At 55.1% G+C, this 41618-nt stretch carries 28 protein-coding genes, 3 pseudogenes and 1 riboswitch; of the genes and pseudogenes, 21 read left to right on the top strand and 10 right to left on the bottom strand.

Going from position 1 to position 41618, the window contains the following annotated elements; all coding sequences use genetic code 11:
- Positions 1 to 2480, top strand: a 2480-nt coding sequence (locus AQS70_RS11375; protein WP_187331811.1) for a DNA glycosylase AlkZ-like family protein, incomplete at its 5' end; no start/stop codon positions are given.
- 47 nt (positions 2481 to 2527) lie between these two features.
- Here AQS70_RS11375 and AQS70_RS24315 read toward each other — a convergent pair.
- On the bottom strand, positions 2528 to 2665 hold the full coding sequence (locus AQS70_RS24315) for a zinc-binding dehydrogenase (RefSeq protein WP_420912350.1): 138 nt from the start codon (positions 2663 to 2665) through the stop codon (positions 2528 to 2530).
- Between the two features lie 239 nt (positions 2666 to 2904).
- On the opposite strand from AQS70_RS24315, the pseudogene AQS70_RS23285 reads away from it, so the two are divergent.
- From AQS70_RS23285 to AQS70_RS11335, 8 genes and pseudogenes are all read left to right on the top strand, one after another.
- Positions 2905 to 3107, top strand: a pseudogene (locus AQS70_RS23285) (XdhC family protein); the annotation flags it as partial.
- A 22-nt stretch (positions 3108 to 3129) separates the two neighbouring features.
- On the top strand, positions 3130 to 4038 hold the full coding sequence (locus tag AQS70_RS11370) for an AraC family transcriptional regulator (RefSeq protein ID WP_055102871.1): 909 nt from the start codon (positions 3130 to 3132) through the stop codon (positions 4036 to 4038).
- 151 nt (positions 4039 to 4189) lie between these two features.
- Entirely contained in the window at positions 4190 to 4876 is a 687-nt protein-coding gene (locus AQS70_RS11365; protein WP_055102870.1) for a (2Fe-2S)-binding protein, read from the top strand.
- Positions 4876 to 5871: an FAD binding domain-containing protein gene (locus tag AQS70_RS11360; RefSeq protein ID WP_055102869.1), complete on the top strand. Its 996-nt coding sequence runs from the start codon at positions 4876 to 4878 to the stop codon at positions 5869 to 5871. The genes AQS70_RS11365 and AQS70_RS11360 overlap by 1 nt, the downstream gene beginning before the upstream one ends.
- The gene (locus AQS70_RS11355) at positions 5868 to 8099 is read left to right on the top strand and encodes a xanthine dehydrogenase family protein molybdopterin-binding subunit (RefSeq protein ID WP_055102868.1); all 2232 of its coding nucleotides are present in this window, start codon (positions 5868 to 5870) and stop codon (positions 8097 to 8099) included. The genes AQS70_RS11360 and AQS70_RS11355 overlap by 4 nt, the downstream gene beginning before the upstream one ends.
- Before the next feature lie 265 nt (positions 8100 to 8364).
- Complete coding sequence (locus AQS70_RS11350) at positions 8365 to 9459, top strand: NADH:flavin oxidoreductase/NADH oxidase (protein WP_055102867.1); 1095 nt, start codon at positions 8365 to 8367, stop codon at positions 9457 to 9459.
- 79 nt (positions 9460 to 9538) lie between these two features.
- Positions 9539 to 10525 carry an aldo/keto reductase gene (locus tag AQS70_RS11345; RefSeq protein ID WP_055102866.1) on the top strand — a complete coding sequence of 329 codons (987 nt, stop codon included), beginning with the start codon at positions 9539 to 9541 and terminating at the stop codon, positions 10523 to 10525.
- A 277-nt stretch (positions 10526 to 10802) separates the two neighbouring features.
- Positions 10803 to 11408 carry an NAD(P)H-dependent oxidoreductase gene (locus tag AQS70_RS11335; protein ID WP_055102864.1) on the top strand — a complete coding sequence of 202 codons (606 nt, stop codon included), beginning with the start codon at positions 10803 to 10805 and terminating at the stop codon, positions 11406 to 11408.
- A 326-nt stretch (positions 11409 to 11734) separates the two neighbouring features.
- Here the strand turns inward: AQS70_RS11335 and AQS70_RS11330 are convergent, their stop codons facing one another.
- A complete protein-coding gene (locus AQS70_RS11330) occupies positions 11735 to 12649 on the bottom strand; it encodes a LysR family transcriptional regulator (RefSeq protein ID WP_055102863.1) in 915 nt (304 codons plus the stop codon).
- Between the two features lie 289 nt (positions 12650 to 12938).
- On the opposite strand from AQS70_RS11330, the gene AQS70_RS11325 reads away from it, so the two are divergent.
- From AQS70_RS11325 to AQS70_RS11310, 4 genes are all read left to right on the top strand, one after another.
- Complete coding sequence (locus AQS70_RS11325) at positions 12939 to 13955, top strand: zinc-dependent alcohol dehydrogenase family protein (protein WP_055102862.1); 1017 nt, start codon at positions 12939 to 12941, stop codon at positions 13953 to 13955.
- Between the two features lie 320 nt (positions 13956 to 14275).
- Complete coding sequence (locus AQS70_RS11320; protein WP_055102861.1) at positions 14276 to 15715, top strand: hypothetical protein; 1440 nt, start codon at positions 14276 to 14278, stop codon at positions 15713 to 15715.
- A 189-nt stretch (positions 15716 to 15904) separates the two neighbouring features.
- Positions 15905 to 17554, top strand: coding sequence for a VRR-NUC domain-containing protein (locus tag AQS70_RS11315; protein WP_055102860.1), 1650 nt, complete (start codon positions 15905 to 15907; stop codon positions 17552 to 17554).
- Positions 17551 to 19803, top strand: a complete 2253-nt coding sequence (locus AQS70_RS11310; RefSeq protein ID WP_055102859.1) for an ATP-dependent DNA helicase — start codon at positions 17551 to 17553, stop codon at positions 19801 to 19803. The genes AQS70_RS11315 and AQS70_RS11310 overlap by 4 nt, the downstream gene beginning before the upstream one ends.
- A gap of 17 nt (positions 19804 to 19820) precedes the next feature.
- Here the strand turns inward: AQS70_RS11310 and AQS70_RS11305 are convergent, their stop codons facing one another.
- The 4 genes and pseudogenes from AQS70_RS11305 to AQS70_RS11290 form a co-directional block, all read right to left on the bottom strand.
- Positions 19821 to 20096, bottom strand: coding sequence for a peptidylprolyl isomerase (locus AQS70_RS11305; protein ID WP_047274612.1), 276 nt, complete (start codon positions 20094 to 20096; stop codon positions 19821 to 19823).
- Positions 20097 to 20129: 33 nt separating this feature from the next.
- Positions 20130 to 21875: pseudogene (locus AQS70_RS11300) on the bottom strand (ATP-binding protein); the annotation flags it as partial.
- Between the two features lie 290 nt (positions 21876 to 22165).
- Entirely contained in the window at positions 22166 to 23104 is a 939-nt protein-coding gene (locus AQS70_RS11295; protein ID WP_055102858.1) for a carbohydrate kinase family protein, read from the bottom strand.
- A 74-nt stretch (positions 23105 to 23178) separates the two neighbouring features.
- Positions 23179 to 24654 carry a mannitol dehydrogenase family protein gene (locus AQS70_RS11290; protein ID WP_055102857.1) on the bottom strand — a complete coding sequence of 492 codons (1476 nt, stop codon included), beginning with the start codon at positions 24652 to 24654 and terminating at the stop codon, positions 23179 to 23181.
- 240 nt (positions 24655 to 24894) lie between these two features.
- Between AQS70_RS11290 and cobF the strand changes: the two genes are divergently transcribed.
- Together cobF and AQS70_RS11280 are read left to right on the top strand one after the other, a co-directional pair.
- On the top strand, positions 24895 to 25656 hold the full coding sequence (gene cobF, locus AQS70_RS11285; protein ID WP_055102856.1) for a precorrin-6A synthase (deacetylating): 762 nt from the start codon (positions 24895 to 24897) through the stop codon (positions 25654 to 25656).
- A 115-nt stretch (positions 25657 to 25771) separates the two neighbouring features.
- Positions 25772 to 27760 (top strand): acyltransferase family protein, encoded by a 1989-nt coding sequence (locus AQS70_RS11280; protein WP_055102855.1) that lies wholly within the window; start codon positions 25772 to 25774, stop codon positions 27758 to 27760.
- Here the strand turns inward: AQS70_RS11280 and AQS70_RS11275 are convergent.
- Positions 27757 to 29046 (bottom strand): glycosyltransferase, encoded by a 1290-nt coding sequence (locus AQS70_RS11275; RefSeq protein WP_055102854.1) that lies wholly within the window; start codon positions 29044 to 29046, stop codon positions 27757 to 27759. The two genes, AQS70_RS11280 and AQS70_RS11275, sit on opposite strands and share 4 nt — an antisense overlap.
- A gap of 174 nt (positions 29047 to 29220) precedes the next feature.
- Positions 29221 to 29419: riboswitch (cobalamin riboswitch) on the top strand.
- Between the two features lie 94 nt (positions 29420 to 29513).
- Between AQS70_RS11275 and cobW the strand changes: the two genes are divergently transcribed.
- The 4 genes from cobW to AQS70_RS11255 all read left to right on the top strand — a co-directional run bounded on the left by cobW (position 29514) and on the right by AQS70_RS11255 (position 36116).
- A complete protein-coding gene (cobW, locus tag AQS70_RS11270; protein ID WP_055102853.1) occupies positions 29514 to 30581 on the top strand; it encodes a cobalamin biosynthesis protein CobW in 1068 nt (355 codons plus the stop codon).
- Between the two features lie 3 nt (positions 30582 to 30584).
- Positions 30585 to 34355, top strand: a complete 3771-nt coding sequence (cobN, locus tag AQS70_RS11265) for a cobaltochelatase subunit CobN (protein WP_055102852.1) — start codon at positions 30585 to 30587, stop codon at positions 34353 to 34355.
- Between the two features lie 94 nt (positions 34356 to 34449).
- Complete coding sequence (locus AQS70_RS11260) at positions 34450 to 35457, top strand: magnesium chelatase ATPase subunit I (protein ID WP_055102872.1); 1008 nt, start codon at positions 34450 to 34452, stop codon at positions 35455 to 35457.
- A 44-nt stretch (positions 35458 to 35501) separates the two neighbouring features.
- Positions 35502 to 36116 carry a vWA domain-containing protein gene (locus AQS70_RS11255; RefSeq protein ID WP_055102851.1) on the top strand — a complete coding sequence of 205 codons (615 nt, stop codon included), beginning with the start codon at positions 35502 to 35504 and terminating at the stop codon, positions 36114 to 36116.
- 83 nt (positions 36117 to 36199) lie between these two features.
- Here the strand turns inward: AQS70_RS11255 and AQS70_RS11250 are convergent, their stop codons facing one another.
- On the bottom strand, positions 36200 to 36466 hold the full coding sequence (locus tag AQS70_RS11250; RefSeq protein WP_055102850.1) for a hypothetical protein: 267 nt from the start codon (positions 36464 to 36466) through the stop codon (positions 36200 to 36202).
- 351 nt (positions 36467 to 36817) lie between these two features.
- Between AQS70_RS11250 and AQS70_RS11245 the strand changes: the two genes are divergently transcribed.
- Positions 36818 to 38143 carry a sigma-54 dependent transcriptional regulator gene (locus tag AQS70_RS11245; protein ID WP_055102849.1) on the top strand — a complete coding sequence of 442 codons (1326 nt, stop codon included), beginning with the start codon at positions 36818 to 36820 and terminating at the stop codon, positions 38141 to 38143.
- Between the two features lie 366 nt (positions 38144 to 38509).
- Here AQS70_RS11245 and AQS70_RS11240 read toward each other — a convergent pair whose 3' ends face one another.
- Positions 38510 to 39031, bottom strand: a complete 522-nt coding sequence (locus AQS70_RS11240) for an AAA family ATPase (RefSeq protein ID WP_055102848.1) — start codon at positions 39029 to 39031, stop codon at positions 38510 to 38512.
- Positions 39028 to 39591 carry a nicotinamide riboside transporter PnuC gene (pnuC, locus tag AQS70_RS11235; RefSeq protein ID WP_055102847.1) on the bottom strand — a complete coding sequence of 188 codons (564 nt, stop codon included), beginning with the start codon at positions 39589 to 39591 and terminating at the stop codon, positions 39028 to 39030. Before pnuC ends, AQS70_RS11240 begins: the two co-directional genes overlap by 4 nt.
- Before the next feature lie 346 nt (positions 39592 to 39937).
- Between pnuC and AQS70_RS11230 the strand changes: the two are divergent.
- Positions 39938 to 41618, top strand: a pseudogene (locus AQS70_RS11230) (RHS repeat protein); the annotation flags it as partial.

Genomic DNA, 41618 nt, shown 5'->3' with positions numbered 1-41618 from the left:
CGGGTGTAGAACTGTTCATTTATGATCCGCAATCCTTACGCAAAACCGTCACCGACGCGGTGGCTGGCTCCGCATTGTTCGCTGCAAGATTCCGCGAGTGCGCTGCGCGTGCACTGTTCCTGCCCCGACGGATGCCAGGGCGCCGCTCCCCGCTATGGCAGCAACGCTTGCGCGCAGGCCAACTGCTGCAAATCGCGCAGGACCATCCCGACTTCCCCATCCTTATCGAAACCGCGCGCGAGTGCCTGCAAGATGTCTACGATCTTGCGGCTCTAGATGTGTTGATGCAGCGGCTTCAGGACGGTGCAGTGCAAATTGCCGAGATCACTACAGAGGTGCCGTCGCCTTTTGCAGCCAATCTATTATTTGGATACGTGGCGCAGTTCATGTACGAAATGGATGCGCCGTTGGCCGAGCGGCGCACGTCAGTTCTTTCATTGGACAGTGGATTGCTCGGCGATTTAATCGGCCAAGTTGATATGGGGGAGTTGCTCGACCCGGTCGTGGTCGAGCGCGTCGGGCACGAATTGCAACGGCTCACACCCAGCCATCAGGCCAAGGGCCTTGAGGGTGCGGCAGATCTTCTGCGCCTGCTAGGGCCTTTGACGACAGAGGACGTCGCTCGCCGTCTTAGCGAAGGAGAGCAGGCGGCGGCGTACCTCGTTGACCTCGAGCGAGCAGGGCGCACGATCAGGGTGACCCTCGCCGGTAGCAAGTACTGGGCTGGCGTCGAAGATGCTGCCCGGCTGCGCGATGCACTCGGCGTCCCGCTGCCTGGCAATCTTCCCAGCGTGTTCCTCGGGCGGGCGCCAACACCTCTCAGCGACTTGATCGCGCGGTATGCGCGTACCCATGGCCCTTTCAGTACTGAAGCGCTGGCAAGCCGATTCGGCCTTGGCATTGCGGTAGCGGAAGACGCGTTAGAACGCTTGCGCGAGCAAGGGAAACTCCTTAAAGGCAACTTCGGTATCGGCCCCCGAGCGGCAGTGCAGTCGCTCAAGCCTCATGTCGGCGCTGAGTTGGCGCGACGCGAGTGGGTTGGCGAAGAGGTGTTCAAACGCTTGCGTCTACGCTCGCTTGAGGCTGCTCGCGAGGCCACACTCGCCGTTGCGCAGGAGGCCTATGTGCGCTTGCTACTAGAGCGTCAATGCTTAGTGCCCGAGAGTGCGGGCAAAGCCGCTGTTGCGACGCAAAAAGCCGGAGGTACGTTGGTGGGGGTCGAGGGCGTGACTCGCGTCATCGAGCAGCTAGCTGGGCTACCACTGCCTGCGTCCTTATGGGAAAGTCAGATCCTTTCTGCACGCGTCCAAGATTACACGCCGGGTATGCTCGACGAACTGATCGCCTCCGGCACGGTAGTGTGGTCCGGTCATGGGCGTCTTGGCGAGGATGACGGGCTGGTGGCCCTGCATCTTCAGGCATTTGCAGCTGAAACACTGTTGCCCTTGCCTGACACCGAGGCGGCGGCAAACCTATCTCCCTTGCAACAGGAAATCCTCGACAGACTGGCCGGTGGCGGGGCTTATTTTGCACGGCAATTTGCCGCGCTGACGCCACATGGTACGCAAGCAGAACAACAGCCTTACGCACCCTCGGATATCCATGCCGCACTCTGGAATCTTGCTTGGCATGGCTATGTCACCACTGACACGTGGTCCCCCTTGCGAGCGTACTATGGCGCGGCCCCGGCGCGACGGCCTCGTGCCGCTCCAACTTCTCGACGCCGCCGAAGCTTTAACAGTCTACGATCCGATGAACACACGGCCTTGGCTACCGCCTCATTGGGTGCTGTCTGGTCATTGAGCGATCCGACCCTCGCTGGACGTTGGTCACTGCTGCACCACGAGCCTCTGAATGACACCGCGCGCGCATTCGCGCTGGTCGAGGCGCTTGTCGATCGGTATGGCGTGGTGACTCGCAGCGCTGCTGTCGCCGAGAATGTCCCGGGCGGCTTTGCGGCCCTGAGAGTGGTGTTGCGTAGCATGGAAGACGCGGGCAAGGTGCTGCGCGGTCGCTTCATTGAAGGATTGGGTGCTGCGCAATTTGCCGAGCGTACGTGCATTGATCGACTGCGTGAACTTGCCAGTTTGCCGGCTGCCAAACCCGTGGCAGTAGCGCTTTCGGCTGCCGACCCTGCCAATCCCTTCGGGACCTTCCTGTCGTGGCCGGCTCACCCATCAAACCTACGTCTTACCCGCCGAGCCGGGTCAATCGTTGTGCTGGTTGATGGGCGTCTGATGTTCTACCTCGTTCAGGGTGGGCGTCGCCTGCTTTGCTACGCAGATCCAGAGGTTGAGACTATGGCCGAGCCGCTTGTGGCAGGTTTGACGGCCCTTGCAGTGGCCCTCAAACGTGCAAGGCATGCATCCTTTACGCTGGAGCAGGTTAACGACCAGACGGCTTTCAGAAGCCCTCTTTACCCCGCGTTGCGGCAGGTTGGCTTTGCTAGCGCACCCAAGGGGCTGACTTGGTATGCGTGAAACATGGGCCAGGGCCTGATTACCCTGGCATTGTCTCTTTATAGGTGTCAGCCGTTTTGTCGTTCAATTATGACCTTGCCGACTGCGCGGCCTGACTCGAGGCGCGCGTGGGCGGCACTTACCCCGGCAGCGGTAAAGTCATAATGCCCGTCAATGTGCGGCTTAATCAGGCCACGATCGACCAACGCAGCCAACTACGGACTACATTTTTGCCTGTAATAGTCAGTTACGAGTCACTTTTCCACGCTCTTAACACTTGGAATAGGCAATAACGCGCTTCGATTGGGCAAGTGCTAGCTAACATGACGCGCCATACTCTTGGCGTTGCAGGCGTTAATGTCTTCATCCTAATCGGCGCGGCGCAGAGGCTTTTGGTGTAAGGCTTGTCCCCGGAGGCAGAGTTTTGCGCACATCCGCTTTTTAAATCGGCGCCATGGGGTCGCGGCGTACCAGTGAAGGCGCCTAGAGAGAGTCAGCAGCATCGGCGGGCTGTCTGAGCGTTCGCTTTCCCGGATTCGCGCCCCGATAGAGTTGAACCTTGGGAGTAAAACTCCGTCAGAAATTGCTCTAGCGGTGATGTCCGATATCGTCCGTGTCAGCAATTGGATTGCGCGTGACTTACTTTAAAGCCCTCTCAAGAGAGAAGCCCATGCCAAGCGCTTCCAATCATTCTTCCGTCAACGATACCCATCGACTCGCTAGCGCTGTTGGCCTCGTGCTGCGTAATGATGGAGACATGGATACGGCCATTTCGGGCCTAAGTCTGCACCGACGCCATAAGCTGACCATGCCGCTGCACTGCATCTACGGCTTGGGTATCGGGCTGACGCTTCAAGGACGTAAGCAGGTCGTCGTCGGGGGCGAGGTGATGACTTATTCCCCCGGCCAATCCATGGTCACCAGCGTTGACTTGCCCGTTATATCCAATGTGATCGAAGCCAGTGCCTCCCTGCCGTTTCTCGGCATGATGCTGACTTTTGATACCACGACTGTCGTGCAAATTGCCGAACGGCTTCAATTGTCGCAACGCATCAAGGATGGCGCGTTCCGTCCTCTCACCGTAAAGGATCTTGACGCGGGTGTGCTGGATGCTCTCGAACGCCTGGTGGCTCTACTCAACGAGCCCGAACTGATCAGCACGATTGCTCCGCTGATCAAAGAAGAGATCATCATCAGGTTGCTCCATGGCGCACACGGCCCACAAATGCTGCACGTGATCAGCGCTGGCTCGCCGAGTCAGCACATCGCCAAATCCGTTGCTTGGCTTAAGCTCAATTTTTGCCAAGCGTTGCGCATGGATGATCTGGCGGCAACGGCGCACATGAGTCCCTCCACATTTCGCCAGCACTTTCGCGCAGTAACAGGCATGAGCCCGCTGCAATACCAGAAGCAACTGCGTCTTCAAACCGCCCGGCATCTGATGCTCAGCGAAAACGTTGATGCCAGCAGTGCCGGGGGGCTGGTGGGATATGAAAGCTCATCCCAATTCAGTCGTGAATACAGCCGCCTCTTCGGAGAGCCACCGCAACGTGACATCAAAAGAATGCGTTTCCAATAAAGCAATGGGCTGACGGCCACGACTGGTCGCACACCATTGCACGTTGGCAGCTAAAAATAGGCGGAACCGGCCAAGGGTATCTTCCTGGATAACCGTCATATGGGTGTCAGCACCGTGACCTGAACCATAAAAGCCAATGAGGATCCTGACAATGACCGAACCGACCGAACCGACCGAAAAAAATAGCCTCGAACCAGATAGCCCTGGCCAATTGTTCAAGGAGTTAGCCACCCCCTCGCGTCGCAGCTTCCTGCGCACTGTTGGCATCTCTGGTATGGCCGCTGCAACGTCGCCTGTATGGGCTCAGGCGGCACAGCGGGCTACCCCAATTGATGACAGCGAAAAGCCGCTGGCGAAAGGGGAACAGCGGATCAATTTGAAGGTTAACGGGCAGGCCCATACGCTCAATGTTCCTGGCAACGCAGTACTGCTGGATGTCTTGCGAGATCGCTTGAAGTTGACCGGCACCAAAAAGGGCTGCGATCACGGGCAGTGCGGCGCTTGTACATTGCATATCAACGGCCTGCCAGTGAATAGCTGTCTTTCTTTGGCGGCAATGCACCAAGGTGACGAGATCACCACCATCGAAGGCTTGGAACACAACGGCCAACTGCACCCCATTCAGGAAGCGTTTTGGGCTCACGATGCGTTCCAGTGCGGTTACTGCACGTCGGGCCAAATGATGACCGCTGCGGCCATTATCAAGGACCCGAACATCGGCGCCGACGATGACAGTGTGCGTGAAGCCATGAGTGGCAATATCTGCCGCTGTGGTGCCTACAAAAACATCCTGGCCGCTGTGCAGGATGCCCGTAGCAAAGTACAAGGAGCCAGCTGATGAGAGCCTTGGAATATACCCGCGCCACCAGCCCCGAACAGGCTATCGCCACCCATGCTCGCACCGAAGCGACGGCTTTTCTTGCAGGGGGGACGACCCTATTGGACTTGGTCAAGATCGACATCATGCAGCCTGACCGGGTGATTGATGTGCATACCCTGGATCTTGACCAGATCGAGATCTTGAGCGATGGCCGAACCCGTATCGGCGCCATGGTCACTAACACTGAACTGGCGCATCATCCGCGTATCAAAAGCGACTATGCGGTCCTTTCCCAAGCGCTTTTATCAGGCGCAACCACCCAACTGCGTAACAAGGCGACCACGGGCGGCAATGTCATGCAGCGAGTGCGCTGCAACTATTTCCGTGACGGTGTTTCGGCCTGCAACAAGCGAGTGCCAGGTTCAGGCTGCGCGGCAATGGGGGGTCACAACCGTAGCGTGCATGCAGTGTTGGGAACCAGCGATCAATGCATCGCCACCCACCCATCTGACATGTGCGTAGCCATGGCGGTGATTGGCGCTACCGTCCAAGTGCAAGGCCCGGCTGGCAAGCGTGAGATCAACTTCCTGGACTTCCATTTGCTGCCGGGCAACACGCCTTGGAAAGAGCATGCGCTTGAGCCCAATGAGTTGATCACCCATGTCACGCTCAACGCGCCTTTGCCGAACAATAAATCTGCCTATCTGAAGCTGCGTGATCGCGCGTCATACCAGTTCGCTCTGGCGTCCAGTGCCGTGATCCTGGTGATGGACGGCCAAGTCATCCGCGAAGCCCGTATTGCAATGGGCGGCGTGGGGACCAAGCCCTGGCGTGCGCTCGAAGCGGAGCGTGCATTGCGTGGAGCAATGGCTACTGAGGAGAACTTCGCCAAGGCAGCCGCCATAGCGCTGCAAGGTGCTAAACCTTATGCGCACAACGCGTACAAGATCCCGTTGGGACAGCAGGCCATCATGCGTAATCTCTCGACACTTGGCACAGGAGCTTTCGCATGAGCGAGTCAATCATGGGCGCTTCCCCACGTCGCATCGACGGGCGTTTGAAAGTCACGGGCCGCGCGCAATATGCGGCTGACCAGCACCCCAAAGACATGGTCTTCGCCTACGGCGTCTACAGCACCATAGCGAGTGGCTCGATCAAGTTGCTGGATATCGAAGTCGCGCGCCGCTCGACAGGCGTGATCGAGATTCTGCATCACGGCAACTTCCCCCAAGCTTTCCACACCGCACCAGTACCGTTCTCGCTGGCCGGTGTGCTGACGGGTTCGCGGACAGATGAGAAGCGGCTGCCGTTCGAAGACGAAGTCATTCGTTATGCCGGTCAGTTCGTCGCACTTGTGATTGCTGATACCTTTGAGCATGCGCGCGAAGCGGCTTACAAGGTGAAGGTCGGTTATGCCGGTGGTGCTTCATTCGCCAATCTGAAACAGGGCTTAAAGCAAGGTGCACCCGCTGACGGTGGTCAGGGACATAAGCGAGGTAATCCTGCCAAGGCTTTCGACGATGGCGTGCAGACTGTGGATGCGACTTACACCACTCCGGTTGAAACGCATAACCCGATGGAAATGCACGCGACAGTTGCGCTCTGGGAGAACGGCAAGCTGGTGGTGTACGAGTCCACTCAATCAGTCGTCGTTCATCGCAACACATTGGCCCAGATTTTTGGCTTGCCGACCGAGCACGTTGAAGTCAGGGCTCCGTTCATTGGCTCCGGCTTTGGCGGGAAGCTCTGGATCTGGCCGCATTCGGTCGCCGCGTGCGCAGCCGCTAAAGTAGTGGGTCGACCGGTACAGCTAATTGTCCCCCGCGCACAAATGTTCACGACCGTAGGGCATCGTCCTGAAACGCAGCAACGGATGCGTCTGGCAGCCGATGCCAAAGGCAAACTGGTTTCCCTTCGCCATGAATCACTCAACACTACCGGGTTCGGCGACCAATATGTCGAAAACTGTGGCTCCATGAGTGCCAGCCTCTATTCCTGCGCAAACGTTGAAATCACCCATGGCATTGTGCAGGTTAATCGAGGAGCACCCACCTCAATGCGTGCGCCGGGTGCCGCACCTGGTTTGTTTGCTTTGGAGTCAGCCATTGATGAGCTGGCCGAAAAGTGCCGGATGGACCCGCTCGCATTCCGCCAGTTGAATTGGGCTGAACAAAACGAGCAGGAAAAACTGCCTTGGTCTGGTAATCACTTGCGCGAAGCGCTTGCCCAAGGTGCCGAGCGTTTTGGCTGGGTTAAGCGCACGCCTGAAATAGGCAGCATGCGCGATGGCCATGAAGTGATTGGATACGGTATGGCTCAGTGCAACTGGGATGCCTTACGCACTCCCGCCGAGGCACGCGTGTTACTGAAATCCGATGGTCGTGCTGTGGTGTATTGTGGTGCCCAGGACATTGGTACAGGAACCTATACGGTGATCGCGCAATGTGTCAGCGACATTACAGGGCTGCCGCTGGACAGGATCGAAGTCGAACTGGGCAACTCCTCCTATCCTCCCGCCCCCGTTTCCGGTGGTTCATGGGTTACTGCAAGCGTACTACCTGCCGTCGCCGAAGCCACGCGCGCGGCTTTGACGCAACTCAAGAGCTTCGCAGCATCTGCTGACGGCGGTTTTGCCACCAGCAAGGCTGATGCAATCAAAGTGAGCAATGGCCGCTTAGAAGATGGGTCTACAAGCCTTGGATTTGCAGATGTCCTCAACCGGTTGAAAATAGCCAGCGCAGAGGGTAACGCTCACACCGGAATGGCGGATACCGCCAAGCATGCGTTTAGTAGCTTCGGAGCACATTTCGTCGAAGTGCGTTGGGACCCCGGCATTTCTCGGCTGCGAGTATCGAGAGTGGTGAGTGCCATTGATGTAGGCAAAATCATCAACGCCAAGACCGCGCGTAACCAAGTCGAAGGCGCAATCGTGATGGCCATCGGCATGGCTCTATTCGAATCTGCCGATTACGACGAGCGCAATGCCATGCCCGTGAACAATAACTACGCCGAGTACATGGTGCCGGTGCACGCAGATCAGCCCGATATCGATGTGATCCTGCTCGATTACCCGGACTACAATCTCAACGAGTTTGGTGCTCGCGGGGTGGGTGAAATCGGTGTGACAGGACTCGCGGCTGCTGTGGCGAATGCTGTCTATCACGCCACCGGCAAACGAGTACGCGATCTGCCTATCAGTCTTGAAAAGCTTATGGATGGCGTCCCAACAATCAGCGTTTGATGGTTTACTACCGCGCCGATATCCTCTCGGCGTGGGTAGGGTTGATGGGTATTACCTCATTGTGGATGCATTACTCGTCTACTCAGTAGCTACAAATCTTGGTGCCACTCGATCGTTGTTTGGCTGAGCGGGGTTGCGCGATTTGGTGGGCCGCGTTTTCCGTGCCATGGCAAAAGCTCGTTTTAGGCAACGATGGCGATGGATCCGGCAAATACCCTGAGGGCGATCCCATTACAGTGGGGTATCACTCTCAGGAGCACCTCGCATGCCTTCTCTTTTCGAACCCATCCTCGTCAAGGGCGTCACGCTACGTAACCGTATCGTGGCGTCGCCAATGTGTCAGTACCAAGCACAGGACGGCATGTTGAATGAGTGGCATCAGGCGCATTACGCCATGTTGGCTCGGGGCGGTGTTGGCCTTGTTGTTGTCGAGGCCACTGCTGTAACGCCCGAAGGGCGTATTACTCCTGGCGATGCAGGTCTGTGGAGCGACGAGCATATCCCTGGTTTTGCTCAGATAGTTTCGTCGATCAAAGCTGCGGGGGCTGTGCCTGGAATCCAGATTGGCCACGCAGGCCGCAAGGCTGGATGTACTCCGCCTTGGGAGGGAGGTTCGCCACTCGAACGCACTGATCCTCGTGCGTGGGAGCCTGTTGGGCCTAGCGCAATACCCTACGTGTCCGACTCATCCTATGTGCCTAGGGAGATGACCCCGCAGGACATTCTGGCAACCCAACAGGACTTCGTGGCTGCCGCATCCCGTGCTCTGGAGGCAGGATTCGAGTGGCTTGAGCTTCACTTTGCCCATGGTTTTCTGGGGCAAAGTTTCCTTTCTCGTCACGCCAATAACCGCACTGACCATTATGGCGGCTCGCTGGAAAACCGTGCTCGGTTCATCCTCGAAACGCTGGCTGCGGTTCGTGAGGTATGGCCGCATGACCTGCCACTGACGATGCGCCTCGGCGTTGTCGAGTTCGATGACGGCGCAGAACGGTCTTTTGCCGAATCCCTGCAAGTGCTGCAGTGGGCCAAGGCTGCTGGCCTGGATCTGGTAGACGTTGGGTTGGCCGGTTCCACTCCAGGCGAGCAGGCGCCATGGGTGCCCAACTTCATGGTCCCTTACGCGGAGCGTGTCCGCCATGAAACCGACCTGCTGGTCGCTACCAGCTGGATGATCACCGATCCCAAACAAGCCAACGCATTCATCCGTGAGGGGCAGCTGGACCTGGTGATGTTTGCCCGAACCTTGCTTGCTAACCCTCACTGGACCTACCACGCCGCTCGCGAGTTAGGCGTCGAAGCTCCCCAGTCCGTGCTTCCTGTGCCTTATGCCTACTGGTTGCAGAACTGGTCAGCCTGATCACCCGATTTGCTCCACTCCACATCTGCTGCGCTCAGCGCTAGAGATGTCTTGAACTCTTTCAATCTGGAGAATCACCATGAAACAGCGTGAACTGGGTAAAAGCGGCTTGATCGTTTCGCAAATCGGCTTTGGTTGCATGAGCCTGAGCGGTGGATACGGCGGGCCGACTGAAAAAAATGCGGCGATCAAAGTGATCCGCACAGCCTATGAGTCGGGCGTCACCTTTTTTGATACCGCAGAAGTGTATGGTCTGCGTGCAAACGAAGAACTGGTCGGTGAGGCTTTGGCCCCGTTCCGGGACAAGATAACGCTCGCCTCGAAGTTGGGTTTTGATCTGGACAACTATCCAAATCTCAACAGCCGTCCAGAGCACATCAAGAAAGTCGTCGAGCAGTGCCTGACTCGTCTGCGCACCGATGTGATCGACTTGTTTTATCAGCATCGTGTCGATCCCAATACGCCGATTGAGGACACTGCCGGTGCGCTGAAGGACCTGATTCAGGAAGGCAAGATCAAGCACTACGGCCTGTCGGAAGCCAACGTCGATAACTTGCGCCGCGCTCACGCAGTGCATCCTGTTGCTGCGCTGCAAAGTGAATATTCCCTTTGGACGCGTGATCGCGAGGCCGATGTGATTCCGGTGTGTGAAGAACTGGGTATCGGCTTTGTGCCATGGAGCCCAATAGGCATGGGCTATCTCACCGGTAAGATCACTCCCGCTTCAACCTTCGTAACTGATGGCTCAGACCTGCGCGCTGAATTCCCGCGTTTTACTCCTGACGCGATGCGTGCCAACCAGCCATTCCTAGATTTGCTCAATGGCATCGCTGCGCGCAAGAACGCAACGCCTGTGCAAATCGCGTTGGCATGGTTGATGGCTCAGAAACCATGGATTATCCCAATCCCAGGCACCACTAAACTTGCGCATTTGCAGGAAAACAATGGTGCGGTGGATGTGTCCCTGGATTTGAATGACTTGCAGCAGATCAGAACTGCGCTGGCGAGTATTCAGGTCCAAGGCGCGCGCATGTCCAAAAAGTATCTCGACAGCTGCGAAGACTGATTGCCACTGTTCGCAAGGAGTTATCGACTCATGCAAATGCACCATCTGAATGGCAAAGTGGCCGTCGTGACGCGTTTCGCCGTATTGGACTCAAGACTTAGGTACGCGAAATGACTCGACCTTTTGACCCTAGTGAAGACACCGGCGAAGACGGGGTTTTGAATCGACGCCGTTTCATCAAAACGGGTGTGGGCATTACCGCCGCGGTGATAATGCCATCGCTTGTCACTCAAACAGCCTCTGCTGCCGCTGCTTCCAAAAGCGTCAAAGCGTCACGTTGGGCGAGAGCGGCAAGCGTGTTTTAGTCATCAACGCCCACCAGACCCACCACGGCATCAGCGAGGGCCGATTGAGCCGGAGCATGGCAGCCCTGATCGCCGACGAGATGGTGCAGAAAGGGTATGTAGTACGAAAGACCTACATTGAATCTGGTTATGACATCAACGAAGAAGTCGAGAAACATCTTTGGGCCGACGTCATCGTGACTCAGTCCCCGGTGTTTTGGTTTGGTAATCCCTGGATCTACAAGAAATACGTAGACGAAGTGTTTACCGCAGGCCTGATCCAGCAAAGCTTTCTTGGTGGTGACGGACGCTCGAAAGATGATCCGTCCAAACAGTACGGCTCGGGCGGGAAAATGCTGGGCAAACGCTACTTGCTTTCGTTGACGATGAATTCTCCCGAAGCCGCCTTCAACGACCCAAAGCAGAATCTCCATCAAGGCCGTTCGGTTGACGAAGTCTTTGCTGCAAATACGGCCAACTACACATTTTGTGGGGCGCAGGTCTTGCCTGTGTTTGCGAGCTACGACGTTATCAGCGCTCCCAAGGTGGAGCAGGACATGCAGCGCCTAAAGGATCGCCTTACCAAAGAGTTTGGTTGAACTCTGCTCACCCGTTAAGGACAGAGCCGCGTACGCGCGACTCAGCTAAATGGCTAACGAGGCTCAGGGTGCCAATTTGTTCCGAGAAGCCACTGCTGCATTCGGGCGTCTGGACATAGCGTTTAACAACGCAGGGTTGATGGCCCCCAAGAAGATTTCACAAAACGGTTCTAGGATTTTACCCACACACGATTCGAGAGGTGTTGGGGGTGTCATAGCATGCCCTCAGATATGCCCCTCGGGAGCGTCATTCACTGGAAGTGAATGACGCTCCATGGTTTGTGGAAAGGCAGAAATGATCAGATAAACAGCCCGCCAGACGACGCCTAAAGACTCTCTGGATCCCCAAAAAACATCTGAATCCGTGAACGCAACCAGCGCTCGCCCGGATCGTTATCCTGTGCTCCACGCCAGGCCATGTGCAGTTCATAGCTTGGTAGCTCAAGCGGAGGGTCTTCGGCGCGTACGCCGCCTGCAGCAGTCAGGGCTTCGGCGGTGTAGTCGGGGACCATGGCGATGATGTCGGTACCTGCCAGCAACGTGCTTAAGCCGTTGAATTGAGGCACGGCGAGGACTACATGGCGTTTGTGGCCGGTTTTTTCCAGTTCAATATCAATAAAGCCGCTCAAGTCGCCGGCAAAGGAGACGAGCGCGTGCGGCCGTGCACAAAAGTCATCCAGGCTCATTGAACCTGGCATGGTGTCGGCGCGTAACAACTTGGATTTGCTGCGGCGCAACACTTTGCGTTTGGCATTGGCGGGCAAGTCGCTGGTGTAGCTGACGCCCACCGAAATTTCTCCTGATGCCAAAAGTGGTGGCATCAAGATGTAGTTGACCCGGCGCACCACAAGCACAATGCCAGGCGCTTCGGCGCGCAAGCGTTTGAGGAGCATGGGGAGCAGGGCAAATTCAACGTCATCTGACAAGCCAATGCGAAACACTGAGGTGCTGGTGGCCGGGTTGAACTCTGAAGCACGGCTGACGGCCGTCGAAATGGAGTCCAGCGCCGGAGAGAGCAGGGCGAAGATTTCAATCGCCCGCGCTGTGGGTTCCATGCTGCGCCCTGTGCGCACGAATAAAGGGTCATCGAACAAATTACGCAGGCGTGACAAGGCAGCACTGATTGCCGGTTGCCCCAAAAAAAGCTTCTCGGCGGCTCGGGTTACACTGCGCTCATGCATCAAGGTTTCGAAGACGATCAGCAAGTTCAGATCGACGCGACGCAAGTCGTTACGGTTCATCTGCGGGGATTCACTGAGGGGGTAACGGAAAGTCGGGTAATGAATCTTACTTGCAAAGCTGATAAATCGTCACCCGGTAGATAGGCTTTCTTCGATCTTTGTCGATGATTTCAAGCTTCGTATCAGCGCAATTCTTGTGATTTTCTTGAACATTTGGCTTTTTTGCGTGCCTAAAAAATCGTCGCGGATCAATGACAGGCATGTCGACTATTAATGCTGTCTGTTAGTCTTGCGCACAAAGCCCGGATAAAGTCCCGTGGTATTAGCGATTAATTAGGCGAGGTTGGTAATGTCGCGCACGATCCGTTTTCACAAGTTTGGGTCAGCCGAGGTGCTCAAGTGCGAAGAGCATGAGGTCGCTGCGCCTGCGCCTGGCGAAGTGCTGGTGCGTGTTCAAGCGATTGCTATCAGTTGGTATGACGTGCTCTGGCGGCAGAACCTAGCCCCAAGCCCTGCGCATTTGCCTGCCGGTATCGGCCACGAAATGGCTGGCATCGTAACCGCCGTCGGTGCGGGTGTTGATGATTTGTTTGTAGGCGACAAGGTGGCGAGTTTTCCAGCTCAGAGTGCTAATGACTACCCCACGTACGGTGAGCTGATCTTGATGCCGCGCTCAGCGCTCACACGTTATCCGGATATTTTGACTCCGGTTCAGGCCAGTACTCATTACACCCCTTTGTTGATCGCCTACTTCGCTTATGTAGATCTGGCGCGCGTAAAACCTGGGCAGTCAGTATTGATTACAGATGCCAGCCACTGCTCTGGCCCGTCATTTGTGCAGTTAGGCAAGGCATTGGGCGTCAAAGTCATTGCTGCTACAAAAGAAAGCGAGGAGCGCGAATACCTATTAAGCCTCGGTGCTGATCACGTGATTGTGACCGAGGAGCAGGACTTGTTAATGCAGATCAACAAGATCACCGACAGCCGAGGCGTAGATGCTGTATTTGACGGCCTAGGTGGTCCGCAAATGTCTGTATTAGGTGATGTACTTGCCCCCCGTGGCAGCCTTGTACTCTACGGTCTGCAAGGTGGTAATCAGACTCGACTACCCGCCTGTGCCTGCTTTCAAAAAAACATTCAGTTTTTTGTGCATTGCATCGGTAACTTCACGGGTAAGCCGGAGTTGGGTATCGACCAAGACGTTGAAGCGATTCAGCGCGCCCTGCGTGATATCAACCAGTTAACCGCCGATCGAGTGTTGCCGCCGTTTGAGGTGAAAGTATTCCCGTTCGAAGACTTTGTTGAAGCGCATCGTTATATGGATGACTGCCCATGTCGTGGGCGTGTGGCACTGGAATTGGCTTAGAGTCCAACTGCACAGCCTTTTTATTAGAGTCAGAAATACGCCATTGAACACTGTGTTTAATGGCGTATTTTTTTTGTGAACAATTAGACGTGAGGCTTTGCATGTGTTTAAAAATGCCTAATGCAAGTTTTCTGAGCATTAGCGATTTATCCATTTGAATTCCGGGAGGTACATAAAAATTTTTTATGATTCGCTATATGTGTAGGTTAATTCCTATGCATATGTGGGGTGGATCTGTTATGGAGCTAATTTTTTAGGTAACGGTGGGTTTGTCGCAGAGGGCTGTCGATAATACGGTGGTCGAACTGGAGGAATAACCGATGAGCAACTTTCATGAACAAGCCATGCGTTTTGTTTATCAGCAAGTTCTGCACCGATTGCTGGGTTTTTTTAGTCGCCCCGAACGCATTTCATTGCAGTTACTTATTCAGCGTTTATTAGTCGCGGCCGGAGGGCTTGAGCGGATTGGTAGTTATCGGGTCATGTTGATTCATGAGGGCGGCAAGGAGTGTGCTTACACCTTGGCCTTTTTGCGTGCTGCGCAGTTGAGTATTGCAGGTCGTACGCCTGAAACGTTTGTACTGCGTATTGCTGTGTTACGTCAGCCTCGAGTAACCGCTGCGGTCATGGAGCGGATACAGACACAATGTAATGAACTCTTTGTTTATGACGACCCACGTGTAGAACTATTGTTAGTGGATGAAACTCAAATTAGGCGTTTAGACAAGCACATACCAGCTGCGTTTGAGCGACTGCCATCATCCATTGATCGTACGCAAATACTGATGTCTGGGCACCTTACTCAAGGGGATGTTCGAGCGACATTTTTTTATCCTGATCTGCTTTCGCGTGCCAAGCTGTATCGACGGGCATGCGAGTGGGGCGATAACGTTGACGCTTTAATTGATCGGCGCCCCCCTAAATATCTGGAACAGTACAGTGAATGGATGCGCAGGGTGGCAACGAAGCAGGGGCATACACTTAACTCCCTCTACGAACAAGGCTTTGAGTCGGCGGTGAAGCTATGTTCAAAACTCGATGATGACTTGAAGCAGTCGTTAGCGCTTCCAGCAACGTTGAACCGTCTTGATATCAGCTCAACGCAGACTGAAATAAACATCATTAATGTATCTGATTGCATCGCCTCGGAAGAGGACATGTTGCACTCGCAGGTTCTCATGTTTGTAGAGGGGGTTTGGAATATCAATCCAGTCGATGTCGCAGAGCCTCAGGCGGCTGTGGTTTTAGTGGCGGCGCATGTGCAGGGCGTACGCGGAGTTTGTCAGCAAGGTGTTGAATATCATATAGGCGTGCACGATTTTTTAAGGCGCACACGTGCCGAGTATCAAACCAATGAGCGCTTTAAAGGCCAGTTGATTAAATACCTTAGCCGCAAATTCAACACCCCAAAACGCATAGAGAAGCTACGCCAGTGTATTTCGCACTATCTGCTGGAACTTCACAGTGTCACGGATGAGCATCTGGTATGTGTTTTATATTCACCTTTTGTTGATCAGGCACGCGGCCTTGAGCGCTTTTTACAGCAGTGTTATCCCGAAAAGCTATCTGCCTATCTTGAATTACGGCAGATACTGATGTCGGACAATGTCCTGTCTGAAACCCATGCAACCTGGCTTGAGTCGGTAAGTGGGCTTGCGTTGTCCTCACTTCGAGCGCTATTTAACATGACCCTTACAGACTTTAAATCCAATAAATCGCTGATTGCCACACTCTGGATGCATGATCCTTATAGTCAATGAGCGCCTGTGCGGCGTAACTGCGGGCACTGTTTTTATAGGGGCGAGCGTGCTCATGATTCCAAGGCCGCTAAAAAGATCGCCCCTATACTTGACCCGACTAGCCGCTCATCCATTAGGGTTTGCCAGAGCGCTAGGCAAACTGTTATCTGTATGCATAACCAGTAATCAAAGCCGTGGTTTGTTTTGCCTGTGATTTCAGATCCCCTTGAAGATCCGTTCTACTACCTCAAAAATTTTCAGCATGTACTCGATTGGGTGGCGGCCCGCTATGAGGATGTCCTAAGCCTTGAAGAGCAGCAGTTCATCGTCGGGTTCAGTCAGTTGCCAGCGGCTTCACAAGCTTTGTGGGTACGTATGGTCATGCGCAAAGGTGCGCATTTTAGAGCCAGCAAGCTGAACTATGCAGAAATCGTTGATACCCGCTCAGCCGCTCTGCCTCTTATAGCGGGAGGCTGGGTGAACGACCAAGCGCCATTGGCATTGGTTGAGGTGTTTGATGTATTGACTAAGCCCGAGATTCTAAGTCGCTTCAGTGCGCATATTAGCCAGCCCAAGGGTAAAAAGACCGAGTGGCTGGATCAGTTGGTTGCCGATTTTGCGCAGCAACAAAGCTTGAATCAATGGCTTCCTGAGCTGGATGAACACCTCTACACCCTTAATCACCGGTCCTTGTGCGATTGTCTGCGGCTGATGTTCTTTGGCAACCTGAGTCAAAGCTGGTCTGACTTGGTGTTAGCCGATCTTGGCTTGTTTACTTACGAAAAGGTCGCGTTCAGCCCTGAATCACGTGCGTTGTTCAGTCGGCTCGATATTGACGGCTATCTGCATTTGCATGCTTGCCGCCCGGCGTCTGAAGCTGGGGCCGATGCGCAGGAGATACAAAGTCGGGTACTTAGCTACCACACGGATAACCGCTGGTTACAACGGCGCCGGGCACGTTTGCTGTTTCAAATCGGGCAGTTCTACGAACGGGCGGGTGAGTGGCCTCAAGCGCTAGAGGTGTATCGCCTAAGCCTGCACCCCGAAGCGCGGTTACGCATGATCAGGGTGCTGGAGTTGCTGGGTGAGTATGGACAAGCTATGGCGTTGGCTGAGCCGGTAGACGAGGCGCCATTCACCGACTCTGAGCAGCAGCAGTTGTTGCGGATGCTGCCCCGTCTGCGTCGCAAACTGGGTTTAGCTGCACTGGCTAAGCCCAAGGCTCTGCCGATCAAACGCCTAGACCTCAGCCTTGGGCGCGATGAAGCGCTGTCCGTGGAGTTCAACGTCTTGAGCTATCTGCAAACGCCCGAAGCCCCGGTGTATTACGTTGAAAATACGCTGATCAACGGGCTGTTCGGGTTGCTGTGCTGGTCCGCTATTTTTGCCCCGTTGCCGGGAGCTTTTTTTCATCCCTATCAAAGTGGTCCCGCCGATTTGCTTGAGCAAGACTTCTACTCCCGACGTGTGGATTTGTTTGATGCTTGCCTCGCGCAATTGGATAGCGCTGATTACCGGGACACGCTACGCGCTACCTACGCGGCTAAATTCGGTGTGCAGTCACCTTTTGTGGCTTGGAGCTATCTAAGTGAAAGCTTGCTGGAGGACGCTTTGCAGTGCTTGCCACCTGAGCACTTGAAGGTGTGGTTTAAGCGATTACTGCAAGACATCAAAACCAATCGCGCAGGCATGCCCGATCTCATTCAGTTTTGGCCTGAGCAAAAGACCTACCGCATGATCGAAGTCAAAGGCCCCGGTGATCGCCTGCAAGACAACCAACTGCGCTGGCTCGCGTTATGCGAGCAACATCACATGCCCGTTACGGTGTGTTACGTGCAATGGCAGGATCTGGGCGCTTGAGTTATCGCGTAGCAGTCCGCGCCCTGTGCGAGTTCACGGCCAAAGTCGGGGACCTTGATTTGCGTTTTACCCCTTCGCCGACGGCCCAGCAGGGCATTGTTGGGCACCGAACCGTGGCCTCTCGACGCAGTGCCGAGTATCAAGCAGAAGTCAGCCTTGAAGGTCAGTATCAAAATTTGCTGGTGCGTGGGCGCGCTGATGGCTATGACCCGCAAGGTAACGTGCTGGAAGAAGTCAAAACCTATCGCGCAGACTTCACTTCGATCCCGGCCAATCACCGCCAATTACACTGGGCCCAGGCCCGGGTGTATGGCTGGCTGTTATGCCAAAGCCGGCAATTGACCACGCTCAACTTGGCGCTGGTGTATTTCGACATTGTCAGCGAGAAAGAGACCCGGGTTGAAGAGCTCTGGAGCGCCAACGATCTTGAGCAGTTTTTCAATCAGCAATGCGCGCTGTTCTTAAGCTGGGCTGAGCAGGAGATGCGCCACCGTCAGGCCCGGGATCAGGCGGCGCAGTTGTTGGCGTTCCCGCATGCGCAGTTTCGTACCGGGCAACGCAGCTTGGCCGAGGCTGTGTACAAAACCGCCAGTGGTGGCCGCTGCCTGATGGCTCAGGCGCCAACAGGGATCGGTAAAACCATCGGCACCTTGTTTCCCTTGATCAAGGCCATGCCCAAGCAGCAACTCGACACGTTAATGTTTCTCACCGCCAAAACGCCGGGCCGCAAGTTAGCGTTGGATGCAATGCAAGTGCTGTTTGAGAACAGCGTGCAAACCCCGCTGCGGGTGCTGGAACTGGTGGCACGGGACAAAGCATGTGAGTATCCCGAGAATGCCTGCAACGGTGATGCCTGCCCATTGGCTAAAGGCTTCTATGATCGTTTACCCGCTGCACGTTTAGCGGCCGTCGCTCACTCACCGCTGGACCAACAAACACTGCGCAGCGTTGCCTTGGCGCACCAGGTATGTCCGTATTATTTGAGCCAAGAAATGGCCCGTTGGGCTGATTTGGTTATCGCCGACTATAACTATTACTTCGACTTCACAGCGCTGCTCTATGGCTTGGCCCAAGCCAACCAATGGCGAGTGGCGACGCTGGTAGACGAGGCTCATAACCTGGTGGAGCGGGCGCGGCAGATGTACAGCGCGAGCCTCGATCAACACACCTTAAATGCGCTGCGTCAGAACACCCCGGCACCCCTGGACAAACCCTTCAAACGCCTAAGTCGGGAATGGAACGCGCTGCATAAAGATCAACTCGGCCCTTATCAGGTGCACCCGCAATTGCCGGCTAAATGGCTGAACGCTTTATCGGGTTGCATTACGGCTATTGGTGACTACCTCAACGATCATCCGCAGGGCCTGACAAGCAATCTGCAAGCTTTTTACTTCGAAGCGTTGCAGTTCAACCGGGTTGCAGAACTCTATGACTCGCACTTTTTATTCGACGTTAGCGTCCGCGATAGCGGCAAGCGACGTCTATCTCAGCTCAACCTACGCAATATTGTGCCCGCCGGGTTTATCGGCCCGCGACTGGCCAGTGCGCAGAGCAACGTGCTGTTTTCTGCGACGCTAAGCCCGCGTACTTACTACGCCAATTTGTTGGGGTTACCTGCCGACACGGTATGGATTGACGTCGAGTCGCCCTTTAGCGCGCAGCAACTGAGCGTTCAGGTGGTCAGCCAAATTTCGACTCGCTATGTGCATCGCGAGGCGTCCTTGGCACCGATCGTTGAGTTAATCGCTCGCCAGTTCGAGCGGCGCCCTGGCAACTATCTGGCGTTTTTTAGTAGCTTTGACTATCTGCAACAGGTCGCGCAGTTGCTTGCTGAACGCCATCCGCATGTGCCGCAGTGGCTGCAATCGCGGCGCATGGATGAAACAGCGCGCCAAGGCTTTCTCGATCAATTCACCTTGTCGAGTCAAGGAGTCGGCTTTGCGGTTTTAGGCGGAGCTTTTGGTGAAGGCATCGACTTGCCGGGCGCACGATTGATCGGCGCGTTTGTCGCCACCCTTGGGTTGGCGCAATTGAATCCGGTCAATGAGCAAATCAAGCAGCGCATGGCCAAGCTGTTTGGCGCGGGGTATGACTACACCTACCTGTATCCGGGGGTGCAAAAAGTCGTTCAGGCAGCTGGGCGGGTGATCCGTACCCAAAGCGATCAAGGCGCTGTGTTTCTGATCGATGACCGCTTTGCCGATCCTAAAGTGCAGCAGTTACTGCCCAGTTGGTGGCAATTACATTGATTGCTTGGCGGCGATGTTCAGTCGCGAAAGAACACCTGTACCAAGTGATAACCGAACTTGCTCTTAACAGGGCCGTGTACCACGCGCAGCGGCTTTTTAAAGATGATTTGGTCAATGACCCCAACCATCTGGCCCGGACGCACTTCGCCCAAATCCCCGCCGCGTTTGCCGGACGGGCAGGTGGAGAACTTTTTCGCCAGCACATCGAAGGCTTCGCCTTTAGCAATACGCTGCTTGAGCGACTCGGCTTCTTCGGCGGTTTTTACCAAAATATGGCGGGCTTGGGCTTTCATAAGACCTGTACCTTACAACTGAGGACCATTTTACGAGGGCGCGGATAATACCTGAGTTTTCGCGTGATAGCGCGGCAAGTGCAAGCGTACGCGGGTGCCAGTGCCACTTTCGCTGATGATGCTGACGTGCCCGCCTGACTGCTGCGCAAACCCGTAAATCATCGACAATCCCAAGCCTGTGCCTTGGCCGACCGGCTTGGTGGTGAAAAAGGGGTCAAAAGCTTTGGCGAGAATCTGCGGGGTCATGCCCGAACCATTGTCGCTGACCTCAAACATCACATAGTCCCCGGCTTTGATTGGCTCAAGAGCGCTGGTGTGGCTGTGGGACAAGAAAGTATTGGCGGTTCTGACCACGAGCTCTCCGCCGTCAGGCATGGCATCACGGGCATTGATAATCAGGTTAAGCAGGGCGCTTTCGAGTTGACCGCTGTCAGTGTTAACAGTCCAAATGTCATCGCCCAGCTCAACCCGTAAGTCGATATGGGCGCCTTTAGTACTGCTGAACAGCGTTTGCAAAGAGCTCACCAATTGATTGGGGTCTAACGGTCTGCGGTCCAGTGATTGACGGCGGGAAAACGCCAACAAACGATGGGTCAATGCAGCGGCGCGTTGCGCTGAAGTCACGGCAGCATCAGTGAATCTGCCGACTTCAGTGATTCTTCCGGCCGCGATATATCGCTTCATCAAATCTAAGCTACCGATAATTCCGGTGAGCAAATTGTTGAAATCGTGAGCGATTCCGCCGGTCAGCTGTCCGACTGCTTCCATTTTTTGTGCATGCCGCAACGCTTCTTCAGCCCGTTCGCGTTCTTGCATCTCGCGTTGCAGTTGCTCGTTCGCTTCGGCCAAAGCCTGAGTGCGCTGCGCTACTCGCAACTCAAGGGTTTCATTGAGGTTGAGCAAGGCTTGTTCGGTTTTTTTGCGCTCTGTGATGTCCAGCGCTGCCCCCATAAAGCGCTGAGCGCTGCCTGGGCGACCGGAGAAACACCGGCCTCGTGCAAAGATCCAGCGCACAGTGCCGTCGAGATTCAGCAAGCGATATTCTTGTGAGTACTCGCCATGCTTGGATAGACACTCCCTGATCGAGCGGGTCAGTAATCCGCGGTCTTCAGGATGAACGCCGTGCAGGTAAGCAGTGATTGGCAGTTGCCCAGAGAGTTGAGGTTCGATGCCGTGCATTTGTGCAAAGCGGCTGTCAGTCACAAACAGGTCTTGATCAATATTCCAGTCCCACGTCCCAACCCCGTTGGTGGCTGTCAGTGCCAGTTGTAAGCGCTCTTCTGTTTCGTGTTGCGCTTTACGACTGGCCAGTGAGCGTTGGCGCAACTTGATTGCAGTGCGCCTGCGACGTGAGGTCTTGACCGCCGTCATCAAGAGCCCGGCCACTTGGCCTTGCTCATCGCGCACAGGGCTAAAGGTCAGGTCCAGATACAGTTCGGTGACGTGTTTCTGATCTGGATAAAGGAAATACTGGTCCAGATACGAGCGGCTTTGCCCCGCCCAAACTGACTCAATCACCGTACGAATGAACTCTGGATATTCCGGCCAGCTGAAATGAACGGACTGAGCAAAGCCTGCCGGATGCTTGTTACCCGCTAAGGCAGCGAAACTATCGTTGTAAATTTGCGTCCGCTCATTGCCCCACAGCAGCAACATAGGCATGGGGGAGTGCATGACCATTTGCGAACTGGTTAACAGGCTTTGTGGCCATTGTGTGACCTTGCCCAATGGGCTGTTTGCCAACGCCGCAAGTTGGCGATTTGAAAAAACGGCGCTCATGGATAAGTCCCGAGAGTAAAGCTTAAAGATGGGTATTTAATGCCGGATGGCGGCTAAAGGCTATTAATGTTATTAAAAGCCTGTTTTGAAATGACTCAGCTTGCTCATGCATCGCCACCGCGGGCTTTGGCCTCCACGCGTGGCCTTGAGCCTTCGACCAACTGTGGTCGGCATCGTTCCTTAGCTCAGCACCTTAAAGGCAAATTGACCTGTGACGAGCGCGCTCGCGGGCTATATCGCGGGCTATGCCGACGCCAATAGAACACGAGCCGCTCGATTCAATACAGGGGTTAACCCAGTTGTTTGCGGTAAGGCAAATCCGGGCCGGTCTTACTGCAGGTCAGCGCGGCAGCGCGGCTGGCGAAGTCGAGCAGGGCGGCAAGTTGGGTTTTACTCAGTTGCTGCAAACCTTCAATTGAATCCAGTTGCTGTTCGGTCAACCAAGCAATGACCGCAGCCTGAAAGGTATCACCCGCGCCGACGGTGTCGGCAACGGTCACCGATTGAGCAGGCACCGACCACTGCCCGTGCGCACGGCTTACTACACTGGCGCCTTGGGCACCGCGTGTGAGAAATACCAACTGACAGCGTTGACTCAACCAAGCGTGTGCGATCTCAAGTGGATCGCGCCCCGGATACAGCAACTCAAGATCTTCATCGCTTACTTTTATTAGATCGGCGTAGGGAATGAGTTGGTTGATCCGTTTACGCCAGACCTCAATATCCGGCTCAGGATTTAAGCGCACATTGGGATCTAGGCTAATCAGGCGTTTGCCGCTTTCGCGCTGTACCAACGCGAGCAGTGTGTCGGCAATCGGTGGCACCACCAACGAAAATGACCCTATGTGCAGACCCCGCACCTCTGGCCCTAAGGTTGGCAAATGATGAGCGTGCAGTTGCCGGTCGGCGCATCCTTCACCGCGAAAGCTGTAGTTGGGCACGCCGTGGGTGTCCAGTGCGACCATGGCCAGTGTGGTAGGCGCATCAATCGCGCACCAGTACTGATCGTCAACGCCTTCGTCCAACAATACGTGTTTGAGGCGCTTGCCCAAGTAGTCCGTTGAAAGCCCAGCAAACAACCCGGCCTGGACACCCAGTCGGCGCAAACCTACGGCCACGTTGAAAGGCGAGCCTCCGGCAATCGCCTTAAACCCCACTGTATTAAGGTGTTCACCGTTGTTCTCTTGTGCGAAAAAATCAAATAACGCTTCACCGCATACCAGATACATAAGTTTTACTCGATTAAGGCGCTTACCTGTTCTCGGTAACGCTGATAGGTCTGTTTATAGGTGGGCAGGGCGGATTACTGCGCTGCCAAGCGCTCCAACGTTGCGCTGACCCCGACTTCGCGCAAACTGCTCAGGCACCACTCAAACGCTTCGACAAATGCCGCTGATTGAGCAATCGCCGTCCCGAAGATCGCCTCATCCTCCAGCAAGCGTTGCGTGAGGCGTTGCTCGTCAAGCACCAGCGCTTGGCAGGCTTGCGCCCGAGGGTCAGAAATCACATACGTCTGGCCGTTTTCATCAATGCCCTTGAGGTACAGCGCCCACGCGGCAACCACCAAGGCGGCCCGCTTCAATTCAGCGCCATCGGCGATCAAGCGGTTAATAGTCGGGACGATGAACTTGGGGAGTTTCGATGAGCCATCAGAGCACACACGCTCCAGTTGGTCGGCAATCGCCTGATTGGAAAATCGCGTTATCAAGGTATTTTTATAGTGGCTGAGGTCAATACCCGGTACCGGTGCCAGCTGTGGGGTGACGTCCAAGTCCATGTAGGCTCGAAGGTAAGCGACAAATAAAGGATCGCTCAGGGTTTCGTGAACAAAGCGATAGCCCTTCAAAAAGCCCAGATAGGTCAGGGCGAGATGGCTGCCGTTAAGCAGTTTGATCTTCATGTCTTCGTAGGGTGTCACGTCATCGGTGAACTGTACGCCAACGGTTTCCCAAGCCGGGCGGCCGTGACTGAATCGGTCTTCGAGTACCCATTGGCTAAACGGCTCGCAAACTACCGGTGCGGCATCGTCGATACCCAACTGTGCATGTAATTGCAGGCGTTGGGTGGGGCTGGTGATGGGGGTGATGCGATCCACCATGGCATTGGGAAAGTTGACGTTGGCGGCGATCCAGTCGTGTAGTTCAGGATTGCTGAGGGCTGCATACGCCAGTAGAGCTTTACGAGCCACGTGACCGTTATGCGGCAAGTTATCGCATGACATGACGGTAAAGGGCGGCGTGTTATCGGCACGGCGCTGAGCAAGCGCCGCACACAGCACAGCAAAAACTGTGCGTGGCGATTCAGGATGCGCTAGATCCTGCTGGATCTGCGGCAGTGAAGACCTAAACTCACCACTGCTGTCATCAATGCAGTAACCACCTTCGGTGATCGTCAGCGAGACAATGCGTATCTGTGGGCTGGCCAGCTTGTCGAGTACCGTTTGAATGCTGTCTTCAGCCAACAGCAGATTACCGATTGAACCTATGATGCGGCTTTGCGTAGGGTCACTATTACCCAGCTCATTCAAGGTGTACAGGTAGTCTTGAGCGGCCAGATCATCGCGTATCTGACGGTCTTCGGGGCGCAGGCCGATGCCACAAATACGCCAGTCCAGATCGCGCCCCTGATCCAGCAGTGCATGGGTATAAAACGCCTGATGCGCACGGTGAAAACCGCCGACCCCTATATGGGCGATCCCGTGCTGAGTGTCACTGGCAAGGTAGGTCGGTTTTGTGACGTTGTCAGGCAGATGGTCAAGGTTGTGACGATTTAGCTTCATGGGTGCGGTCTCATAAAAAGCGCGTCCCTATCAGGCATTAGCGCGTAAATGGCAGGGGAAACCTTGCTGTGAGGTCCGGATCGACAAACGGTAATGTTTGTCTACCTGCTCGTTAGAAGGGTCTTTGCTCAGGCAAATCGAGCCATGATTTCGCGTTTATTGTGCGGTTACGACGGTTGATCATGCCGTCTTATCTATATTCCTACCAGTTACAGACATTTATCCGTAGGACAAAATTCAATGAAGACACTGTTCTTGATAGGGATAGGCGCAGGCGACCCAGAGCACATAACCGTGCAGGCAATCAATGCACTCAATCGTGTGTCGGTGCTCTTTGTGCTCGACAAGGGCCACGTCACAGAAGATCTGGTTAGACTGCGTTTGCAGATCTGCGAGCGTTACATTCGCAAGCCCAACTACCGCGTGGTACAGGCCTGCGACCCTGTGCGCGACAGCGCTAAGGCCTCATACACCCAAGGTGTAGAGGACTGGCATGAACAACGGGCCGAGGTGTTTACACGGCTGATTGATGATGAGCTGGCTGACGGCGAATCCGGTGCTTTTCTGTTGTGGGGCGAGCCTGGGTTATACGACAGTACGCTGCGTATTTTAGAGCGTGTGCGGGCTAATGGCTGCAGCGACTTTGATTACCACGTGATTCCCGGTATCAGCAGTGTGCAAGCGCTGGCTGCTCGGCACCGTATCCCGTTGAACGGCATTGGCCAGCCGATTCGCATTACCACTGGCCGGCGTCTGGTGGCCGAAGATTTGGACAATGTGGTGGTCATGCTTGATGCCCACTGTGCATTTCAAGCGTTTGTGCAGGAAAACGTCGATATCTATTGGGGGGCTTATCTGGGCACCGAGGATGAGATTTTGATCTCAGGCAAGCTTGCGGATGTTTGTGATCGGATCAAACTGACCCGCGAAGGTGCTCGCAGTCGTAAAGGCTGGATTATGGACACTTACCTGTTACGCAGACGCATTGATACATCTCATTGAAGGAACGCCAATAGATCTCTGTCCTACACATAAGAGGGATTGTGACTACGGCGCGTATCCTTGCTTGGAGGTTAGCTTCGCTACTGGCGACTGACCTCAAACAAGGAAGCGTACGATGCGTGAACCTTTACTGGCTTATATCCCCGCTATAGATGGCCTACGCGCCATTGCCGTTCTTGCGGTCATTGTTTTCCATGTCGACTTTCTCGACTTGATGCCCGGTGGCTTTACTGGGGTCGACCTGTTCTTTGTCATTTCCGGGTACGTGATTAGCCAATCCCTAAGCCTGCGAAGTGATATGAGGCTAGTCCCATTTTTAATGGACTTTTATCGTCGCCGACTTTTACGCATATTGCCGGCACTGTTGGTCGTTTTGCTAACCAGTTTTTTGTTCTGTGCCTTGTTCATGCCGCAGTTTTGGCTGAGCGACCAGATCAATAACAGCGGATTAGCGGCCTTTTTGGGCGTGAGCAATATCGTGCTGGCCTGGAGCACAGATACCTACTTTTCGCCAGGCAATGATCTCAACCCGTACTTGCACACTTGGTCGTTGGGGGTTGAAGAACAGTTTTACCTGATTTTCCCAGCGCTTTACTTTGTTTGGCTTCGCTACAGAACGCGATTAAAGATGGTTTGGATGGTACTGCCATTGATGGCAGTAGCTTCGTTAGGGGTGAGTGCCTACGAAACTCAAACCGATCAGTTGGCCGCTTTTTACCTACTCACTGGACGCTTTTGGGAGTTGGCGGCTGGGGCTTTGTTGTTTCAGGTAGTGGGGCCCAAACGTGGCTCGCTACGTTCCAGAACTGTGGCGACAGCTCTACTGAGCGGTGGCTTTGGGTTGCTGCTGGCGGGATTTCTATTCGCAGGGGGCAACGGCTTTCCGTTTCCATGGGCATTGATCACCGTAGGCGGGGCAGGGCTGATGATCACCGCCGTGGTCCTGCCAGCACAAGGTTATCACTCTGTTTGGCAGCATTTACTGCAGGCCCCTTTACTGATTTACGTCGGTCGTTTGTCTTACTCGCTTTACTTATGGCACTGGCCGGTATTGGTGGTGCTCAGATGGACCGTCGGTACTGAGTTGCTTGTCGTGCAGTTGTTGTATCCCCTGGTGGTGTGGGGCTTGGCGGCTGGGACGTATCGCTTTATCGAAACACCGTTACGTTCTGGTCAGGCTTTTTGGCAAAAACAGGCTTGGGCCACCGTGATGGTGAGTGTCGTCGCTGCCGGGTCATTTGGGTGGGCAGGTTATTGGATCAGCCAAAATACTGAGCGCCTTTCACTCAGCCAGACTCGCGATACCTATAACTGGTATGCCTACAGTCACTATCCCAGAGAGCCGATTGACAAAATTAACGATGAGCGACTCTTAGAACGCCAGTTGTTTGTGGTTGGCGACTCGCACGCCGCAGGCTATCGCACATTGCTTAAGCTGACTTCGCTAAGGCTAGGCGTCAAAGTGATCGAATATGAGCAAGGTGGGTGCGGCGTGGTCACGTTGATGGAAGCTGATCCGACTCGCTGTTTGGCACGCCGTGAAGCGGATTTCAAGGACATTGCGGTGCGGGCAAAACCGGGTGACATCGTATTTCTCGCTTCACTGCGCATGCCCGAGCTTCAGGGGCGCGGTAGAGCGCGCTGGAACGAGGAGGTGATCGACAAGATCCTTGATGAGCAAACTTTAGACCGTAGTGTGGGTGCTCGACGCTCGGCCGAATCGGTACTTTCGAGTCTGCAAGCGGCGGGGCTGAATGTGCTGATAGACGCTCCTAAGCCTTTGTTGAGAGCCTCTGCAAATCGCTGTTCAGACTGGTTCAACCACATGAACCCGGTTTGCGCGGCGGGTCTGACGATCAATCGCGATGTGCTTGAGCGACTGCGCGCGCCGCAAATGCGCCTATTGGAGGCGTTACAGCGCGAGTACTCCAATCTTCACGTATGGGACCCATTTGCGTTGTTGTGCCCGGGTTCGATTTGCTCCGCATACGATGCTGATCAGTTGCCGTTATTCTTTGACTCAAACCATTTAAGCGGTCATGGCAATCGGGTGCTTGAGCCGTCTTTTATCAACGAGCTGCTCAAGATCTGGAACACACCCTAAACGCGGTTTTTTGCCTCGATCCACTGCGACATGTACTGAGTACTCTTGTGTTGATGATGGCGCAGCATAACCCCGGTGAAATTATTGCGCCGGTGCTGTTCAAGCTCCGCTAGGCAGTCTTTAATCCGCTGAACCAGCGCCGGCCCGTGGGTGCTTTGCAAGTAACGCGCCTTGAGCAGTGCTTGCCCATGCTGTTGCGCTTGGCGCCAAGCCTGTGGGTTCTGATACAGCTGAACGGCCGTGTCGGCAATGGCGCTTGCACTGTGTTCGATGGCCCCAGGCCAAGGCCAATCACCGTGCATGCCTTCGGCGCCAATGGGCGTGGTCACGTTAGGCGTGCCGCAGAGCATGGCATCTGCAATTTTGCCTTTGATACCCGCACCAAACCGCAAGGGAGCCATGCAAATGCGCGCATTACTCATTACGGCAAGTGCGTCTTCGGCCCAGTTCAAAACATGGAAGCCTTGCTTGGGGTTATGCAGAGCGGTGGCTTTAGGCGGGGTATAGGCGCCATAAATGTGCAATTGCGCATCGGGAAGCTGTTGGCGAATCAACGGCCAGATATGCGTTTTCATCCATAGCACGGCGTCCCAGTTAGGGGCATGACGGAAGTTGCCAATGCTCAAAAAATGCTGACGCTGCTCAAACGGTACAAATTCGGTGGGAACACTATCGACCATCAGCGGGCACCAATGCAGTAAAGCGTCGGGCACGTGGAACTGCTCTGTCAGCAAGTCGATTTCGTATTCGGAAATCATCACGTTCAGATCACTGCGATAAATGGCTGCAATTTCCCGTTGTGCCAAGTCGGCATCGGCCATGTGTGCATATGTCTGCTCCGGCGTCGGGGCAAACAAGGCGCTGATGTCATCCTGCTCTGGGTTGCGTTTAAGATGCGCTTTGAGTTGCTGCTGACGCGCATCACGCAGGCTCTGCAGATCGGAGGTTTCAAGCACGCGCAAGGCGTTCGGGCAGTGCTTCTCAACCCGCCAACCGAACTGCTCCTCCATCATAAAGCGGTCAAACAGCACGATATCCGGAGCTAGCTCACTGACAAAGGCATCAAAACTGCTGTTGTTCAGTTCGATACAGACTTCATTAATGCCCAGCGCCGCCAGGTCGGCCTTGTGTTCTCCAACTCCGGCGGGGCTGCTAAAAGTGATGTGCCAACCTGCCTGCAAAAAGCTCTCAATGATTTGCATCATATGCCCGCCCGCCGCCGAGGACCGCGGTTCGGGCCACACGTAGCCAATAATCAGAACGTGGGTAGGGCGGGGCGACGACATGGACAGATCCTTGAAGCAGGTAGGCTAAAAAGGCGGCAATTAAAGCACAACCCCGGCCCGCAGGCGCTGCCTAAGGCTGCGATCTGTTGACCTTGCTAATCAAAAGATTGCGCAACAAGCTCGTTCCTGCAGTGAGCGGTGTCAGACCAACATTGACCTGTTACCAAGCACTGCGTAGCCTTGCACGTTCGAGGTTCTTCGCGACGCGAAGCTAAGATGGGAACGCGGTATGCCGCGGCTGCCCCCGCAACTGTAAACGGTCAATAACTCTGCCAAGCCACTGCTGATTCAGCGGGAAGGCGCAGGGTAGGGGTCAGCCTAAGGCAGACGCCCAGCCGTAAGCCAGGAGACCTGCCTCGTACCTGATTCTTACTTCAACCGGGCGGGGTGATCCGGTGGCGAATACTTACCGCTTATATTTGGCGGTTCTCGTCCCGTATGCCCGCCGCTTTGCCAAAGGGCATCCGATGAAAACACTGGCCAAAACTCCCGTCACCATCGTTACTGGCTTTCTCGGCTCGGGTAAAACCACCTTGCTGCGCCATATCCTGGACAACGCTCAAGGCCGTCGTATTGCGGTGATCGTCAATGAATTCGGTGAGTTGGGCATCGACGGTGAAATCCTCAAACAGTGCTCGATCGGTTGCACCGAGGAAGAAGCCAACGGCCGGGTCTATGAATTGGCCAACGGTTGCCTGTGCTGCACCGTACAGGAAGAATTCTTCCCTGTGATGCGTGAGCTGGTTGCGCGGCGCGGCGATATCGACCACATCCTGATTGAAACCTCGGGTCTGGCGCTGCCAAAACCGCTGGTTCAAGCGTTCCAGTGGCCAGAAATCCGCAGCGCCTGCACCGTGGACGCGGTGATCACCGTCGTTGACAGCCCAGCAGTAGCGAGCGGTACCTTCGCCGCGTTCCCAGACAAGGTTGACGCTCAGCGCAAGCTGGATCCGAATCTGGACCATGAGTCGCCGCTGCACGAGCTGTTTGCTGACCAGTTGGCCAGCGCCGACTTGGTGATCCTAAATAAAGCGGACCTGATCAACCCAAAAGACTTGGCTAAAGTCCGTGCCGAAGTGGCTGAAGAACTGCCACCGGCGGTGAAAATCATCGAAGCCAGCAGCGGTCGTCTGCCGCTGGACGTGTTGCTGGGGTTGGGCGCTGGTTCTGAAGACCACATTGATAGCCGCCACAGCCATCACGACCATCATCACGAAGGTGATGATCACGACGACCATGACCACGACGCGTTTGATTCGATCTCCATCGAACTGCCGCAAGCCGAAGAGCGCCTGCTGCTGGATGCCTTGACTGCGTTAGTAATCAAGCACGAAATCCTGCGTGTTAAAGGCTTTGCGGCGATTCCGGGCAAGCCGATGCGTCTGTTGATTCAGGGTGTAGGAACGCGTTTTGACAAGCATTTTGACCGGGCTTGGGGCAGTGACGAGGCGCGTACGACCAAGCTGGTGTTGATCGGTCAAGAGCTGGATGCGGCGCTGCTCGAATCCACCTTGCGTAAAGCGTTGGGTGCTTAAACCATGCATTTGCTCAGGACTCAGCCCGGTGGTTTTGTATCGGACGACAACATTGCCGACCTAGGCCAAACCCCGGCCGAGCTGGTGATCCTGTGCAGCGGTGATTCAAGTCTGGCACTGCTCGCGGACGCCGCGCAGCAGTTGCCTGAAGATTATCCAAGCCTGCGTCTAGCCAACCCGATGCAGGTGCAAAATCATGGCTCGGTCGATTTATATGTCGATCAAGTACTGCAACACGCCAAGATCATATTGCTGTCATTGCACGGCGGGATTGGTTATTGGCGCTACGGTATTGAGCGCTTGATGCAGCTGGCCGAGCGCGGCGTGACCCTGATTCTGGTGCCGGGTGATGATCGCCCAGACCCAGAACTCAGCGCGTTGAGTACCGTGCCAGCCGAGCAGGGCGAACGTCTTTGGCACTTTTTACGCCAAGGCGGACGGCACAACGCATTGCAACTTTATCGTTGTCTGGCCAGCCTTTGGTTGGGCCGCGATTATGCGTGGGGTGAGCCGCAGGCTTTGCCGCGCACAGCCATTTATCACCCGCAGCATTCATACCCTGAACTTGAGCATTGGCAGGCTGACTGGCACGTCGGGCAACCTGTGGCGGCCGTGCTGTTCTATCGCTCACACTTGCAAGCGGCGAATACGGCGTTTATTGATGTGTTTTGCCAGCGCTTGCAGGCGGCTGGGCTTAATCCCTTGCCCATTGCGGTGGCCAGCCTCAAAGAGCCGGGTTGTATGAGCGTGGTGCAAGACTGGCTCGACGAAGTTGAGGCCGGAGTGATCCTCAATACCACCGGTTTTGCCCAGTCCAGCCCTGAGGCGCCGCATTTACGGCCTTTTAGGCGCAATATCCCGGTGATTCAGGCCATTTGCGCTCAAGACAACGAGCCGGGTTGGCGCGACAGTGAGCAAGGCCTCGGCCCGCGTGACTTGGCGATGCACATTGCATTGCCTGAGTTGGACGGGCGAATCATCAGCCGTCCTATCAGCTTTAAAGATTTGGCTTGGCGCAGTGAGCGTAGCCAGTCGGATGTGGTGTGCTATCGCGCGCACCCAGAGCGTATGGACTTTGTCGCGCAGTTGGCGCGGCGCTGGGTCGAGTTGGGCCGTGTACCGAACTCGCAAAAGCGGACTGCCTTGATTCTGGCTAATTACCCGACTCGTGATGGCCGTATCGGCAATGGCGTTGGGCTCGACACCCCTGCGGCCGCGCTGAATATCTTACGGGCCTTGCAAGCACAGGGTTATCCGTTGACCAGTGAACTGCCTGAGTCCGGTACGGCGTTGATACAGGCGTTGTTGGGTGGGGTCAGTAACGACCCCGACAGCCTTGATCTGCGGCCCTGCCACCAGAGCTTGGGTCTGGATGAGTACTTGGCAATGTTTAATCAATTGCCCGAAGCCAATCGCCAAGCGGTGAACGAGCGCTGGGGCGCCCCGCACAACGATCCTATGTTTCGCAGTGGGCGGTTGATGATTGCGGGGCTGCGGTTTGGCTTGACCTTTGTCGGGATTCAACCTGCCCGAGGCTATCAAGTGGACGCCAGCGCCGTCTACCACGACCCTGATCTGGTGCCGCCGCACGCCTATTTAGCATTCTACTTTTGGCTGCGACACACCTACGGCGCTCACGCCGTGGTGCATGTGGGTAAACACGGCAACCTAGAATGGTTGCCGGGTAAAGGTGTTGGCCTGTCTGAACACTGTTGGCCGGACGCGATCCTCGGCCCTTTACCCAATGTGTACCCGTTTATCGTCAATGATCCAGGGGAAGGCGCGCAGGCTAAGCGGCGCACTCAAGCCGTGATCATTGATCATTTAATGCCACCACTGACCCGCGCTGAAACTTACGGCCCGCTGCGCGACCTTGAGTTGCTAGCCGACGAGTATTACGAAGCCCAGTTGCTGGATCCGCGTCGCGCCCGGGAGTTACAACGTGACATTCTGAAGCTGGTGCGTGACACGCGGATTGATCGCGAGCTGCAACTGGACGACAACTTAGATAGCGACGCTGACGCGGCAATTTGGCTACCGCGTCTGGACACCTATTTGTGTGACCTCAAGGAGTCGCAAATCCGTGATGGGTTGCACATCTTTGGCGAGTCACCGAGTGGTCGCCTGCGCATTGATACATTGCTGGCCTTGCTGCGCATCCCCCGTGGAGATGGGCGGGGTGCTCAATCCAGCTTGCTGCGGGCACTGGCCAAAGCCTTCGAGTTAGCTTTTGATCCACTGGACTGCGCGTTAAGTGAGCCGTGGGTTAAGCGTCGGCCTCCAGAGTTGATGTCCGTCAGCGAAGCGCTGTGGCGAACGGCTGGCGATAGCCGTGAACGGCTGGAGTTATACGCTGCACGGCTAATTGAGCAGGCGTTGGAGGGTAACTTAGACTTGCCGGGCAGCGAACAGTGGTCCGAAGTCCGATCCATTTTCGATGCGTTGCTGGAAGTAGTGGCGCCGCGCTTGGACGCGTGTGGTCCTGCGGAAATGCAAGGCTTGCTGGATGCCTTGAGCGGGCGTTTCGTCCCCGCGGGGCCCAGCGGGGCGCCGAGTCGCGGACGGCTTGATGTGCTCCCCACGGGGCGTAACTTTTTTTCGGTAGACGTGCGTAACCTGCCAACTACCACCGCGTGGCGTATCGGCTTCCAGTCGGCGAACCTAATTTTGGAGCGTCATCTGCAAGATCATGGCGATCACTTGCGCCAGCTCGGATTGTCAGTATGGGGCACAGCGACGATGCGCACCGGCGGGGACGATATTGCCCAAGCCATGGCGCTGATGGGCGTACGTCCGGTCTGGGCCACAGGTAGCCAGCGCGTCGATGACTTTGAGATCTTACCGATTAGCCTGCTTGATAGGCCCCGGGTGGACGTGACCTTACGCGTGTCGGGTTTTTTCCGCGATGCCTTTGCCAATCTGATCCGACTGTTCGACGCCGCCGTACAAGCGGTCGCCGCTCTGGATGAGCCGGATGACCTTAACCCGTTGGCGGCCAAGGTGCGCAGCGAGCGCGAGCAGCTTGAGCGTGACGGCGTGGCTGCGGACATCGCGGCGCGCCAAGCGGGCTGGCGAATTTTCGGGGCCAAGCCGGGTGCCTATGGCGCCGGTGTGCAAAATGCGATTGATGGGCGCTTATGGCAGAGTCGAGAGGACTTAGCCGAGGTCTACCTGAACTGGGGGGGTTACGCCTATGGTGGCGCTGATGAAGGCAGCGCTGCGCGGGCTCAATTCGCTCAGCGTTTAAGTCAGGTCCAGGCAGTGGTCCAGAACCAAGACAACCGCGAACACGACGTGCTCGATTCCAATGACTACTACCAGTTCCAAGGGGGTATGTTGGCAGCCGTTGAAAGCCTGAGCGGCGCAACCGCTGCCAGCTACCACGGCGATCACAGCCAGCCGGATTTACCGAAAATCCGCACCCTTAAAGAAGAGTTGAATAGGGTGATCCGTTCGCGTGCAGCGAATCCGAAGTGGATCGAGGGCGTTAAACGCCACGGCTATAAAGGCGCGTTCGAGATGGCGGCGACCCTTGACAACATGTTTGCATTTGACGCGACGACTCAGTTGATCGACGACCACCAATACGCTTTGCTTGCGGATGCGTATTTGCTAGACCCGGACACCCGTGATTTTGTACAGCAGCACAACCCGCATGCCTTGCGTGACATGACCGAGCGACTACTGGAAGCCCAACAGCGTGGCCTATGGAGCGAGCCGGGCGAGTATCGCGAGGCGCTGGAAAATCTGTTGCTGGATATAGAAGAAGACTGAATTTACGCCCCTGTCGGCGCGAGCTTTTAGATGCTCAAAGACCGTGAGCACGCTCATGCCTACACGAGTAGCCCCATTGATTAAGGCCCAAAACATGACAAACATCCTCCATTTTCCGTTGTCAGCGGTCGTCGGCGCGGACTCGCTGAAATTAGCGCTGTGCCTGACGGCGATTGACCCGAAGATTGGCGGTGTGTTGATCGAAGGTCCTCGTGGGATGGCCAAGTCTACGTTGGCCCGTGGCCTGGCCGATGTTTTAGCGGATGGCCCCTTTATCACTTTGCCTCTAGGGGCGACGGAAGAGCGACTGGTGGGCACGCTGGATCTGGACGCCGCACTGGGTGAGGCCAAGGCTCAGTTCTCACCGGGCGTACTGGCCAAGGCCGACGGTGGCGTGCTGTATGTCGATGAAGTCAATTTGCTAGCGGATCACTTGGTCGATGTGCTGCTGGACGCTGCGGCCAGCGGCATAAATAGGGTGGAGCGCGATGGTATCTCCCATCGTCATTCAGCGCGGTTTGTATTGATCGGCACCATGAACCCCGAAGAGGGTGAGCTTCGCCCGCAGTTGCTTGATCGCTTTGGTCTGAACGTGGCCATGGACGACCAACCACAACCTGTTGAGCGCGGAGAAATTATCCGCCGCCGCTTAGCGTTTGATAACGACCCAGAGGGTTTTTGCGCACTCTGGGAGCAGGCTCAAGAGAAGTTGCGCCAACGTTGCCAACTGGCGAGGGACAGGTTGCAACATATTGTTTTAGACGATGACTCCTTGGCGGTCATCACCGAGCGCTGCTTCGCCGCAGGCGTAGACGGTCTGCGGGCGGATCTGGTCTGGTTGCGCGCTGCGCGGGCTCACGCTGCTTGGCGGGCGGCTGATGCTATCAGCACCGAGGACATTAATGCTGTAGCCGAGTTTGCCCTGCGCCATCGTCGCCGCGAACAGCCGCCGCAGCGACCCAGCGCTGATCAGCCGCAGCCACAGTCTGAAGCGGCGGGTAGCTCCTTGAGTACGGGCCAAGGCCAGTGGGGTGAGCTGCCTGCACAGCCGCAAGCAATGGGTCATCGACGAGAAGTACCGAGCTGGCCAAAAAAGCCTTAGGCGTTCGCCCTCGTTCAGCGGCGGGGGCGGATGCCAAACCTAAGTTGGGAACACTTGAGCAAGGTCGGCAGGGCGCTGGCCGCAGTGCTGAACGCGGGGCAATTAATTGGGTGCAAACCCTGCTGCGCGGTCGTCCGCAAACGCTTGATGACCTTGCCTACCACAGTCGTAAAAGTGCGGCTCAGGAGCTGTGGCTGATTGTGATAGATGCCTCTGCCTCAACCCGAAGGCATCAAGCGCTCAGCGATGCAAAAGGGCTACTGGCTCAACTCTTCGAAGATGCTTACCGCCAACGCGCTCGAATCGCGGTGATGACGGCCAGTGGGAGCGCGCCACACTGGCACATCAGTGGGGGCAAGGCCTCAAAGGCCCTGGACATTTGGTTGCAAAACTTAGGCGCAGGCGGTGGAACGCCGTTGTTTGAGGCGTTACAAGAGATTGCACGCTGGCTTGTAACGCGTCGCAAACAGTTCCCGCAGGAGCAGCAACGTTTTTTACTGATGACAGATGGCCGATTAAAAGAGCAACCGATATTGCCGAAGTTGGAGTGTCCGGGGGTATTGATAGATATCGAGCGGGGGCCGATTCGTCTGGGTAAAGCGCTGACAATGAGCGCAGCGTTAAATATTGAATACCGCCATATAGACGCCTTGAATTGATAATAGGCGCGAACGTGCTCGGGATCTTTTAATCATTAATGATCACCTGCACGTTCGTTCCCGGCCCAAAACAGATTTTAAAATTAAACAGGCATGGCCCAAGGCTGGAGCGCGTAGCCTTCGTCGCTCAACTCGTTGCGAGCTTGAGCCAGCAGATCTTTCAGCTGGTTGGCATCAGACAGTGCGCTAAGTGCAATTTGCTTACGTCCAATGCGTGTGTTGGTGCGGTCAATCACAGTCAGGCTCAATTCGCCTTGGCCATCAGGCGCAGCCCAAGCTACGCATTGAAAGGGTTCAAAGGCGTGGCCGGCAATCAAAAGTGCTTCGTTGAAACGGAGCGGGGCGTTCATAGGGTCTTCTCTCATGTGTGCCCATCAAATGATGAACCGTCGGCTGGGCGTACCGTTCGGTTGGTTACTAGTACTGATGTCTCGAGACCTACTTCGGGTCACACCGGTACGTCATTTTTTTAAAATTTTTTATGGGCGTTGATTTAAATCAACGCTGAGTCGCTACCCATCCCCTCACTTAAATGACTCTAGAAACGTTTGCTATGCCTTTGGATTGGCAAATCTCAATTGGCTATCAGCGTTATAAAAAAACGTTACAAGCCAGGCCCAAACTTGTTGCTAACGTTAAGCTCACCGGTTTTTAAAACTTTGAATATACAACTCGTTTTTTACTGATGTGAAGGATCACTCATGCTTGCAATGTCATCACCTCGGCGCTTGTTAGTGGTTGATCCTTATGAAGATTGCCATCAGTTATTACCTGAGCTGCAAAAAATGGGCTGGTCAGTGGACAGTTGTAGTCTGACGTCGGTAGTTGGGCGTTCGTGTGATGTTGTTTTGTTTCGATTGTTGTCCGAGCACCTTGAGCATCCAGCGCCCCTTAAGGAAATGATCAGTCGTAGCGGCGCGCAGTGGATTGCTGTGGTGAGCCCAGAGGTATTGAAGATCAAAAATGTCGGTGATTTCGTTTACGAGTGGTTTTTTGATTTCCATACCTTGCCGTTTGACGTGGCACGCGTACAGGTCACCCTCGGTCGAGCGTTCGGCATGGCCCGCTTGCGTGACCAGATGTTGAACCATGTTGACACTCAAACCCATGAACTGTTGGGTGAGAGCCGCAGTGTGCGTGAGTTGCGTAAGTTGATCGGTAAATTCGCGCCGAGCGAATCGCCGGTTCTGATCCGCGGTGAAAGCGGCACAGGCAAAGAGTTGGTTGCACGCAGCTTGCATCGTCAGTCTCTGCGTCACGATCAGCCGTTTGTTGCGATCAATTGCGGGGCAATCGCGGAGCATTTGATTCAATCTGAGCTTTTTGGCCATGAAAAAGGCGCCTTTACCGGCGCTCATCAACGCAAGATCGGGCGTATCGAGGCCGCCAACGGCGGCACATTGTTGCTCGATGAAATCGGTGACTTGCCTCTGGAGTTGCAAGCTAACCTCCTGCGTTTTCTGCAAGAAAAGCACATTGAACGAGTAGGAGGGGTGAATCCGATACCGATCAATGTACGTGTACTGGCCGCCACCCATGTCGATCTCGAAGCGGCGATCCACTCAGGCGGCTTTCGCGAAGATTTGTATTACCGACTCAATGTTCTTCAGGTCAGCACAGCCCCTTTGCGTGAGTTACATGGTGATCTGAGTCTATTAGCCAATCACTTTTGCCGCATTTACAGTCTTGAAGCCGGTCGGCGTCCACGCCCTTTCAGTGAGGGGGCTCTGATCGCGATGGCCAACCATGCCTGGCCGGGCAATATTCGTGAACTGGCCAACCGTGTTCGGCGTGGCCTGATACTGGCTGAGGGACGACAAATCGAAGCCGCGGATCTAGGTTTAGACGTTCCCACCCATACCGTACTTAGAATGGACACCCTCGAAGACTACAAACATCGGGCTGAGCGGCAGGCTCTATGCGATGTGCTGCACCGTCACGCGACTAATCTGAGCGCTGCGGCCAAGGTCCTGGGTGTCTCTCGGCCAACTTTTTATCGGTTATTGCACAAGCATCAAATTCGTTAGGTCGCGGCTGTTGAGTGGCCGCTACAAGTGCTGCGAGGGCATAAACCATTGGCTTAAGAGCATCGGCAGTATTCATTGCAGACTCCATACTTTAGTCAACCTAAGCTCTTTCTAAGTTGGGTTATAGGCTGGCAATAGCTAAGCAAGTGACATGCCTATATAAATTAATTGTTTTATAACAATAGGTTAGTTGTACGTTCTCAACACTAACGGTGCAGAGTGTTTCATAGATGAGCGGGTTTTAAAGCATGAGCCTGACTGGCACAGCGCGAAGCTGTATCAATATTGAGACAGTTCTACTGAGCTATTCTCTGACCTCAGTCTTTATAAGGGTTTGAGCGGGATCAACTGTTTCAACAACGGACATTAATCGAGTAACCGCTCTACGCTAGCAAAGGCTTGTTGCTGACGTGTGAGCCAATCTCCCGTGATGACTTGCATCGGTTGGTGATGAACTTCAAGCCAGTGGCGACTGGCGTTGAAAAACGCCTGACGCTCCACCAGCAAGGGCTGGCAGCGTTGACCGTCTTGGGTCCATTGCACGTCATCCGGTGACAGCAGCAAATGCAGATCGTAACGACGCTTCAATAATTCGGGTTCTAGCCAGCAGGGGCAGTCACCAAATAAGGTTTGGCTCCAGAGCATGTTGCTCAATAGGTGAGTATCCAAAATCAGTAGATCAGGCTGTTTGGCGCGAGCTTGATCTTCCCACTCAAGTTGCCCACGCGCGATATCTGAAATATCTCCAAGGCAGGTATCACGTGGGTTTTGCTCAATGAAATAACGCACATACTCGCCCACCATAAGGCCGCCAAAATGCGCGTGTAACTGCTCCGCGAGCCAGCTCTTACCGCTGGATTCCGGCCCCGCCAGAACTACGACCTTCATGAACGCAACGCCGGATCAACACGCCAATCACGCCAGCCTTGAATGGCGATTACGGTAAACAGGGCATACAAACCTGCGGTCAGGTACATGCCCTTGTAGGCAAAAAGACCGACGAAAATCACATCCACCACGCACCAGAGCGCCCAACACTGCAATCGTTTTTGTGCCATCCAGAGTTGCGCAACTAGGCTAAAAGCCGTGAGAGCAGCGTCGAGCCAAGGTTGAGCGGCGTCGGTCCAGTGGGCCATGGCTGCGCCAAGCGCTAGACTGCCAATCGCACCAATACCTAGACCCAAGGCAATTTGCCGTGTTTTCAATGATGTCACTTGTCGGCCCTGATGCTGAGCACCAGAGCGGGTCCACTGCCACCAGCCGTAGATTTGCAAGAACGCATACACCCCTTGCAGCAGCATGTCGGAGTACAGCTTCACATCGAAGAAGATCCAACTGTAGAGCAGCACCATCACCAGCCCAATCGGCCAGCACCAAGGGTTTTGTTTGACTGTTAGCCAGACGGCAATAACGCCCAGTGCGGCGGCAAACAGTTCAAGCCCGGACATTGGCAATCCTTGGAGATGGGAAAGCCGGGGATTGTACCTGCAGCGGTTACCATTTTGGGAACCTGCAGTAACACTTCACTTTGATCTGGCTTGAAATCGGCATGTGACTGAGTTCTCTATCTTTAGCAACTGGCCAGTCATCTAAGCCACAGAGCGGCTGCCTGCTAAGGGTGAATACACGCTAGCGTTCAACGCGCTGTCAGACAGTGCCGGCAAGGCGGATACGAATGCGCTTTAAATGTTGTAACTGAACTTATCTGGATACAAAGAGTGTCAAGATTAGTCGGGAGGGATGAGCCCTGATCTCTACACTTTTTAATTATTGTGCAGTTCAGGACATCACCCAATGCAGCCTTCTTTACATCAACACACGCCATCGCTAACGGCGTTTGATCCTCGTGGGTTGAGCGTCCGTGACGTGGACTATTACCGTCAAAGCGCCCAAGACAGCCCTCAAGCCCGAGTCAGCCGACGCGTATTCGGTCGTCGAGGTGCGCTCAATGAGCAGTGGGACCCGCGCCTGACCGCCATGCGCCAAAGCGACGCAAGCGTAAAACCCAATCAGCGTCTGTGTCACTCCTTGTCGGGCCGCGAGTTAGTGAGTGACAGCGTAGACAAAGGGCGTCGTATCACATGGTTTGGTAGCGCTGGGCAGGTCCTTGAACGCAGGGATGCCCGCGGCGCCTGCGAGTCGTATGAGTATGATCGGCTACTACGCCTAACTCGGGCATTTGAACAATCCAGCGACCAAGCTACCCGAACAAGTGTTGAGCAGCTAACCTATGGGAAAACCACCTCATCTGAAGCCGCGCGTAATTGCTGCGGCAGGCTCATTCATCACGTTGATCCAGCAGGTCAGTTACTCTTTGGAGCCTATGATCTGCACGGCCAACTCTCGACCCAAACCCGACGTTTTACGGATGAGTTGCCAGACAGCGCAGGGCACACCAGCACTTGGCGTTATCAAGCTTTAGGTCAACTAATCGAGCAGACGGATGCTAAAGGTAACCTTCAGCATTCCCAGTATGCACAGGATGGTTTGCTGGTTCGTTTCGGTGTCACGCTGAACGATGGCCACCACCACACCCTGCTCGAACAGCGACTTTACAGTGCCTCTGGGCAGGTGCTCAGCGAGCGTGCAGGTAACGGTGTACTGAGTGTGCTTGAGTACAACGCGTTTGATGAGCGTCTTAAGCACTCGCGCAGCTTTCGAGTAGGCAAGTTCAATGAGCCTTTGCAAGATTTGGCCTATATCTACGACCGTGTCGGAAATGTGTTGAGTGTGAGTGACGCGGCTCAACCGATTCAGTGGTTTGATAACGCCCGAACCGAGGCAAAGAACACATACCGCTATGACACCCTTTATCGCCTGATTGAAACGACGGGACGTGAAAGTAGCCGCTCTGTCAGCGGGCCGAATCTGCCTGAGGCGTTGGCCTTTAGTGCGACCCAAGGCTCCCTGTGTCGTAACTATCGACAACGTTATACCTACGATGCCAGTGGCAACTTGAGTACGTTGCAACATTTGCCAGAGCATGCCACTGGCTATACGCGGCAAATGAATATCGCTACTCAAAGTAACCACAGCCTCCAGCAGACTTTGGTCGGTACTGCTGCGGGGTTGGGCAGGGGGTTTGATCAAAACGGCAATCAGTTGATGCTCGAACCTGGGCAAATGCTCAGTTGGAATGTGCGCAATCAGTTACAGCGTGTCACCCAAGTAGTTAGAGCCGAGGGTGTGGACGATGATGAAATCTATCGCTATGACGGCAGCGGCCAACGTGCACTGAAAATTCGTCGCAGCCAAGCTAAAAATCAGCAACACACCAACGAAGTACGCTACTTGCCTGGCCTTGAGATCCGGCGTAACAGCGCAACCGGCGAGTGGCTCAATACTGTGATCGTGACGGCAGAGCTCAACAGCATTCGTATCCTGCACTGGGAGCAAGGTTGCCCCGAAGGCATTGAAAATCAGCAAATACGCTTCGGCCTTTCGGATCATCTGGGCAGCAATACGCTGGAGCTGG

The sequence above is a fragment of the Pseudomonas endophytica genome (assembly GCF_001411475.1).
GTDB lineage: Bacteria > Pseudomonadota > Gammaproteobacteria > Pseudomonadales > Pseudomonadaceae > Aquipseudomonas > Aquipseudomonas endophytica.
The sequence above is the reverse complement of the archived record's forward strand: the minus strand, read 5'-3'. Positions and strand labels throughout refer to the sequence as shown.

What these genes read in the sequence shown, in the direction of transcription:
- AQS70_RS11370 (WP_055102871.1), top strand. Translation starts at nt 3,130, where the DNA reads ATGCCAAGCGCTTCCAATCATTCTTCCGTCAACGATACCCATCGACTC.
- AQS70_RS11365 (WP_055102870.1), top strand. Translation starts at nt 4,190, where the DNA reads ATGACCGAACCGACCGAACCGACCGAAAAAAATAGCCTCGAACCAGAT.
- AQS70_RS11360 (WP_055102869.1), top strand. Translation starts at nt 4,876, where the DNA reads ATGAGAGCCTTGGAATATACCCGCGCCACCAGCCCCGAACAGGCTATC.
- AQS70_RS11355 (WP_055102868.1), top strand. Translation starts at nt 5,868, where the DNA reads ATGAGCGAGTCAATCATGGGCGCTTCCCCACGTCGCATCGACGGGCGT.
- AQS70_RS11350 (WP_055102867.1), top strand. Translation starts at nt 8,365, where the DNA reads ATGCCTTCTCTTTTCGAACCCATCCTCGTCAAGGGCGTCACGCTACGT.
- AQS70_RS11345 (WP_055102866.1), top strand. Translation starts at nt 9,539, where the DNA reads ATGAAACAGCGTGAACTGGGTAAAAGCGGCTTGATCGTTTCGCAAATC.
- AQS70_RS11330 (WP_055102863.1), bottom strand. Translation starts at nt 12,649, where the DNA reads ATGAACCGTAACGACTTGCGTCGCGTCGATCTGAACTTGCTGATCGTC.
- AQS70_RS11325 (WP_055102862.1), top strand. Translation starts at nt 12,939, where the DNA reads ATGTCGCGCACGATCCGTTTTCACAAGTTTGGGTCAGCCGAGGTGCTC.
- AQS70_RS11320 (WP_055102861.1), top strand. Translation starts at nt 14,276, where the DNA reads ATGAGCAACTTTCATGAACAAGCCATGCGTTTTGTTTATCAGCAAGTT.
- AQS70_RS11305 (WP_047274612.1), bottom strand. Translation starts at nt 20,096, where the DNA reads ATGAAAGCCCAAGCCCGCCATATTTTGGTAAAAACCGCCGAAGAAGCC.
- AQS70_RS11295 (WP_055102858.1), bottom strand. Translation starts at nt 23,104, where the DNA reads ATGTATCTGGTATGCGGTGAAGCGTTATTTGATTTTTTCGCACAAGAG.
- AQS70_RS11290 (WP_055102857.1), bottom strand. Translation starts at nt 24,654, where the DNA reads ATGAAGCTAAATCGTCACAACCTTGACCATCTGCCTGACAACGTCACA.
- cobF (WP_055102856.1), top strand. Translation starts at nt 24,895, where the DNA reads ATGAAGACACTGTTCTTGATAGGGATAGGCGCAGGCGACCCAGAGCAC.
- AQS70_RS11280 (WP_055102855.1), top strand. Translation starts at nt 25,772, where the DNA reads ATGCGTGAACCTTTACTGGCTTATATCCCCGCTATAGATGGCCTACGC.
- AQS70_RS11275 (WP_055102854.1), bottom strand. Translation starts at nt 29,046, where the DNA reads ATGTCGTCGCCCCGCCCTACCCACGTTCTGATTATTGGCTACGTGTGG.
- cobW (WP_055102853.1), top strand. Translation starts at nt 29,514, where the DNA reads ATGAAAACACTGGCCAAAACTCCCGTCACCATCGTTACTGGCTTTCTC.
- cobN (WP_055102852.1), top strand. Translation starts at nt 30,585, where the DNA reads ATGCATTTGCTCAGGACTCAGCCCGGTGGTTTTGTATCGGACGACAAC.
- AQS70_RS11260 (WP_055102872.1), top strand. Translation starts at nt 34,450, where the DNA reads ATGACAAACATCCTCCATTTTCCGTTGTCAGCGGTCGTCGGCGCGGAC.
- AQS70_RS11250 (WP_055102850.1), bottom strand. Translation starts at nt 36,466, where the DNA reads ATGAACGCCCCGCTCCGTTTCAACGAAGCACTTTTGATTGCCGGCCAC.
- AQS70_RS11245 (WP_055102849.1), top strand. Translation starts at nt 36,818, where the DNA reads ATGCTTGCAATGTCATCACCTCGGCGCTTGTTAGTGGTTGATCCTTAT.
- AQS70_RS11240 (WP_055102848.1), bottom strand. Translation starts at nt 39,031, where the DNA reads ATGAAGGTCGTAGTTCTGGCGGGGCCGGAATCCAGCGGTAAGAGCTGG.
- pnuC (WP_055102847.1), bottom strand. Translation starts at nt 39,591, where the DNA reads ATGTCCGGGCTTGAACTGTTTGCCGCCGCACTGGGCGTTATTGCCGTC.